Below are 57671 nucleotides of genomic sequence, written 5' to 3'. Positions count from 1 at the left end.
TAGACTAGTTCGACATCGCGCTTGTTGGAGCGTCGCGGGTTGGTCAGGATGCAGGGGTCCTTAATGGCGTTGGTACTGAGGTAGGGAATATCCGTCGTATGAACGCCAAACTTGCCCAGCGTGTCCTTGAGCCCCACATCGCGCTTGAGCGCCTGAACGTGATTCCTCAATCGGGTCTGGATCTGTTTATTGGTAAGTCCCCGGGTATCGATCCCCATGGTCTGGGCGATCACCGCGAAGCGGTCTTCCGCGGAGCGGTAGTTATAATCGATCACATGCTCCACAAGCATCGCATTGCAGAGACCATGCGGCAGATCGAGAAAGCCGCCAAGGCTGTGCGACATGGCATGCACCGCGCCGAGAATCGCATTGGAGAAAGCCAGCCCGGCCTTCATCGATCCCAGCATGATCTGCTCACGCAGGTACTTGTCTTCCGGCTGCTCGACCAGCAGCGCAAGATGGTTATTGATCAGTCGTATGGCGTCCAGCGCATTCATGTCTGTGAGCGGGCCGCTGCCGGTGGAGACAAATGCCTCGATGGCGTGAACCAGGGCATCCACACCGGTACAGGCGGTGAGAAACGGCGACATGGTACTGGTGGTATCTGGATCAATCAGGGACACATCGGGCACAACCGATTTGCTGACGATGGAAAATTTCACCCGATCCTGCTGGTCGGAAATGATTGCAAACTGGGACACATCTGCCGAGGTCCCGGCGGTGGTGGGAATAAAGATCAGCGGAGGTATGGGATTGGTGGTCTGGTCTATGCCTTCGAAATCGCGGATCTGCGTACCATGGGTACTGACGATCCCTATGCCCTTGGCGCAGTCCATGGGGCTACCGCCACCCACCGCGACAATGACATCGCAGCCATGCTCAAGGTAAACCTCGGAACCGAGCATCACCTCTTCACTGCGTGGGTTGGGTGAAACCTGGGTGAAGCGGACTACATCCAGCCCCTCTTCCTGCAGCAGCTGCTCAATCTCGATGACCCAGCCTGCGTTGACCACACCCGGGTCGGAAACCAGTAACACCTTCTGGGCACCGAAGGTCTTTGCGTAGTTACTCACCATCTTGCGGGCGCCGCTGCCAAAGATGATTTCAGGTGCGACGAACTTTCTCAGACTGGATATTTCCTGAGCCATAATATGTGTCTTCTCTTGGCGGCGCCTTGCACCCGGCACCACGGATTATCTTTATTGTTGTGATTCCGACAACCAAGTATGCGATAAATTCATTCATTAGGCACCTCCTCTTTCGTCGCCCTTGCTTCAGCGCGTTCAACAAATCAGAGGAAGACAGATAACATTTCAATATCAATACTCTGTCGACCAATCTTCATGTTACGGAAAAGCCTCGCAAGGCGGTCTGGCGAGGCTATGAGACGTTCATAAATGCTGGTTCGGCCGCCTGCCCGGATCCTCTTCGCGGGTAGCGACGTGCAATAGCAGCTGCCGTTTATCAATACCCTCGGCCTTCAGTTGCGGGCCGCATAGCCCGCTGCTCTGCATGCCCATCTCCCAGAACTAGGCAAGCCTATAGTGTTGGCCGATAGCGCTGACAGGTCAGCGCTGGACACTACTCGTATGTTTCGGCCGTGCGTATGCCCTCGTTTACTGCGCACACCCCGGGAGTGCACGACTCGCTTCCTACACCGCTTCCAGCTTGGCCCCTTCGTAGAACGCCGCTACCAGTCTTGCCACCTGCTCGGCATCCACTGCCTTGCAGATCTGGCCGGCGGGTTGCTTGAACGTGGGGGTATCCTCGGCGGCGACCATCGCATTGATAACCGATTCATCCACCGTATCAACCGCCGCCATGTAAAGGTCATCGAACACCTCGTCATTGAGGTATTCCATGTTGCACCGGGCACCGGAAAGCTGGGGCAAAGCCTTCTGGTTGGCAGTACTGAAAGCGAGAAAAATATCGCCGGAATTATTGCCGCCAGGCGAGCCGTTGCGGCCGATGCCGATAGCGGCGCGCTTGGCCATGCGCTTGAGCTGATGGGGCAGCATCGGCGCATCGGTGGCCAGCACGACCACAATTGAGCCCTGCTCCTTGGTATGGACCCGCTCCACCTCCATCAGCCGGCCCACGGGAACACCCCGCACGGTAAACCAGGGGCGGATGCCGTGGTTGGCCTGTACCAGAGCCGCGACGGTATAGGTTTTGCATTCCACCTCGACCAGGCGCGACGAGGTGCCAGTGCCGCCCTTGTACTCGTAGGCGATCATGCCGGTACCGCCGCCCACATTGCCCTCGGCGATCTGGCCTCCCTGGGCGCTGTTCAGCGCCGCCAGGGCGTCGGCCTCGGTGACATGCTGGGCGTTGATATCGTTGATCACACCGTCGTAGGTTTCCGCCACCACGGGCATCGCCCAGAGATGGTTGTCACGCCAATGGTCGCGGTAATGGTTGATCATCCACTTGGTGGTGGCGTGGTGCACTATGCCGACGCTGTGGCTGTTGGTCAGCATCACGGGTCCGGCAAAGTAGCCGCCATCCTGAATCCAGTGGGTGCCGGTCATTTCGCCATTGCCGTTCAGGGCGTAGGTTCCCGCCCATACCGGCTGGGGTTCCTTGTGTTTGCCTCGCGGCAATATGGCGGTGACGCCGGTCCTGACAGGGGATTCCGGATTATCGCTGATGAGTGTGGTGTAACCCACCTCAACGCCTTCCACATCCGTAATGGCATTGTTTGGGCCGGTCTTGCCGGTAAACGGAATACCAAAGTCACGGGCACGTTTGTTTGTCATCGGATTTAACCTTAGCTGTCAGGCTTTACGGGATTTGAAATAGATACCGGCAGAGGCGATCAGCACCGAGGCCATCAGCATCATCGTTGCGATGGCGTTGATCTCCGGCTTGATGCCGCGGCGGATCATGCTCATGATGAACACCGGCAGCGTGGTCGCATCAACACCACTGATAAAGTAGGTAATGACCAAGTCATCCATGGAGATGATGAAGCTGAGCAGCGCCCCGCCGATCACGCCCGGCAGGATCAGCGGCAGCGTCACGCGACGAAAGGTCTGCCATTCGCTCGCCCCCAGATCCGCTGACGCGGATTCGATCATTGGGTTCATACCGGCCAGGCGCGCGCTTACCACGATAAAGACGTAGCTGGTCAGGAAGGTACAGTGACCGATAACGATGGAGGTCACGCCCAGGTTCATGCCCACGCCGATAAAAAAGATCAGCAGCGCGATGCCCAGGACGATATCGGGCATCACCATCGGTACCATCAGCAACAACCGGTAGAACCCCTGCAGTTTGAAGCGGTAACGGGCGATAGCCACGGCGACACTGGTGCCGAGAACCGTGGAAACTAGTGTGGCGAACGCGGCGACGGTCAGACTGACCTTTAGCGCCGCCAGCAGCTGGTCGGTGGACTCCACATACGCAGTGGAGTCACTCAGCCCGGTATCGCCACCGAAGAGGTTGATATACCAGTCAAAACTGAACTCTTTCCAGATCATTACGTTGACCGGGTTGGAGTTGAAGGAGTAGATAACAACCAACAGTACCGGCGCATACAGGAAGATGAAGAACAGTGCGCCGTAACCTGACATCAGGTGATTTAAGAGTTTACGCATCAGCTGCAGAGCCTCGGGAATTGTGCTGTTTCTTCACCAGCCTGATCAGGTAAAAAGAAACCACCAGCAACATAAACAGAATCATGACCATGGACAGAGTGGCACCGAACGGCCAGTTCCTGGATGCAAGGAACTGCTGCTCCACCAGGTTGCCGATCATCACCACCTTGGCACCACCCAACATGGACGGCACGATGAAATTACCCAGCGCAGGAATAAAAACCAGGATGCAGCCGGAAACCACGCCTGGCAGCGTCATCGGGAAAATAACCTTGCGAAAAGTGGTCAACGGCGTAGCGCCCAGATCCTGGGAGGCTTTTATCAGCTTGGGATCCAGGTTTTCCACGCTGGAATAAACCGGCAGGAACATGAACGGAACAAAGATGTAGACCATGCCGAGTATCACCGCGGTGCCGGAGTACATCAGGTCCAGGGGTTCGCTGATCATGCCAAGCGAGAGCAGAATCTGGTTGGCAAAGCCGGAATCGCGAAGAATCAGCACCCAGGCGTAAAGCCTGATAATCATGCTGGAGAAAAACGGCAGCGCGATCATAAAAATACAGAACGACTTCCAGCGCGACGGCATTCGACTGATCCAGAACGCCACCGGGTAACAGAGCACCAGCGTCACCGCCACGGTCGCCAGCGCCAGCGCCGCAGAGCGCAGCAGGATTTCGAGGTATACGATATCGAACTCTTCGTAGAAACCATCAGCCCAGCCGAATACGCGGCCATAGCTCCAGTGGTAAAAGTTCCATTCCACACCGCCATACAGGCCAGGCTCCAGGAAGCTGTACACCGCCATGATGAGCAGTGGTCCCAGGAAGAAAACGCCGAGAAACAGCGTTGCCGGCGTCAGCAGTACCAACAGCTGCTTTTGCTGACCGTTAAATGCCCTCATCGCAGCGTTCCCCGTTCCGGAATCAGGTGCCAGGCCGCCGGATCATAGTCCAGCGTCAACGCTTGCCCAGGGCGCATAGCCGTGGATTGACTGCGGATCAGCGCAGACACCGTTTGACCGTCGCCCATGCGGCAGTGCAACTGGTGATCCCGACCAATAAAAACGGACTGCTCCAGTACGGCGGGAATACCGGTGCCGCCGCCGGCCCCATCAGTCACTTTCAGCTGCAGCTGCTCCGGACGGATAAGCAGAGAAACCTTCTCGCCCTTATTGAGAGTCGGATTTTTGCAGCTTACCTGAGTGCCACCAAGATCAACCCGGGCCAGGTTGCCGCTGGTGTCGACCACAGTGCCGAAAAATATATTACTCTCGCCGATAAACTCGGTGACAAACCGGCTGGCGGGACGGTGATAGATTTCATCCGGAGTACCCAGCTGCTCGATTTTGCCGCCGTTGAGAACAACGATGCGATCCGACATGGTCAGCGCCTCTTCCTGGTCGTGGGTCACGAACAGAAAACAGATACCGAGCTCGGACTGGAGGTTTTTCAGCTCGATCTGCATCTTGCCGCGCAGGTTACGATCGAGGGCTGAGAGCGGCTCATCGAGCAGCAGCATTTTCGGACGGTTGATGATCGCCCGCGCCAGGGCCACACGCTGCTGCTGTCCGCCGGACAGCTGCGAAGGGCGGCGTTTTTCCACACCGCTCAGGCCGACCATCTCCAGCGCTTCTGAGACACGGCGGTTTCGCTCCTTTTTGGCCACACCTGCCACGTCGAGACCATACCCCACGTTGTCGCCGATATTGAGGTGAGGAAACAGCGCATAGGACTGAAAAACCGTATTAACCGGCCGGCGATGCGGCGGAGATGCCAGCAGTGAGGTACCGTCGAGCTGAATCGAGCCGCTGTCGAGTCGCTCAAAGCCAGCGATGATGTTCAGCAGCGTCGTTTTACCGCAGCCCGAAGGGCCCAGCAGGGTGATAAATTCATTCGACGCAACGCTCAGGTTTATGCCATCAAGTGCTCGAACAGTGCCGCCTTCCGGGGTGACAAAATGGCGGAACGCTTTTTTTATTGTAAGAAAATCCGGTGTCGGGCCAGAAACAGACATGGTAAACCTCAGAGATTACGCGGGCCGAGCGGCCCGCGCGGGATACAGATAATCGATCAGGACGCGGTACGGAATTTGGTCCAGACGCGGTCGTAAAGGCGGGTGCCTTTACCCAGTTCGCGGAAGATCTGCAGCTTTTCCTTGGTTTCTGCGCTCGGATTAATATTCTCGTTATTACGAATATCATCCGGCAGCAGCTCGATGGCGGCCTTGTTCATGGAACCATTGGTCTGCTGAACGGTGTTCAGCGCGGAGATCTCCGGCTGCAGGAAGAACTCGAGGAAACGCTTGGCGTTCTCCTTGTTCGGTGCGGTTTTAAGCACGCACATGTTCTCCTGGTACATGGTGGCGCCCTCTTCCGGAATCACATAAGCGAGGGTGTCCGGCATTTCATTCACGTAGATCATGGCCCCCACGTACCACTGCGCAGCGGCGATATCGCCGGACTGAACCATCGGGATGCTGTCGTAGGTAAAGGCGGAGACCTTCGGCTTGGTCTCCAGCAGGAACTGCTGCGCCGCTTTCAGGTCGTCGGGCTCGACCGAGTTTACGCTTTTTCCATCCAGCAGCAGCGCCAGACCGATATCTTCACGCATATCGTCGAGCATGACGATTTTCTTGCCCTGGTCCGGCAGTGCAAAAAACTCCTTCCAGGAATTCAGTTCCGGCACCAGCTTCTTGTTGTAAACGATCCCCACACTGCCCCAGCCATAAGGCAGGCAGTATTCACCCTCAGGGTCTGATTCGGCGATCAGGTGGCCGGTATCGATATTTTCAAAGCCGGGAGACTGGTTGATATCGGTTTTTTCCAGCAGGTCCAGCTGCGCCATAATGTCCTGCATATGGACTGACGGAAAAACCACATCGTAGCCGGTGGCGCCGACCTGTAGTTTGGCCAGCATCTCTTCGTTGGACGAGTAGGTATCCAGGTTCACTTCGATACCGGTCTCTGCGGTAAAACGTTCAAGAACCTCGGGGTTGATATAGTCACCCCAGTTGTAAAGATTCAGCGTTTCCTGCGCCTGAACCGCCACCGATGTACCGGCACATGACGCGCCCAGGCAGGCCAGGGCCAGGGTCTTCTTGATCCATCTGCTACCAGCCGCAGCCGTATTGTCCGACTTCATATGTTTCGCCTCCAGGTCTGGGTGTTGAACCACTTATTTCCTATAAACACTAGGGCGACTGGTATCTATCATTCAATATCAGGATACGGTACATCTATAACATTATCCGCAAGCCCTAATCTCGGCTTTAAACCGTTAAAATAGTGATATGACCGCAATAAATGCACCTATATGATGCATATAGATAACTAAAAAAGCTTGAACCGCACCAATAACGCACAAGAATAACGACCATTTAGAGGGCAAACCGGTGGACAACACCTTTTCGACCAGCGGTGATTACATCTCCAGCCGCACCGCGAACAACATTCAGGCCCTGTTGCCAGGCCTTTCCGCGTCCGAGGCGCGGGTGGCTCAATACATACTGCTTAACCTGGATCGCATCGCCTACGAGACCGGCGCCTCGATTGCCGAAAAAGCCCTGGTCAGTCCGATTACCGTCAGCCGCTTCCTGAAGCGCGCCGGCTATAGGGGGATTGTCGAGCTCAAACAGGAGGTACTCCAGGACGATACGCTTGCCGTTGAGGAGCGTGCCGGACGCGAGTCACTGACCGATGAAACACTGAAGCCGATCTTCAACAAAGATCTACAGGTCCTTGTCGACCTTTTTGACCAGTTTCAGTCGGATACCTGGTTAGGACTGGTGGATTGTGTCGCCTCGGCAAGCCAGGTCTACGTCTCAGGCTTCCAAACGGTGCGAGGTATTGCGGAGGATTTCAGTCGCCGACTGTCACTGGCGCGCCATGAAGTACGTTATCTGTCTGCCCATGAAAGCATGCTCGGTGAATGGATCAGCGATAACCGGGAGAGATCCGAAAAGCCAAAGGTTCTGGTGCTGATTGACGTTGTGCCCTACGCCCAGGAAGGCAGGAAACTTTGTGAAATTGCCGCAGCCAAGGGGATCAAACTGGTGATACTCACCGACGAGTTCTGTTACTGGGCGCGGGACTACACACCCCACATCATCCACGCCAAGTCCAAAACCGGATTGTTTCTCGAATCCACCTGGGGCCTGGTACTGGCCACCAATATGCTCTGTGACCAGGTCGCAAATCGTAACCAGGACAGCGGCCGACGCACCAAGGAGTGGCTGGAACTGGCCCAGCGTTTGAACCTTTTTTGATCTCTGCGCGCAGGCAAAGCGATAACGCCCGCCAGCATGACCCAGCAAGTCCAATAGATCCTTCGTACCCTGAGGTTTAACGAACGTCAGCGGTTCTGATTAATCTGCCGGCGATAGAAACAGAGCTCACGCTCAAGCACCTCTACCTGATTGCTGGCGTTGCGAAAGCCATGACCTTCGCCGGCGAAGTGATACTCCTCGACACGGATAGCGCGTTGGCGCAGGGATTCTGCCATGCTGCGGGTCTGCTCGGGCAGAACCACGGGGTCTTCATCCCCCTGGAAGAAGATCACCGGCGCCTGAATTTTATCGACGTTATCGAGCGGCGAACGCTCGCTGTAACGGCTGGACTCCAGCGCCGGATCACCGATCAGCCAATGCAGATAACGAGATTCAAACTTGTGGGTGAGCGCATTAAGGCGCCTGGGGTCAGATACCCCGTAAAGGCTGGCACCTGCGGTAAAAAGATCGGAATGGGCCAGAGCGCTGAGCGTGGTATATCCCCCTGCACTGTTGCCGCGAATGAACAGCGCCCTGGGGTCAACCAGGCCCTCATTCACCAGTGCATTGGCAACCGCTTCCACATCCTCCACATCCGATATTCCCCAACGGCCGGCAAGTCCCATCCTGTAATCCCGGCCAAACCCGGTACTGCCGCGATAATTCACATCCGCAATAATGAAGCCTCGCTGGGTCCAGTACTGAATCGCCGGGCGGAAGCTGGGCGAGGTCATCGCCGTTGGGCCACCATGGGTATAGATAATCAGCGGCAAAGGCCCGCCGCTCTCTTGAGCAGGCCGATATAAAAAGTAGGGTACGGTACCACCGTCGCTTAGAGTCGCCTGACACGACTCGGGCAAGGCGACAGAATAATCCGGTGTATCGCCCCCGGTCAGGGTCGCACTGGTTGTCGTTGCCGATTTACCGTCCACGCAGAGGTGCAAAATCGCGGGCATGCGGTTGGTGAATTCGCCGATGCAGCAGCAGTGTCCATCGCCGAGTGCCAGAGAGTGAAGTCTGGCGGCAGGCTGATCCAGGTGGAGTTTCTGCCACTCCTTCCCGTCATGCATAAAAAGGGTCGAATAGCCGTTGGACTGACCGATCGCCAGCAGTTCGCCATCATCTCCCCAGCCGTAGGTACTCAGCCCAAACTGCCAGGGTGCTGTAGTGAACTCAGTATTCAGCGGTACCTCACCGGCAACCGGTATAAAGCCCTGATCCGAAAGCTGTTCGATGACCCACCAGTTACCTCGGTCCACGACAGCATGCAGGACGCCTTGCGGGGAAAACCTTGGCTGCGCCCAGGCAGCCGGTATATCAGACACCTGGCGGATATTCTCCAGCCTGCCGCTGGCATCAACCCTAGCCAGCATCAACCGGGTGCAATCCCAGGGCTGGAACGGATGATCCCACTCTATCCAGGCAAGCTGATCACCCTGGGGGCTGAGTGTGGGGGAACTGTAGAAATCGGCACCCTCGGCCAGCACCGTAAGGCGCCCCGCTTCGCTGACACTGCCGAGATAATTGGCCGGCTCGTCCTCAGTGTCGCTACGGGTTTCGCAGACAAGAATAAGTCTGTGCCGCTGGGCATCGTACTGCAGGTCCGCCATCCGAGTGCTGTTGTAAGCGGTTAGCTGCCGTGGCGACACGCTGCCCGACAGACTGGCCACCCAGATATGCTGGTCGGCATCGTTGACGAAATAGGCCTGGTCCCGCCCCCGGCACCAGGCGCCACCACCGTAGGAGTGAACCCGACTGCGCACACTGAACCGCTCCGGCAGCAGAGAGACGGCGTGCCGGCTTTCAAAACGGCAGAGTTGGTTTATACCCTTGTCGGCGTCATAACGAACACCATAGACGCGCCCGCGAAACAGGCGCAGAGATGAGTACTGATGAAACGAGGCAACGGCCTGAGCCGCACTAATCGGTTGGTCCACCTGACCGGGCAAATACACGTGGATCCTCTTTCTGAATTATGGAGCCTTCAGCGGAATGGGAAGAGCCTTCAGCGCTATGACCAGAGCCTTCAGCGTCATGGCCTGAGCCTTCAGCCAATGAACAAAAGCCTTCAGCGGGTGAAGCAGAGCCATCGACGTAAGCCCTAGAATTGCGCTCATTCCTGAATGTGATCTTACCTTCAGTATAATCACGTTCCGCCGCTTGTCTCGCCTCCACAATGCGGTAATGGTCAGGTGACTTGGCACAGACCGGATCAGCCGCGTGCATATCGCCGGTCAGCATGTACGCCTGACAGCGACAGCCACCGTGATCCTGGTCTTTTTCGCTGCAGGATCGACAGGGCTCCTGCATCCACTGATCACCCCGAAAGTAGTTGAAGCCGGTGGACTGGTTCCAGATCTGTTCGATGCTCAGCTCTTTGACGTTGGGAAATTCCAGCGGCAGCATCCGGGCGCTGTGACAGGGTAGTGCGGTACCGTCCGGCGTGACGGTGAGAAAGATCTCGCCCCAGCCGTTCATGCATTTTTTCGGACGTTCCTCGTAGTAATCCGGCGTCACGAAAATCAGTTTGACCGGATTGCCCTCTTCCTGCAGTTTTTGCCGGTACTCATTGGTGATCCGCTCGGCCCGCTCCAGCTGGGCCTGAGTCGGCAGCAGGTCCTCCCGGTTCTCATAAGCCCAGCCGTAATATTGGCAGGTGGCCAGTTCGACATAGTCCGCCTCCAGCTCCACGCAGAGCTCGATAATACGGTCGATCCGGTCGATGTTGTGCTTGTGAGTGACAAAGTTAAGCACCATCGGGTAGCCCTGGGCTTTCACTTCGCGGGCGATCTTCAGCTTCTGCTCAAACGCCTTTTTTGAGCCGGCGAGCAGGTTATTAACCTCCTCATCCGCCGCCTGGAAGCTGACCTGAATATGGTCAAGTCCGGATTCGCGAAATGCCGCGATGCGCTCTGGTGTCAGTCCGATGCCGGAGGTGATCAGGTTGGTATAGAAGCCAAGCTTTCGCGCTTCCGCAATCAGCTGCTCGAGGTCACGCCGAACCAGGGGTTCGCCGCCGGAGAAACCCAGCTGAGCAGCGCCCATTTCCCGCGCCTGGCGAAACACGTCGATCCACTGCTCGGTGCTCAACTCTTCGCCGGCACCTGCAAAATCCAGCGGATTGCTGCAGTAGGGGCACTGCAGCGGGCATTTATAGGTCAGCTCCGCCAGTAACCAGAGCGGCTGGCCATGGGGTCTGGCTTCCAGGGCCAACTGGTTAGCGGTAGTGGATCCAGCGTTGCTCACGGGCCACCTCCATAAACTCAAGGACATCGCTGCTCAGGTCGCCGGCGTCCGGGAAGCGTTCCATCAACGCTGCGCAGATGTCGACCACTGATCGCTCGCCATCAACCAGCGACAGGATCTCACCGGCACTTTGATTAAGTTTGACCATCCCTTCCGGATACAGCAATACGTAGGCCTGCTGCGCCGGTTCCCACTGGAAGCGGAACATGCGCTCCAACGCGGGCACCAGGCCTGAGCCGCTCGCCGCAGAGTTCACTTGAGTATTCATCGGAACAGCCCCTTGTGATAAACCTTTTCCCGGGTCACGGTGTGGTACGGCGGACGATCCAGCTGGTAGGCCATCGTCATCGCATCGAGCATGCTCCAGAGCACATCGAGCTTGAACTGCAGAATCTCCAGCATCCGCTCCTGCTGCTCGCGGGTTTTGTAGAAGTCCAGGGTGATGGTCATGCCCTGCTGTACATCGCGCCGTGCTTCACTGAGGCGGTTACGGAAATACTGGTAGCCCTCCTCCTTGATCCACGGATAGTGGCTCGGCCAGGTATCCAGGCGCGACTGATGGATGGTTGGCGCGAACAGCTCGGTCAGCGACGAACTCGCCGCCTCCTCCCAGCCGGCCCGGCGGGCAAAGTTGACGTAGGCATCCACGGCGAAACGGACGCCCGGCAGCACATGCTCCTGGGAGAGGATCTCTTCGCGACTCAGACCCACAGCCTCACCCAGCTGCAACCAGGCCTCAATGCCACCGACAGCGCCGTCGTAGCCATCATGATCAAGGATGCGCTGCACCCAGTGGCGGCGTACTTCACGATCCGGGCAGTTGGCCATGATCGCGGCATCTTTCAGCGGGATATTAATCTGGTAATAGAAACGGTTGGCAACCCAGCCGCGGATCTGTTCGGGCGTAGAGCGCCCTTCATACATATCGACGTGAAAGGGATGGTAGATATGGTAAAGATCGCCCTTGGCGCGCAGCGCCTGTTCAAAGGCTTCGCGGCTTAGCGGTGCATCGATCTTGGCTGCTTGCATGTTCATACCTGTCTCCTACAACTCTATGCCCATACCGTCGTACGCGACCTCGATATCGTGACGCGCCAGTTCAGCACGCTCCGGCGAGTCCTCGATCAGTATCGGGTTGGTATTATTTATATGAATCAGCACCTTGCGCGGCTTTTTCAAGGTATCGAGAAAGGCGATCATGCCCTCCTCGTCTGAGCCTTCACCGGTCTGCGACAGGTGTCCCATATGGACACCGAGTTTGTCACCAACGCCGGCATGGATCATCTCGTCGTCACGCCAGAGCGTGCCGTCCACGAGGAGGCAATCAGCCTCAGACATGATGGATGGCAGGTGTGATTCGATCCGGCCGAGGCCGGGAGCATAGAACAGGGATTTGCCGTTACGCATGTCACGGATCAACATGCCAATGTTGTCACCCGGGTGCGGGTCATTGCGATGGGGCGAATATGGCGGCGCGCTGGAGCGCAGCGGTACGGCGATAAACTCCAGCCCCGGTGCACAGTCGATGGTGAAGCGGTTAACCGCCCCGTCCACCTGAATCTGTTTACGCTTCAGACCACCGTTCCAGTGTTCCAGCATATTGAACACCGGAAAACCGCTGGTCAGATCCTGGTAGACCATATCGGTACACCAGACCTCATGGGGACAGCCCTCGCGCAGCATCAGCAAACCGGTGGTATGGTCAATCTGGCTATCCATCAGCACGATGGCGCCGATACCGGTATCGCGTCTGGCGCGCGCCGGCTGCATTGGAGCGAAGTCGGCGAGCTGTGCCCTGATATCGGGGGAGGCGTTGAAGAGTACCCAGTCAATACCATCACTGGAAACGGCAATCGAGGATTGGGTGCGGGGTTTGGCATTCAGGGTGCCGTTGCGCACACCTGTGCAGTTGTCGCAGTTGCAGTTCCACTGCGGGAAGCCACCACCGGCAGCTGAACCCAGAATCTGTATTTTCATTATTATTGTGTGCCCTGAGTCTGGTTCTATGGGCTTGAAGCAAGGCTACCGGCGGGCGCCGGCAGCTTTATCTCTGGCAGGCGCTTAGCGGTTGGCGAAGTACATGGTGACTTCGAAGCCGATGCGCAGGTCAGTGTAAGCAGGTTTAGTCCACATAATGTTTACCTCGTTTTTATTGTTTAACGACACCTTGATCATAGGAGCGGGACCGCCCGGGAAATATGGTACTTTGGAACTAAAAATGACCCGAAAAGGTAGGTGCCCCTGGTGCCGGTATGGCCCTTTTGCCACATCGGCCAGGGCAGCGATATAGCCAGCCCCGGTAAGGATTGCAGTGGGACGGTAGTAGTGTGACGCAAAGTGGAAGCACTTGAGAGAAACGCCGCTCCTGCGCATCCTTGCGCCCGCGACGTACCATACGTCCTGTATATAAAAAATCGGCTCCCGAGGGAGCCGATAAATGTGCCTGCAAACTGTTCATCAAACCAGGCAGAGGCTTTGTGGGGGACAAAGCCCTGATGATGAGGGACGGTCTCCCGCCCCTGTCACGTCCCTGTCAGTGCACAACAGGCCACAGAGAGGACTGTTTAGAAGAAGCCCAGCGGATCGGTGCTGTAGCTGACCAGCAGGTTCTTGGTCTGCTGATAGTGATCCAGCATCATCTTGTGGGTCTCACGACCGACACCGGACTTCTTGTAACCACCGAAAGCCGCGTGTGCCGGGTAGGCGTGGTAGCAGTTGGTCCAGACTCGACCGGCCTGGATGCCGCGACCCATACGGTAAGAGCGGTTCATATCGCGTGACCATACGCCTGCGCCCAGACCGAACTCGGTGTCGTTGGCGATGGCCAGTGCTTCGGCTTCATCTTTGAAGGTTGTGACTGCTACTACCGGGCCAAAGATCTCTTCCTGGAAGACGCGCATATCGTTGCGGCCTTTCAGCAGGGTCGGCTGGATGTAGAAGCCGCTGTTGAGCTTGTCACCCAGCTGCTCTGCAGCACCACCGATCAGACACTCTGCGCCCTCTTCGCGACCGATATCCAGGTAACCCAGGATTTTTTCGTACTGTTCCTGAGATGCCTGAGCGCCAACCATGGTTTCGCTGTCCAGCGGGTTGCCACGCTTGATCTGGCCGATGCGCTCAATAACGAGGCCGATGAACTTCTCGTAGATGCTTTCCTGAACCAGCAGGCGTGACGGGCAGGTGCAGACCTCGCCCTGGTTGAAGAATGCCAGCACCGTACCTTCAACACATTTGCTCAGGAAGCTGTCTTCATGATCCATCACGTCTTCGAAGTAGATGTTCGGCGACTTGCCGCCCAGCTCTACAGTAGACGGGATGATGTTTTCGGCGGCGCACTTGAGGATGTGGGAACCGACCGGGGTGGAACCGGTGAAGGCGATCTTAGCGATACGGGTGCTGGTGGCCAGCGCCTGACCGGCTTCAGCGCCGTAACCGTTAACCACGTTCAGTACACCTGCCGGCAGCAGGTCGCTGATCACTTCCATCAGTACAAGGATAGAAGCCGGAGTCTGCTCGGCCGGCTTCAGCACGATGCAGTTACCTGCAGCCAGGGCCGGTGCGATCTTCCAGGCCGCCATCAGCAGCGGGAAGTTCCAGGGGATGATCTGACCAACTACGCCGAGCGGCTCGTGGAAGTGGTAAGCAACAGTGTGCTCGTCGATTTCGCCGATGGTGCCTTCCTGCGCACGGATACAACCGGCGAAGTAACGGAAGTGGTCGGCAGAAAGGGGGACGTCTGCCGCGAGGGTTTCACGAACGGCTTTACCATTATCCCAGGTTTCGGCGACAGCCAGCTTTTCCAGGTTGGCTTCGATGCGGTCAGCGATCTTCAGCAGGACATTGGAACGCTCTTGAACGGAGGTACGGCCCCAGGCGTCTTTCGCCTTGTGCGCAGCATCCAGTGCAAGATCGATATCTTCGGCGGTAGAGCGCGGAATTTCACAGATCGCTTCGCCGGTGCAAGGAGTGATGTTGGTGAAGTACTGGCCTTTTACCGGCGCAACCCATTCGCCACCGATAAAGTTGCCGTAACGCTGCTGGAAAGTTACTACTGAACCTTCTGTACCGGGCTGTGCGTAGATCATTGTCGTAAGCCTCTTTGTTTTTATTTCCCTGACTCCGCCAGCGGGCGAAGCCTTTCTCTGATTCGACAAAATCATCTTAGGAGCGCCACCGGCCTGCCGGTATCGTCCCTTCGCAGCGAAAAAGCGGTACTTTCGTACTAGCATCTCGATGGCAAAACCAAGCAAAACACTCGGATAGGCGATATAATTACAGGTTAGTTAACGATTTATCTCTATCGACTCAGAAAGGATCATCTATGCCTCTTCTAGACAGCTTTACCGTCGATCACACCCGTATGCATGCCCCCGCCGTGCGGATCGCCAAGACCATGAACACCCCCAAGGGCGACCCGATCACCGTGTTCGATCTTCGCTTCTGCCTGCCAAACCAGGAGATCCTGTCAGAGAAAGGGATTCACACCCTTGAGCACCTGTTTGCCGGCTTCATGCGCGATCACCTCAACGGCGACAGCATCGAAATCATCGATATCTCGCCGATGGGCTGCCGCACCGGTTTCTACATGAGCCTGATCGGTACTCCGGGAGAGAAAGACGTGGCCAATGCCTGGCGCGCCTCCATGGAGGATGTGCTGAATGTGCAGGCTGAAGGCGACATTCCGGAGCTGAACAAATACCAGTGCGGCACCTACACCATGCACTCCCTGGATGAAGCCAAGGCGATCGCGAAGAACATTCTCGATCGTGGTATCGATGTCAACATCAATGCCGAGCTGGATCTGGACGAAGAGTTCCTGAAAGAGCACAGCTGAGTTCTGTGCACCGAAAACAGAAACGCCCGCTTCGATTGCGGGCGTTTTTCGTTGCGGGCCAGCGGGCCTAAAGTGGTCGAGAAAACCGGTTTCAGCCGCTCAACCCATCGATTCTGGCGGCCAGAATGAAGTCATTTTCGTGCAGGCCGCCGATCTTGTGGGTCCAGATTTCGATCTCCACATGCCCCCAGCCAAAGGCGATTTCCGGATGGTGGTCCTGCTTTTCCGCAATCTCGCCGACCCGGTTGACGAACGCCAGCGCAGTGGCAAAGTTGCTAAACTTGAACGCCCGACGCAGGCGTGTCGCCCCCTCCTCCAAGCGCCATTGTGGTATCTGTTGCAGCAGTGAATTGGCCTCATCCTGCGTCAGCGGATCGATGCCACCGCGACAGGGGACGCACTGTTTATCAGACAAACTCACGATCTAACCTCCCAAGGCTAATTGATTGCCTTTGGAAGGTCAGTTTAGCCCAGCTGGCCTTCTCAGGCTTCCTCCTCTTCAAGCACCTGGGTTTCAGAGCGGAAGCGTTTGCGCGCTTCGGCGTCGAGCCCGAGAATCTTCGCAAACCAGGGCGGCGGCGCGGCGAACACACTCTGAAATTCGATAAGCTTTTCCGGCGCCTCGATCACATCCGGCACCTTGATCGGGTAGATATCCGCCCGGATTACCTTGGCTGCGGCAGGGCCACCCATGGTCTGCACAAACAGCACCTGGCAATCGCGAACCAGGTTCACCCGAAACTGGTTCTTGTCCTCGGCGTTATCGGCCTCCACCGCCGAGCGGATATCAACCAGTCGCAGATCCGTCGCCGACAGCTGGTACACCAGGTAACGGATACAGGAGCCGAAGTGGCCATTGAGCAGGCTGCCGGCATTGGAGGCAACGGCAACGCGAATCGAGCCCGGCAGGTCGCCCTGCCGATAGGGCTGAATTTCCGGCAGGTTTTCATCCGCCTCTTCACCCCAGAGATAACGTACCGCCAGCTTGATGTTCTCAAGGCCGATGCCTATATCCTCGCCATCCTCTTCACCGTCCAGGCTGCCGATGCCGGTTTTCAGATTAGTCACCGTAACCCGTTTGAGCGCTTCGTCATCCAGCGGGGTGCCCACCCGCTCGTGGAGAATATCCAGCAACTCGCCGATCTCGACGCCGGGCAGCACCCGGGCAGCCAGGGCGATCCGCAGGGCCAGTTCACGATCCAGAGCTTCCATCATTTTTCTCCTAAGGTGGCCTCAGGCGGCGCAGACCGCACGCAGCAGTTTGAAACTGGTCAGGCTCGCCGCCAGATCCAGGGGTGTCATGTCATCATCGTTGGCGATATTGGGATCAGCCCCCAGCTCCAGCAGCAGATGAACCACGGCGTCTTTGCCACTTGAAGCTGCATAGGCCATCACCGTGTTCCCGGCAGGATTGCGGTAGTCAGGATCACAACCGGCACCGATCAAATCGCGGATGCAGACCTCCGACTCGGCATAACAGGCGGCCCAGACGGCATTGTTGCCGTAGCTGTCGAGCACGTGTACATCGACGCCGCGTGCGATCAGATCGCGTAACAGCTCCGCCCGCCCCTGGCGTGCAGCAAGCATCAACGCGCTGTCACCATCCGGGTTCACCAGGTTCGGCTGCGAATTGTCGAGCCGGTTTTCTCTGAACCACTGTGCATCGTTCATCGCTCTCCTCCCTTTATCTACTGCCGGCTTCACTGCCAGGCCGCATAGCCATCCTTGAGACTGTACACATCGGTAAAGCCGAAATCGCTGAACATCTCAGCCACGTGTTCGCTGGCGTGACCGTGATAGCAGTAGATCACCATCGTCTTCTGTTTTTCACCCTTCATCAGCAGGCTGTCTCTCAACCCCTCGTGCAGGTGCATCGCATCATCTATGTGTCCGGCGCGGTAATCTTTAGCATCGCGACAATCCAGCAGGATCGGCGTGCTTGTCTGAAGCATCGGCTTGAGTTCACTGGCCGTGATCGTCTTGAACTTGCTCATCAAACAACTCCTCTGCGGCGGATGGCTGGTTTTAATTGAGCGTGGTCGCTGTTACTGGCACACCGATCAGACGATCGATCAAGGCGAAATACTCCTCGCTGGTGAATTCCGCTTTCTGACTGGAGAAAAACTCCTTGGCGTTATCGATCGCATCCTGCATCGCCGCGATAACGTAGGCTTCGGCATGGGAGGAACCCAGCATCTTGCCCGGCACCGATGACTCGATCCGCAGGGTGTTCGAGCTGGCATCGTAGGAGTGGAAACGCATCCCCTCGAATCCTGGCAGTTCCGACTGCCCCGGCATCAGGAACTGCAGGTCCAGGTTGGGCGCGCTGGTCTGCACCCGATTCTGGCGCTGCTGCGCCAATCCGGCTGCAACACGGGTCAGCGCCTTGCTGAACGGGGTCTCGTCAAGCCGGCGATCCGGCAGGTATGCACCGATGTAAAGAGCCATAACTATCCCTCCAGACTAAGTTTAACTGGATGCAGCAAAAGCTTTGCCATACATCGATTGTTAAGGAGCAACCGAAACTCTCTATTAATAAACAGTTAGTTAGGCATTAAGGAAGCGATCCGACCCGGCTCGACAATCAAGTTACCTCTGTTACAAAGGCGACAATGGGTGTGGGCTATACGCCCAATGCATCTGACGCACAGATCGTCTATCATCGGCCCACAATTCGCTGGGAACGAGCGTTATGCTGGAGTTAAAAGATCTTTTCTGGCTGCTGCTGACCGGGCTTATCTGCCTGTTCTGGTGGCAGGGACAAAAAGTGCGGGAGATCGCCCTGCGCGAGGTGCGCCGGCAGTGTCGCGATATGGACCTGCAGCTGCTGGATGAAAGCGTGGGCCTGCGGGCTATCTGGCTGAAACGTTCACAGGATGGCAAGGTACACCTTTGGCGACGCTACCATTTCGAGTTCACATCCACAGGCGATGAACGCTACTCGGGCGAAATCGTCACGCTCGGTCATAAGGTGACCGGGTTCAATGTCTCGCCCCATCGTATCGGCTAATCTATGCTTTTACGTCCATAGCCACTACTATCCTGATATGAAGAAACGCCTGCCTGCCCTGACATTGACCGCATTCATCGCACTAAGCCTGACGTCGGCCAGCGCCTTCGCCGAGGATATACGGCGCGTCGTTCACCCGGACGGCCGGGTCGAATACACCAACCTGGCGCCTAAAGAGTCGGGTAAACGCCTGTCGGGAAGCAGCCGTACCGAGACGATCTATAAATACCGTCGCCCGGACGGAACCCTGGCCTTTTCCGACGAGCGACCTTTGCATATCCGCAATTACGATGTGCTGAAGTTTGACTGCTACGCCTGTGCGCCCGGATCAACCATCGACTGGCATACCACGCCACTTAACCGCCAGGCGTTTCGCGACCAGGTTTCAGACGCCGCGAAAGCCTACGGTGTTGCCCCCTCACTGGTCCGCGCCGTCATCCATGCCGAATCCGCCTTCAATCCCAAGGCGCTGTCCCATAAAGGCGCCATGGGGTTGATGCAGCTGATGCCGGCCACGGCCGAGGATCTGGGGGTTTCCAACGCCCTGGATGAGCAGCAGAATATTCAGGGCGGCGTACGCTACCTGGCCGCGCTCCTCGAACGTTATGATGGCGACAGTCGGCTGGCGACCGCCGCGTACAACGCAGGTCCCGGCGCCGTTGCCAAATATGGCGGTGTCCCGCCCTACGCGGAGACCAAGGCCTACGTAGAGCGGGTCGGTATCCTGCAAAAGCGATATGCTCAGGTGCAGTAACGGCGACCAACACACCCGTCCCGTCTCGCGCGCTGATGCGTCGGTCTGGCCAACCTAGCCAAGAGCATCAGACAATCTCGATAACTATCTAATCTCGGTAACTATCGCTCAAAACTGTAGATCAGATCCCCGCCACTCGCCTCGGAGCTGTTCTCAGATTCCAGTAGCCAGCGGGTCGTTAAACGATAACGCACCAGGAAGGTGTTTAAGGTATCCCCGAGACCTACGCCGTACTTGATATAGAGGTCCGGCGACAGGTACTTACCGATGTAGAACGAGGTTTCGTCGGCATTATCGCCCGAGGCGAAGCCAAGTTCATCGACATTGAATGTCTCCTGCAAGCGTCCGGCAACCTTGTTGCCACCGGCGAGAGACAGCGCCATCCTCATCATCAGCTCACGCTCGCCGGCGGATGCGGATTCGGGCGGGCGCCCAAGGATCAGGTAGGAGAGTATCTGGTTGTCCGGCATGGCGGGGGTTGAGGTCAACTCCATGTCCGGGTTCCTGAGCGTTCCCGAGACTATCGCTCCGACACTGACATCGTCTATCTCGCGATCAACCCGCAGGTCGAGTCCGGGGTTGGTCAGAGGCCCGCCACTGAACAGGACGCCGCCGCGGGAGATATTTAGCTTCTGACCATAGAGTTCATAGGAACCGCTCGCAACGCCAACCCGGCCGGTACCCCGGGCAACGCCTTTCCCCTGCTGCTGCACTCGCAATGCGCCCTGGAGCAGACCATCGAAACCGAAGGCATCAACGCGTACGTTCTCACCCAGCTCTACCCTGAGATCCACGTCCAGCTCAGGCCCCCGTGACTGGGCATCTCCCTGCCCCTCCTCGACGACCACCAGATCCTGAGAGCGTCTGGCAGCGTTAACCGACGGCTTGGGAGGTTTTATCAGCGCATTGGGAACGGCCAGAACGCCGCCGACGGAGACCCGCTCGGGACTCGCATTCAGCGTCATATCCGGCGACACCTGCACCGATAGTTCAGGCGTGTTCACCGCCTGAAACCCTTCACCCTTGAGTGTCGCTTCAATACGGTTTTGCAAAGGCCAGATCTCACCGTTCAGGGCAAGACTGCCGTCACCACTGCGTACCGAACCACTCAGCAGCAGTTTGTCCGCTGTATTGGCATCACGCAGGTCCAGGGAGATCTCCTGTATACGCACACCGGCCCCGGGCAGCTCAATATCGCCTTCGGACAGATTGAACACGCCTTTCAGCGACGGCTGTGCCGCTGTACCGGCGAGCCGGATATCTGCCCGCGCCTGGCCGGACTGTACAACCACCTCTGAACTGAGCACATTCAGGGCTTTAAGATCGGGTAGCTCCAGCGAAAATTGACCGTCCAACCGGGCGGCTGCCAGCGGGTCCTGCACTTCGACACTGGCATTGAGTGCGCCGGAAAGCTCATGCAGCGGTACGTTCAGCCGTGCACTGGCTTGTTTCTCATTACCCTGGAGATTGATTGCCGCGGTATCGAAACTGAGTGTCAGATCGGTATCGGGTGAGCTGATGGCAGCCTGCGGCAGCTGCAGATCAACTGAATAAACAAGCTGCTCGCCTGCGCTGTTGAAGCGCCCCTCGCCGTTGAGGTAACCACTGATATCAGCGCCCACCGGCAGGTAGGGCTGCGCCAGCAGAAGAGGCAGCTGGGCCAGGTTGAAACGAGCCTGGGCATTGCCAGCCTCGAAACTGCCGTCGGCACAGAGCCTTCCGCTCTGCCCACGCGCCGCCAGGCACAGCTCTCCCAGCCGATAGTTATCGGGGGAGAGCTGGATCGCCGCCGGCTTGTCCAGCGACCAGTGACCGGCCTGTTCCTGGATCAGGTCGAGAACAGCCAGCTGTCCATCGAAGCCCCAGGCGGTTTCATCAAATGACAGCTTACCGTTGAGCTCGGTGTTGAGCCGATTCTCTCCCTGGGCAAGCGACAGGACGGTACGCAGGGCCTGATCCGTCCCTGTAGCGCTGAGGCTGAGTTGATCCAGCGTCTGACCTGCAAGGCTGAGACCGGCCGCCGTCAACTGAATGTTGGCCGGTGACTGCCAGCGGGTATCCAGCGCCACTTGCCCTTCGGCCTCTGCCACCGCGTAGCTTTGCCAGCTCAGTTCAGCGATACCCAGGCTTGCATCCAGCGCCGGCAGTGTCGGGGTGCCGGTGATCTTGCCCCGGGCGTTCACCCGGCCGGATGCATCCGGTATCAACTGTGCAAGCGCGGGCAGATCCAGCGCAAAATCCAGATTCAACTGCTCACCGGCCTGCCCCTCCGTGCTGACACGGGCATCGCCCCAGGACAGAGCCAGTCCATCGATCTGCCAGATACCGTTCTGCAGTGACAGATTGCCGACGCCCGACACGGCCTGCTCACGCAATGTGCCGTCAAGTTGCTCGATACGGGCGGTTATCTGTTGCTGTTCGGCGATCGTCCCGCGGGTAGTCAGCCGGGTGTTGATACTCCCCGGCCAGGCTTTCGCGAAATAAGCCGGATTGATCCCGTCGCTCTCGATGGTCAGATCCCAGCCCGGCTGCGGTTGCCAGGCCGCGGAACCCGCGATATCGGCCTCTCCCTGGGGCCCGCGGGCGTTCAGTTGCAGACTAGCCAGCCCCTGCAGATTACCACTGATCTGACCGGTTACCGCAACCGGCTCTACCGCCGGGGCCTGCAGCGCGATATCAAGGTCAGCGGTGTAATCATTCATCTGCCCCCTGATCGCCAGCGAGCCCTTGGGAGAGCGGGTTTGTGCCTCGGTCTTCAGTGGATAGCCCAGGTTCTGCCAGCTGAGATCCAGCGCCAGCTCCCCTTCGGGGGTTAACGGCGACATGTGACCGGACAGCTCGACCCTCGCCTCACCCTCGCTCTGCACCACACTGAGCGGGGATACCTCGATGCGGTTTTTGTCCGCGGTGGCAGCCAGGGCAAGGGAAACCGGGCCGGTATCCCGCTGGCTAAGAGCCGCATCGAGCTTAAGCTCGGCGCTGTCAAAACTGCCACTGGCATCAAGCGTCGCGCTCAGGTCGCTGACACCGGCGCCAGCGGCTTCAGGGACCAGCGCATTCAGATCGATGCTATCCAGCGTCAGCCCCGCCTCCCATTCAGGGTGTTGCGACAGGATGCCGTTGAGGCGGGCGTCAAGATCGGCCACCAGTGGTCCACGGACCTGCTGTATCAGTGACAGTTTTTCCAGTGGGCCCTCGAGCTTGCCGGCGAGATCGATTGCCGGTCGCCCGGGTAATCTGACCTGTGCCTGAGAGCTCAGTGTCAGCGGATAATCGCCCGCCAGCTTTGCCTGACCGGACAGATCCAGATCGGCCCGGGGCGATCTCAGCCTAAGGCTGTATAGCTCGACGTCACTGCTCTGCGCCGCCACCTTCAGGTTTAAACTCTGCACCAGCGGTTCAGGCTGCCCATCGATGCGAACATCACTGACAGACAGCTGCTCGATCCTGACCGCCAGCGGCAGTCGAAGACTGCCCGGCAGACTGAATGGCTGTGACGCTGGCGCTGGTTCGGGCTCTTGTTCGGTTTCTACCAGCGAAAGCCGCACCCCATCGACAATCAGATGCTGTAATGCCAGTTCTCTGGAGAATAGACGCGATGGCAGCCAGTCCAGCTCCAGGACGGCAATATCGACACCACTGGACTGCGCTGGTCGGTAGCTCAGTCCTTCAAGCCGCAAGGGGCCGGTCAGAGTGCCACTCACCGAGTCCAGCTGCAGCGCCGGCAGCCAACGCCCGGCCAGGTCGAAAACCCAGCGCGTGCCGGTTTCGCTATGGGCGAGAAACGCTAATACCCCCACCGACAATACAAGCAGCAACACGACGGCCAACACCAGGCGCCTCACCCAGCGCAATGTACGCCTCATAAATCAGGCCCCAGGGAGAAGTGCAGACGGATTCCGTCATCATCCAGCGGCTTGGCCAGATCAAGACGCACGGGCCCGATCGGCGATTGCCAGCGGGCGCCCACGCCAACGGCGTTTTTCAGCGGTGTGTCGAGCGAATCAAACGCATTACCGCTGTCCCAGAACACGGCCGCCCGCCACTGCTCGGCGACGGCGTAATCAAACTCGGCGCTGTAGACCTGCAGGTAACGCCCGCCCCGCACATCACCATCATTATCGGCGGGACCCAGCTCTTTGTAGCCGTACCCGCGAACGCTGTTATCACCACCGGCAAAGAAACGGCGTGACGCCGGCATCAGCTCGAAATTTTCCACGGCGGTGGCGCCCACCTCTACACGGCCGAGGAAGCGCCACTTGTCACCCAGGGCCTGTACCACCTTGGCATCCAGTTTTGCCTGCAGAAAACTCAAGTCCGACACCACGTCCTCTTCGGCACCACTGAGCTCGATACCCAGGCGGTACCCCTGGCGCGTGTTCAGACGGTCATCCGCTTTGCTGATCTCCCATCGCACCTCCGGCACCAGCAGCAGTGTGCTCTGCTCTTCGTCACCAAAGGTGAATTTCTCCTGTTCCAAAGCCAGGCCGTAGTTCCAGCTCTGATTGCCCCTGATCCTTTTATCCAGCAGAGCCAGCGACCACTTCTCGGTATCGATGGTGTCGGTTGTTTCCTGTTCGTAGCTCCCGAGCACGGCATAACTGTCGGTCAACGGCTTAACGCCAGGTATGCTGTACTCACTGGTCAGGGTATTGGTGACCTCGGAGAGTTCCAGCTTGGTATCCATACTGTGACCACGGTCATTCACCCAGCGTCGGTTCTGCCGCGCGCTCAAGCGCGCACCGGTATCAGTGCCGTAGCCCACACCAAAACGGTAAGCCGTGCGTTTGTTTTCCCTCATATCCACCTGAACCGGCACCCGATACTGCTCATCGGCGAGATCCCAGCGCGGCTGAACGTCGACCAGCTCGAAGTAGTCGCTATTGATCAGGCCGCGCTGCATCAGGATCAACTCATCACTGCGCACCGGGTCGCCCTCTTCAACGGTCTGATATCGCTTCAGTAACGACTCTCGCACCGGCGACTCGCCGTAATTGACCTGGCTGACGCTATAGCGGGGGCCCGTATCGAATTCGAGTTCGATGCGCGCCTCGTTGCGCTCTGGATAGACCTCTATTCTCGACAGAATAAAGCGCGCTTCGTGAAACCCCTCCTCGGCGGCCAGCTCCAGCAGATCTGCTTTAAGGTTTTCGTACGCCTGCTGATCGAGGGGCTTTCCCTTTGCGACAACCGGTGAGGTCATCAACTCATCAAACAGCTCTGTCTGCCGGCCCTCTCCGTTGAGCTCAAGTCTGGCTTCGGCAATCAGGGTGGGAGGACCGAGATCGACCTCGTAGGTTGCGGCCCAACCGGTTTCGGCCCGCTCCAGGTCCGATGAGATCTCGGGATTGAAATAGCTGTAGGCCTGCAGCGCAGTTTGCAGCTGACTACTTGCTTCACGATGCAGATAACGCACCCTGGCGCGGGAGGCGGTTTCATCATCGGCAAGTGCGGTAATCGACAGGGCACTTTTAAGCGCCTTGGCAAGGTCGTCGTCGACACCGGTAATACGAACCTCCCCAGCGGCCTGGGCCAGCAGGGGTAGAGCGAGAAGCAGGGTGAGACTGCCAACAGGAAGAATTGGGCCAGTGTATTTAGCCAAACCGATCAAACCAGCTTTACCGTCTATTATTGCCCCAGTTTACGCCTACCCGGGGCCTTTTACCGCAGTCCATGGCGGCGGCTTTCGGTTCTCATACGGGATATTCCGTTCGCGTGATCACCGGTCTCCAAGTTTATATCCGGACCGGCACTGAGCACAGACAATCCCAGAAAATATCTTGCTAATGATAATAGTTCGCATTATTATTAGCACAGCTTTGACAGGCTTTCATCGGGTTGAGGTTAGTCCACACAACTAACAGACCCGGTTCACGGTTAGCGCCCGTTCCGGCTATCGGACGGGCGTATTTTTTTACAGCCGGGCTGTCTCCGTCGATAAAAACCGTGCGGAAAACTCAGCCACCGGCACCGGCCGTGACAGATAATACCCCTGACCCAGCTCGCAACCCAGTTTACGGATACATTCAAGCTGCCCGTCGGTTTCCACCCCTTCCGTTATGATCTTCAGTTTCAGCGCATCACTCATATTGACGATCGCCTTAACCAGCGCGCTGTGTGTTTCGTTGGTCTCCACATCGGTCACGAAGGCGCGGTCGATCTTGAGGATATCCAGCGGGAATTTCTGCAGGTAACTCAGCGATGAGAAGCCGGTACCAAAATCGTCGATCGAGAGCAGGCAGCCCTGTTGCTTCAGCTGCAGCATGATCTCCTGGGTCTGATCACTGTTTTCCATCAGCATCGATTCGGTGATCTCCAGGATCAGGTAACCCGGTTTCAGTTTATGGCGCTGGGACACATCCGCCACCAGGCCGGCAAAGCGGTCATTACGCAACTGGTGGCTCGACACGTTCAGGGACAGGTAGATATCGGATTCATAGTCCCGATGCCACTGCGCCAGTTGCCTTGCGCCCTCTTCCAGCACCCAGTCTCCGAGCCTTGCTATTAGCCCGGTCTCTTCCGCCACATCGATGAAGTCACCGGGGTACAGCAGCCCCTTGTCCGGATGATTCATCCTAACCAGGCCTTCAGCGCCTACTACGCTTTGGTCTTCGAGCATGAATACCGGCTGGTAATAGAGCTCGAAATACTCATTATCCAGCGCTTCCCGGATCAGCGATTCCGTATTCACGCGGCGTAGCGTGCGCTCCTCATCTTCCGGCACAAAGATACAGGCACGCCCGCGCCCTTCCGACTTGGCGCGGTACATCGCCAGGTCAGCACACTTGAGCAGCTGATCAGGTGTCGCGTCTTCGCCCCGGTTGATCGCGATCCCCACAGAGGCGGAGATATGCATGGTGCACTGGTCGATCAGGAAGGAGGCCTCGACCTGCTCGATCAACTGCTGCGCCAGCTTCCGCAGGAACGCCTCATCCGTATTGCCGTGCAGCAGCACGGAAAACTCGTCTCCGCCAAGGCGGGCTACATAATCACCGGCCGGAAGGCAGTTCTGAATGCGGTAGCCCGCTGCGCGCAGCAGCTTGTCGCCGGCGTGATGCCCGTAGGTGTCATTGATGTATTTGAACCGGTCCAGGTCGATGAACAGGACTGCCAGCCCATCGCTCTCGGAGGGTTGGCTCTCGAGCTGTTCGCCCAGCAGCATCTTGAACAGGTGGCGGTTCGGCAGCCCGGTGAGGCTATCGAAATTAGCCTGGCGCTCGATGGTATTCAGCGCCTCGTTAAGACTGGTGATATCGGTCATCACTGCCAGCACGCCTTCGCCCCCGGGGTTTGGCGTAGCATCGATACGCATGGAGTGGACATCGCCACTGGCGTGGCGTACCTGCAGATAAAGCTCGGCATTGCGCTTGCGGGCCAGTCGCTCAAGCGCGGTTTCGATAGCGCGCGTCTCCTCGGGCTCCACCACCAGTGAGTTCAGGTTTCGGCCGATAACCTCGTCGGCGGTATAACCGAGGTGCTTCAGCAGGTGATCGCTGACATTTTCAAACACACCGCGTGCTGACAGACTGAACAGCAGGGCCGGTGTCTGCTGGTAGAGATGGCGGAAGCGCGCTTCGTTAAGACGCAGGGAATGGTGTTTCGCATCGACTTCAGCGAGCAGGTCATTATAGGCATGGATGATGATACCGAATTCGTCATTGGGCACCCGGCTGCCGACGCGCACGAACTCGCCGCTGCTGCGGGACCGTTCGATGGCTGACAGGAGTTGCCGCAGGGGACGGTTGATAAAGCGGACCTGGAAGAACAGCATGGCCAGCGCCGACAACAGGACGATCAGCACCAGGGTGATCACCATATCGTCATAGATGCTTCTTTCCTGGGCAGCGAGACTCTGCCCACTGACTTCGGCGACAAGCCAGCCGGCCCTGGTTTCGCTGTTAAACGTTTCCGGTACCGGAACAACAATCCGCCCCGCCACCTGGACCTTGCCGTAATCGGGAGACTCCAGGTTAACGATGCGGTGCACATCGCGATCAAGTACCTCAACCCTGAGGACATCGGGCTCTTCCAGCAACAGGTTGAGCTGTCGGATCATCTGGTCACGTTCGGCCCGGGCTACATCATCGGCGAGAATATCGGCAAACTGCCGCAGGCGGTCAAAGCGCTCATCCAGTTGATAGCGAAAGGCGTGGCGTGCATCGGCAGACTTGTAGAGTGCTCCCCCGCCAAGCACCAGCAGAGAGCAAACCATCAGCAGTAGTGCCAGCTTTAGATGAACCGGAAATCGCGGTTTAACTTCGCTAAAAGAGGACATCCCTGTAAATCCCCTCGCCTCTTCAGGACGGCTATTCATCATCGGTAACGGTTGCGCCCGGCGCAATAGCGTAACGCAAGCGCAGAATAAGGCATTTTATTCGCATCTCATCGGATCCCGTTTTTATACTTTTTACTTCAATCCGGTCTGATCGACACACGCAAATCCCTGGTGGGTCGATCAGTTTGATGATGCGGGGCGGTGGGGTAAATTACAACCATCCCTTGGTATTGGGCCGGGAGGTTAACTGTTGCCTGCACCGCTCGCGTGTAGCTGCAACTGTCAGGCAACATTGAAGGTCTATCGACCTGTTCGTGGCTTGCTTAATCCAGCATGCCCTGCTTTACGATAAACCCGATAATATCCTCAAGCCCCTTACCCTCTTTGAGGTTGGTAAATACGAAGGGGCGTTCGCCACGCATCCGTTTCGTATCCGCTTCCATCACCGCCAGATCCGCCCCGACGTAGGGCGCCAGGTCGATCTTGTTGATCACCAGCAGGTCGGATTTGGTGATGCCCGGGCCACCTTTACGCGGAATCTTCTCCCCTTCGGCCACATCGATCACGTAGATGCACAGATCAGCCAGTTCGGGACTGAAGGTGGCACTCAGGTTGTCGCCACCACTTTCGACGAAGACAACATCCAGATCCCCATGCAGCCTGGCAAGATCCTCCACCGCGGCCAGGTTCATTGACGCATCTTCACGAATCGCCGTATGCGGACATCCGCCCGTTTCAACACCTACAATCCGGTCCACCGGCAGGGCTTCGGCCCGAGTGAGGATCTTTGCATCCTCCTGGGTATAGATATCGTTGGTAACCACGGCGATGCTGTAGTCATCCCGGATCGCCTTACACAACACTTCGAGCAGCGCGGTTTTGCCCGAACCGACCGGGCCACCGATACCGACACGCAGGGGCGCCTTGTAATCACTCATAAAAATTCGTTTCCTTATTTATCAAGAACGGAACAACCGGGAATACTGGGTTTCATGCCTGGAACTGGCGATCGCCAGCGCTGGTGTTGAACTGCCGATCTGCCAATCCTCCAGCAACCGCGCCTTATCGATCAGGTCCGGCAGGCGTGCGGAGACGCGCAGCAGTATCTGCTGCCCTGCGGTCTGTCCGAGGGGAACGAGCTTCACCCCTGCCATCACGGCATTTTCCAGCCAGCTCCACAGATACCCCCGGCTCAGGCTGATGCTGTCTATTTCCCAGGCACGGGCTGCCAGAGCCATCCCCGCCAGCTGGGTTTTAGCCAGGTGACTGCGTAGAGATTCCGGCACACTGACATCAAGCGCCGGCAACAGACGCAGCAGTGCCTGGGCACGCTGGCGCTCTTCAGCACGCAGCTCCGAAGTTTCGCGGCTGGCCATGAGAAACCCGCACCACTCTTTAACCCTGGCTTCATCAACATTGGCGTCATCGCTCTGATTCAGGGCCTGGCACAACCGCAGCAGCACAGGCACCTCAAGACTGGCGACGCTATGATCCAGCACCGACAGAAGCCACTCCTCCAGACTGGCCGCATCGTTGACCCAACCGCATTCGATCGCCCACTCCAGGCCCTGGGAATAGGTAAACGCCCCAACCGGCAGGGCCGGGCTGATCAGTTGGTACAGGCGCAGTTCCGGCAGCACGGAGATCAGTCCTGTACGCGAGCCGAAGCCTGACGCGCCTGAGCGCGTTTCCGGGCGCTACGACGCACCCAGCTGACACAACCGATCAGTGCAGCACCGGCAACTACAATCGCCAGATGATCCGGTTCGGTTACAACGTGCATCAGCTCTTTGAAGAACGCACCGCCATGTTCGCCTTCGTGGGCAAATGCAGCGCCCGGCGCCAGAGCCAGTGCAGCGGTCAGAGAGTGAGTATTAAAAAGTTTGCGCATGGAAATCTATCTCCTGATTGTGCTGTTCAGACATTCTTTTCGGCTTAATGACTATGGGATTCGTGATCATGATGGTGATGATGGCCATGGCCTTCGCTGGCATAGGCACCCGCCTCGGGTTCAAAAGGTGCCTGCTCGGCAACCACCTCGGCACCGAGCCCACGCACCATGTCATCAAGCACATGATCGTGCTGGTAACGCACCATCCCTTCAGCGATCTGCAGTGGGACATGGCGGTTACCCAGATGATAGGCGCAGCGGGTCAGCAGAAGCGGATCACTGCAGCGTACCGTCGATACCGACTCGGGCGCCGCAACCACTTCGATCACCTCGCCACACTCACTGAGGAGCTGGTCTCCGCCGCGGAGGATCAAACCACGGGGCAGGAACAAGCCGGCTTCCCGGCCATCTTCGAGTTCGACCCTGAGACGGCTGCGGATGCGTGAATCTATGGGCAGACAGAGTTTCGCCGCCGCTTCCCGCTTTGAATCCAGTTTAGAAACCAGTCTTAACATTTTGTTTTAAAACCTTTTACAGTCAATATTTCTATCATCAGAACAGGTAGTACCGCTGCGCCATCGGCAGTTCCGTGGCCGGCTCACAGACCAGCAGTTCACCATCGGCCCTAACCTCGTAGGTCTGGGAGTCCACCTCGATCTTCGGCTGATAGCTGTTCAGCACCATCTTGTCCTTGGTCACGGTACGACAGTCGCGTACCTCGCCTATCAGGCTTTCAAGGCCCAGCTCGCTCGGTATGCCCGCGGCCAGTGCCGCCTGGGACATAAACAGCATGGAGGTACTCTGGACAGCGCGTCCGAAGCTGCCAAACATCGGGCGATAGTGCACCGGCTGTGGCGTGGGGATGGAGGCGTTGGGATCGCCCATCGGCGCCACCGCAATCATGCCGCCCTTCAGTACCATGCTTGGCTTGGTGCCGAAAAATGCCGGTTTCCACAGCACCAGGTCCGCCAGTTTGCCCACTTCGATCGAGCCCACTTCATGGGCGATACCGTGGGTCAGCGCCGGGTTGATGGTGTATTTGGCGATATAACGCTTGATACGGTTGTTGTCGTTACGCTCGGAATCACCGCTCAGCGCACCGCGCTGCACCTTCATTTTGTGGGCGGTCTGCCAGGTACGGGTGATCACCTCGCCGACACGGCCCATGGCCTGGGAGTCGGAGGAGATCATCGAGAAGGCACCCAGATCGTGCAGGATATCCTCCGCGGCGATGGTTTCGCGGCGAATACGGGATTCAGCAAACGCCACATCTTCAGCGATGGACGGGTCCAGGTGGTGACAAACCATCAGCATATCGAGATGCTCGTCGATGGTGTTCACCGTATAGGGACGGGTCGGATTGGTCGACGACGGCAGAATATTGGCTTCACCGGCGGCCTTGATGATATCCGGCGCGTGTCCACCGCCAGCACCCTCGGTGTGGTAGGTATGAATGACACGTCCGTCGATCGCATCGAGTGTAGCCTCAACGAAGCCCGCTTCGTTCAGCGTATCGGTATGAATCGCGACCTGTACATCCATCTCATCGGCCACGCTCAGGCAGCAGTCGATGGCTGCCGGGGTGGTGCCCCAGTCCTCGTGAAGCTTGAGACCAATCGCCCCTGCCTCGATCTGCTCGCGCAGCCCCTCGGGTTTACTGGCGTTACCCTTGCCAAGAAAGCCCAGGTTGATCGGCAGCGAGTCTGCCGCTTCGAGCATGCGGTGGATGTACCAGGGTCCCGGCGTACAGGTGGTGGCGTTGGTACCCGTAGCAGGCCCCGTTCCGCCGCCCAGCATCGTGGTGACGCCTGAGCATAGCGCCTCGTCGATCTGCTGCGGACAGATAAAGTGAATATGGGAATCGATACCACCAGCGGTCAGGATCTGACCCTCGCCGGCGATCACCTCGGTACCCGGGCCGATCGCAATTTCCACATCGGGCTGCACATCCGGGTTACCTGCCTTGCCAATCGCCGCGATGCGTCCGCTCTTGACCCCCACGTCGGCTTTGACGATGCCCCAGTGATCCACAATCAGAGCATTGGTAATCACCAGGTCCATGGTACGGCTGCTCGGACGCTGGCCCTGACCCATGCCGTCACGAATCACCTTGCCGCCGCCGAACTTCACTTCTTCACCGTAGGTGGTGTAATCGCGCTCCACCTCGAGCAGCAGTTCGGTATCCGCCAGCCGCACACGGTCGCCGGTGGTCGGACCAAACATCTCCGCGTAAGCGCGTCTAGAAATCTTTGCCATGTTTCAACTCCTTCTTAACGCGGACGCTCAGAGCGCACCCATCACCCGTCCCTGGAAACCATACACCTCGCGGGAACCGGCATAGGCCACCAGTTCAACGCTGCGGCTCTGACCCGGTTCGAAACGCACGGCAGTGCCGGCCGCAATATTGAGGCGAAAGCCTCGCGCTTTTTCGCGGTCAAACTGGAGTGCATCGTTGACTTCGTAAAAGTGGTAGTGAGATCCAACCTGAACCGGGCGATCACCGGTATTGGCCACCTCGACAACCAGGGTCTCCCGCCCGACGTTCAACTCGATATCGCCAGGTTCGGCTAAGATTTCTCCGGGTTTCATCGGTGCTCTCCTCAGACGATCGGTTCGTGTACGGTCACCAGCTTGGTGCCATCGGGAAAAGTCGCTTCGACCTGGACTTCGTCGACCATATCGGCAACACCATCCATCACGTCATCCGCGCTCAGCAGCGTACGGCCGTAATCCATCAGTTCGGCCACGCTGCGGCCATCACGGGCGCCCTCGAGGATAGCCGCACTGATATAGGCTACCGCCTCGGGATAGTTCAGCTTGAGACCGCGCTCCTTACGCCGTTCCGCCAACAGTGCCGCCGTAAACAGCAACAGCTTGTCTTTTTCTCTCGGTGACAGCTCCATGATCGTCCTCTTGAGTCGGGGGTGGCGATGCGCCACCCAAACATCGTCATTAGCCTGAAGCAAGGGTGCTGCAGGTGAATCAGCCTTAGCCCGGCCTGGCCGCACCTGTTAGCGCATCTGCCGGGCTGCTACCTTTTACAGGCTAGCTGCACTGCGGGCTTGAAAGCAATATACATTCCAAATCAATATGATAGCTTGAATTCGGAAAGTTTTTCTCGTTTATTTGGCTGCCACCCGGCCGTGAATACGAATACGGCTGACGCCGCCATCCGGAAACAGGTTCAGCCGCAGGTGGGTAACCGGGCCTGCAATCTCGCCATCGGGCGCAAACCGGTGAACGGAGTCGGCCGCCATCGACTGGGGCGACAGCAGTTCCTGCCAGAACATACTCTGTGTCACCAACGCCTCGTCACTGACCGGAGGCATACAGGCGGCCTGCAGTGAACACTTGTCAGGGAAGTTGCCCTTGAAGAAGGCCGTATCAATTTCAATCTCGTCCACGAAACAGGGTGCGGCCAGTTCAATAAGACACCAGTCGTTACCGGGTTCACGGCGGCGGCGCGTTTCCCAGCCATCACCCATATTGACGCCAGGCGCGGGCATCAGAATTTTGTTGGGGTGACCATAGTGAGAGTCATTCCAGGCCACGACACGCGCGCCCAGCTCCCGGGCGGCAAGGTTCAGTTTCGCCCCCTCGGCCAACACAGACGATGGCTTGCCGTAAACCACCAGGCGCGCCACACCGCCATCCGGCAGGATGTTAAGGCGAACATGGGTCCAGACACCCTCTGTCTCTGCCGCTACCAGGTGATGCTGATCCGGTCCCAGGCTTACCGGTCCGGTTAACGCCACCCACTCGGTGTTTTCATCCGGATCGGCATCCGGCAGATAACAGGCCTCAATCATGGCGCCAGGCGGGTAGTTCCCGGTAAAGAAACTGGTATCGATATCAAAGCCCTGAATATGTCCGGTTACGCCAAGGCGCAGTACACACCAGTCATGGCCATTGCCACGTTTGCGGCGGCTTTCCCAACCGTCCATCCACTTGCCGTGATCATCGTACCGATCCGGGTAGAACCTCGGCGGTTCAGCACTGATCATCCGCTCCGCAGGGGCGAAAAACTGATCGCTGACCGCGACTATTGCTGTACCCAGCCCGCTATCGGCCAGATTTAGTGCGCCTTCGGCAAATGTTGGCAAAACCTCAACCGGTTTCCCTTCGATGTATTCCACGCCCCATTCCTCTTTTTTAAGAAAAGATAGTTCAGTGTGCGCCCGTTGCACGGTCTAACTTTGAAACGATGCGCACCACTCTTTGTTTCACTTAAGCACTTACTGCAACATTTGATCCAACTAAGAACCATTGTGCAGAGGACGCGAAATTCGGTTTATGAGGCGTTGAGAATGGCGCAATAAGCGCACCATCTTTGTGCGCTACGGCATGATGCTAGTCTATTTTGGGGCAACCCAGGCTGAGTTCATCGAGCTCTGAATACTTCAAACTGATGCGGGCAATGCGTTCTCGCCCCGGCTCCAGAGCCTGGTGCAGCAGACGGTTAACCAGCAGCGTGATAAGGCACATCGGCGCCGCGTAACTGTCGAACGCAGCCAGCGAATCCACCGGGACTTCCAGCCACCAGTCGGCATGAGAAGATGCACCTGCCAGGGAGCTATCGCCAATGAGTGCCACCTGAGCATCGGCACGACAGAGATCGCGCAGCAGCGCATCAAATCCCGCCGGGCGGCGCCGAAAGCCAAACAGCACTACCAGATCATCGCCTGACAGATCGCTGAGTTCTTCACCGAGTGTCTGCCCCGGCGTGGGTAACAGATGAACGTTGCTGCGCACCTGTATCAACTGCTGACGCAGATGGAGCGCAATCGGATAGCTGTTCCGGAAACCTATCACCTGTACCCGGCGGGCGCTCAATAGCGCCTTGACCAGGGCTTCCATCCCCTCCCGGTCGAGATTCTGGAACATTCGGTGCAGGTTTTGTTCTTCCTGGCGCAGATGATCATCGAAGGCCACTACACCGTTGCGCTCATCCGACACCGGCACTCCCTGATGTCGCAACTGGCGGGCCAGGGTGCGGCCTTCACGGAACGAGGAGAAGCCAAGCCGCTTGAACAGACGGCTGACGGTCGCCTTGGACACCTGACACATCCGCGCCAGTTCAGCGGTGTTGAATAGTGCAAGATCCTGAGGATGAGCAAGAATAAAGTCGGCCAACAGGCGCTCACTGGGCGTCAATTGATCGTACTGTTCACGCAGTTTCTGGTCGATTGTTTCATCTGACACGGTTATCTGTTTCCTGTAGGGAAATACCGGAAAAGTGGTTAGTCGCTCTATACTAACCCGGCTTCTCTAAAGGCTTAAACCCGAAAACAGCGGTGGTTAATGCAAGATAACGCCTATCTCCGATCCTCCAGCGTTCGAAAAAGGAGCCCCTAATGAACGACAGCAACTACCCCAGAGACCTTCGCGGTTATGGCGCGAACCCACCCCGCGCCAACTGGCCTGGCGGGGCACGACTCGCCGTTCAGTTCGTTCTCAACTACGAGGAAGGCGGTGAAAACTGCGTCCTGCACGGGGACAGCCACGCGGAAACCTTCCTCTCTGAAATGGCCGGCGCACAGCCCTACCCGGACCGGCATCTGAGCATGGAATCGATCTACGAATACGGTTCGCGCGTGGGTGTCTGGCGCATCCTGCAGGAATTCGAGGGCCGCAATCTGCCGCTGACGATCTTTGGCGTCGCTTCTGCCCTGGCGCGTAACCCGGAGGTCACCCAGGCGTTTATCGACAAGGGCCACGAGATCGCTAGTCACGGCCTGCGCTGGATTCATTATCAGGAAACCCCCATAGAGACGGAGCGTGAGCACCTGCGGGAGGCGATGCGTATCATCACCGAACTGACCGGCACCACACCACTGGGCTGGTATACCGGCCGGGATTCACCCAACACCCGCCAACTGGTGGTCGAGCATGGCGGTATTCTGTATGACTCCGATTATTACGGTGATGATCTGCCGTTCTGGACACCGGTGACTCTGCGTACCGGCGAAGTGAAAAACCACCTGATTGTGCCCTATACCCTGGATTGCAACGACATGCGCTTTGCCTCGTCCCAGGGCTTTTCCGATGGCGACGATTTCTTCAATTATCTGCGAGACTCCTTCGATGTGCTTTACGCCGAAAGCGCGCAACACCCGCGCATGATGTCGATCGGTCTGCACTGTCGGCTGGTAGGTCGTCCCGGGCGATTCCGGGCGCTGCAGCGATTCCTTGATCACATTCAGCACCACCCGGATATCTGGATCACCCGGAGGGTGGATATAGCACGACACTGGATCAGCGAGCATCCGCCGCAAGCAGACTAGCCCTGTATCAACAATATATTCGACCCGTATTAGAGACAATTATATGTTTAATTCAACAACAAACCATCAGTAACAAACGCTATAAAACCCTAAACGAGACAAGGAATTGGCGTGTTTGTTGCTGGGGTACCTGGCAATAAAAACGCCATCTGCCGGCAGGAGAGCCCAGCGTGTCTAACCAAGAAGCGTTCAATGCGATCTGGCTGTTATTGTCAGCCGTTTTGGTCCTGGTTATGCAGATCGGCTTTCTATGTCTCGAGTCTGGCCTTACCCGCAGCAAAAACGCCATCAATGTTGCACTGAAAAACGCCTTCGACCTGTTGGTGACCACCGCCCTTTTCTGGCTGGTCGGCTTCAGTCTGATGTTCGGCGTCTGGAACGGCCTCTCGCCAGAAACCGCCCTGTTTGCCGCCGATTTCACCCAACTTGGCTTCTGGGACGCCTGTTTTTTCATTTTTCAGCTCACCTTCTGCGCCACGGCGGCCACCATTGTTTCCGGCGCTATTGCAGAGCGTACCCGCTTCACCACGTACATCATTATCACCGCGTTGATCGCGGTACTGATCTACCCGCTGTTCGGTCATATCGCCTGGGGCGGCGCTCTGCACGGCCCCGCCGGCTGGCTGGCCGCCGAGGGCTTCGTCGACTTCGCCGGCAGTACCGTGGTGCACAGCCTGGGAGGCTGGGTGGCGCTGGCGGCCATTATCGTGGTGGGGCCGCGCAAAGGCCGTTTTGTCAATGGCAGGGTCGTCTCCATTCCCAGCAGTAACCTGCCTTTCGCCATGCTTGGCATGATGTTTTTTGTCGTCGGCTGGATCGGCTTCAATGGCGGCAGCACCCTGGAGTTTTCCCGTGATATCCCGAGCATCATCGTCAACACCCTGATCGCCGCGACGGTGGCTGGCATCACCGGCATGGCACTTGGCCAGTGGCAATACAAACGCCAGACACCCCAGTTAACCATCAACGGCACACTGGCCGGGCTTGTCGCCATTACCGCCGGCTGCCACGCGGTGACAACGCTGGAAGCCGCCTTTATCGGGGCGGTCGGGGCGCTGTGCATGCTGGCCACCGAACTGCTACTGGAAAGGCTCAAACTGGACGATGCCATTTCTGCCACCCCGGTCCATCTGAGTGCCGGTATCTGGGGTACCCTCGCCGTCGGCATCTTCGGTGAACCGGCGATTCTCGGCACCGGCCTCGACCGGCCGGAACAGATCCTGGCGCAGCTCAAGGGGATTCTGATCTGCGCCGCCTGGGCCTTTCCGCTCACCCTTCTGTTCCTGCTGCTGATACGCAGGTTTATCCCGCTGCGCGTATCCGATGATGCCGAACTCGAGGGTCTGAACAGCTCCGAACATGGCGCAACCACCGAGCTTTCGGACCTGCTGAACGCCATGAATGAGCAGGAGCAGACCGGAGATACGGAACGCAAAATGCCGGTCGAGCCGTTTACCGAAGTAGGTCAGATCGCCAGCAAATACAACCAGGTAATGGGCAAGCTTAACCGTGCCATGAGTCGCACCCGGCTTATTCTGCGCGATATGCAGGATGGTGTTATCACCTTCAGCGATCAGGGCTTGATTACCAGCGCAAACCCCGGTGCGGCGACTATTTTCGGCCATTCACTGGAGCAGTTCACTGGCCGGCACATCGCCGACCTGCTCCACGATGAGTGTCTGAAGCTCTATCCACGTACGCCATTGAAACAACTCCTGCCGCTGATCGCATCGAGTCAGAACGAGGGGCCGCACGAACTGATCGGCCGCACCCGCGCAGGTGAACCGATCACGATCGAAGTCACCACCTCTGCCAGCCCAACCGCCGAAGGCGTGCAGTACAGTGCCGTGATCCGCGATATCGGCGAACGTAAGCGGATGGAAGAACGGCTGCACCGTCATTCGCAACTGGCCCAGGTGACGCTCGAGGCGATCACCGAAGCGGTGATCACCTGTGATGAGCGGATGAATACCGTTTACCTGAACCCGATCGCACAAAGCTTGACCGGCAACCGGACCGAAGAGGTCTACGGTGAACCGATCGATCTGGTAGTGCGACTGCAAAGCATGGAGGGCGACAACATCTCCATCGGGGCGCTCTGCCGCGACAGCACACCGGCCGGCGAATACCGCCAGCTGAGCCTGATCGGCGCCGACGGTCAGCGCGCCCGGGTACAGCTCAACTGCGCGCCGCTGCACGACAAGGACGGCCACAGCGTCGGTTGGGTTGTCGCGATGCAGGACATTACCCGTAACAGCGAACTGCAGCAGCAGCTCACTTTTCAGGCGGTACACGATGCACTCACCGGCCTGCTCAACCGGCGTGAGTTCGAGCGCCGCCTGGACCAGTTGATCGTCTCCGCACGCAAGGACAACAGTGAACACCTGATCTGCTACCTGGACCTGGATCAGTTCAAGCTGGTCAACGATACCTGCGGTCACCGCGCCGGCGATACGCTGCTGCGCCAGCTCTCCCAGACACTCAAGCCCCTGCTCAGACAGCAGGACACCTTTGCCCGTCTCGGCGGCGACGAATTTGGTGTACTGCTGGCAAATTGCCCCGTGGGCCCCGGACTGGAGATCGCTGACAACCTGCGCCAGGCGGTGAAGGAGTTTCGCTTTCCATGGGAGGGACAGGTGTTTTCGGTGGGTGTCAGCATCGGACTGGTACCCTTCGGGGCCGATGCGCTGTCGCTGGATGAGCTGCTGAGTCTGGCGGACTCCGCCTGCTACGCGGCCAAAGACGCGGGCCGCAACCGCGTTCAGCTGTACGAAACCGATGACAATGAGCTGAACTTCCGCAAGGGACAGATGCAGTGGGCCTCGCATATTCAGCAGGCGATCGATTGTGACCAGTTCCGGCTCTATTTCCAGACCATCGAGCCGCTGGAGAGCAATGGCGATGACATTCCGCACATCGAAATTTTTATCCGCATGCTCGATGCGGATGGCGAACTGGTACCGCCGGGTGCATTTGTGCCCGCCGCCGAACGTTATGACCTGATGCCACAGGTGGACCAGTGGGTGGTACGCAACACCCTGGCCTGGCTCGGCGATCGCCTGCATGCGGGTAACGGAAATATCCAGTGCGCCATCAACCTGTCCGGCGCGTCCATCGGCTCCCCCGAATGTCTTGCCACCATCAAGGAGCATATCGCCCGCCATGACATCCCGCCGCAGCTGCTCTGCTTCGAAATAACCGAGACCGCCGCCATGTCGGATCCCGACGCGGCCCGTGCCTTTATCGAAGAGCTGCGCAGCATCGGCTGCCACTTTGCGCTGGACGACTTTGGCAGTGGCCTGTCGTCGTTCGGCTATCTCAAGCGCCTGCCGGTGGATTATCTGAAGATCGACGGTATCTTCGTGCGCGACATGAGCAACAACGAGATCGATCAGGCAATGGTGGCCTCAATCAACCATATCGCCCACATCATGGGCCTGAAAACCGTCGCCGAGTTTGTCGAGGACCAGGCCACACGCGACCTGCTTGGCGATATCGGTGTCGACTTTGTGCAGGGGTATCTGGTCAGCAAACCCGCACCGCTGGAGCAGCTGGGCCGTGTCCGCGTGATGCCGCGATAACGGGCAGCAGAACCGCTGTAACGGGGCAGAAACCTTTCCTTAATACAATGCGCCGGCGTTCAGAGATATGGAGCCAGCGCCATGACCCACTCGCCGTTTTACCAGAATATCCGCGCCCAGTATGAAGAGTTTCTAACCGGGGCGGCCGCGGCCCTGTGCCCCTCTGACGTACTCCGTATCGACCTGCACTGCCATGACGCCAACAGCGACGTGCCGGACGAACTCTGGGGCCGCCTGTTGCGGCTTCCAGAAACCTGGCTGACCACCGACGAGTTGGTTGAAGCGCTGGACCGTGCCGGCACCGACGTGGTGACCATCACCAACCACAACAACGCCCGCTCCTGCTGGAGTCTAAAGCAGGCTGATAAGCCGGTACTGACCGGCACAGAATTCACCTGCCACTTTCCCGGCGAGCCACTGAGCATCCACGTACTGATCTACGGCTTCAGCCCCGAGCAGGAGCAGGAGCTGCACGACCTGCGCCATGATATCTACGCGTTCTGCGCCTACGCCCGGCGCCACGACCTGCCCACCGTGCTGCCGCATCCGCTGTTTTTCTACTCCCACGGCGACGCGGTTGATCCCGGCATCCTGGAGCGTTTCGCCCTGCTGTTTGAGCGCTTCGAAGTGCTCAACGGCCAGCGCGGCTACTGGCAGAACCTGCTGACCCTGCGCTGGGTCGAGAGTCTGACGCCGGAGAAGATCGATGCCTGGGCGGTCAAGCACGGCATCGATCCAAAAGATTTCTGCCGTAACCCCTACCGCAAGCATCTGACCGGCGGTTCCGACGACCATAACGGGCTGTTCGCGGGCCGCTGCGGCACCCTGCTTGAAATTCCCAACCTGCAGCAACGCCTGGCGGCGGGAGAAACCCGCGAGGAGCTGGCCCTGGAGGCGCTGCGTGCAGGTCGCACTGCACCTTACGGTTTCGTTGGTGAAGAGGAAAAAATGACCACGGCGTTTCTCGACTACTTCGCCCAGGTCGTGATCCACATGAAAGACCCGGGCCTGCTGCGGATGCTGCTGCACAAGGGCTCGCTACAGGACCGCATGATCTGCCTGGCGCTGAGCAACCTGTTGCAGGAGCTCAAGCGCCACAAATACACCCTGACCTTCCTGGATACCTTCCACCAGGCACTTAAAGGCAAAAAACCGAAGCTGCTGCTCAACCTCGGTGTCAGCAAAGAGTTCAAGCCGATTCTGAATATCATCAAACGCATTGCTAAAACCCAGCGTACCGAGCCGGAGCGTTTCCCTGAAGAACTGCGCCAGTCTATCCCGGAGCTTCACCGCCTGATCAGCCACACCTTCTTTACCCGGGTGCATGACGAACTGGCCCGTATCGATCGCGACGCCCTGGCCGATATGCCGCTCGAAGAGATGGTCAGGATGATGGAGGTGCCGACCCACTTCCGCGCACTGTTCTCCGGTGAAAAGAGCAACGGCAAGGATATGTCCCAGATCGACCTGGGCAAGATGCTCGACAAGCTGACCTTCCCGGCACTGTCCGCGTCGGTCGTCGCCGGTGCCGCGTTTGCCAGCACCCAGGTACTCTACTCAAACCGCGGCTTCCTCGACCGTCTCGCCGCCGATATAGGCGCCACCGAGCACCCTAAGCGGGTGCTCTGGCTCACCGACACCTTTGCCGATCGTAACGGCGTTTCTTCAGCGCTGCGCGATACCCTGACCCAACTGCAGAAGTCGGATCTGCCGATCGACCTGCTGGTGTGCCACCCCACGCTCAAACCCCAGCCTCACCTGCAGGTGATCCGCCCGCTGACCCAGTTCCAGTTCAACCAGCTGGGCGAGCAGACGATCCACGTACCGGATCTGCTGGAGGTGCAGAAACTGTTCGAGTACGGCGGCTATGACCGCATCATCTGCTCCACCGAACTGTGCATGGGACCGGTGGCGCTGTACCTGAAACACGCCTACTCGGTACCCGCCTGGTTCTACATGCACACCGACTGGCTGGAGTTCATCAACCGCAAGGTGCGCATGGACCAGTCGATCCAGGATCGTATCCGCCGCCTGATTCGCGCCTTTTACCAGCAGTTCGATGGTATTTTCGTACTCAACGAGGAGCATCGCGACTGGCTCACCGGCCCGGATATGGAGCTGCAGGAAGAGCGCGTCAAACTGACCGCCCACTGGGCCGGCGTCGGCTCGGAGATCGCCAGTCTGCAACCACGACCGGTTAACGATGCGCCGATCCTGCTCTATGTCGGACGTCTCAGTGAAGAGAAAGGCGTACTGGACCTGCCCAAAATCTGGCAACAGGTAAAAGCCGAACACCCGGAGGCGCAGCTATGGGTCGCCGGCAGCGGCCCGGCCGAGGAGAAACTGCGCAGGGCCGCACCGGATGCCACCTATTTCGGCTGGCTGGAACAGAGCCAGGTTCCGCAGCTTTACCAGCAGGCGGACCTGCTGTTGCTGCCCTCGCGCTTCGATACCTTCGGTTGTGTGATTCTGGAAGCGATGAGCTCTGGCCTGCCGACCCTGGCGTACAACTGCAAGGGCCCGCGCTCGATCATTCAGCACCGTCTGAGTGGCTTGCTGGCCGAGGACTGCGAAGAGATGGGCGAACTTGCGGTTGAGTACCTCGCCAGCGCGGAAAAACAGGGCCGCATGCGGGTGGGCGCCCTGTCCCGCTGCCTGGATTACTCACCGCAGAAGATACTCGGCCAGTTACTTCAGGACCTGGGGCTGGAGCCAGAGCAGAAAGCCCCGTCTCGAGCGCAGGTCCACAAACCCCGCCTGCGACTGGAAGAAACACAGAAGTAGTCGACCCAAATCTCGAACCCAGGGCGGACAGGGTCGGCACTGACCCGGCCGCCTTGGCCTATCTGCACCGCCCCGACACAACGCTGTTCAACCGATAAACCTCCTGATCCTGAAGAATCTGCCTGAAGGGTTGATAGTGGGTAAGATCAGGATTGAACAAACGGTTGCGGGCTGGCCGAAGATTGAAGATGATCAACGAAGTGCAACCCTGGCGTTGCCACACGGAGAACAGCCCTGGAGCGGGATAATGAAGAAAGAGATGATTAATCTGTCCTGGTGGGTTGCACGCTCAACCCACTCCCTTGCCGCTATCGTATTTATGCTCGGGATAATCGCATCAGCAGTGATGGCACTCCTGTATGGATTCTCAAAGCTGGACTCGGAATACATTACCGATGAAATGGCCACTAGCCTGTTTGCCTGGTTGAAAGTTTCAGGCGCATGCGCGGTTGTGGCTCTGGCGGCTTATCTTGTTTTATTGCCGTTCATTCCGTTGCTAAGAGTTTTATCTCGCAGGGATATAATCGATTTGGAAAGAAATTTCCCAAGCTGTGCCTATGCCAAAGTGCTGGGTTTTTACACCGAGGTTGGCACCATCAATCAGATCACCGTCAATCGGATGCGAAGAGAGAGCGAAGAAAACGACCTGGAGATTCTTCGCCAGCGTTATCTCGGCAACAGGGAGTAGTTAATCAACGCCAGGCTCCGGCACTGCGTTGTTATCTTTAAACAAGGCGTCCCGCTTTATTTGAACCTGCATCGATGATGCGGGAGATTATTCAAAAGCGACGGAGACCGACCCCATTTCTCTGAAAAAAGCCCATTGGCCAGGAGCGCAATGGGCTTTTCACTTATCCTATTAACGCCAATCAGGTCGCCCAGATACGCGGCGGTTCCGCGTCGCGTCCCGCGACTGACGGCCTGACGGCACACCAGACGGCGGTCATCAGCTTGAGCATCGGCTCGGCGCCCCGCCCCAGCAGTCGCACCACGATCGCCTGATCCACCCGAGTAGCACCGACCTCCAGCGGCAGGTCCGCCTGGGTGTCGATCGCCGCGCGGGTCAATGCCAGCAGATTGTCAAAATCAGCCTTCTCATCGCCCGGCACAATCAGCATCGTGGCCTGCATCGGGTAGCCGCGCATACCGGCGCTGGCTTGAACCAGGGCAATGCCCTCGGTTCGCAGCTGATCGATGATCACCAGATCGCCATCCACACTGAGGCGGGTGGTGGCATCGACCCGACCCTCGGTAAAGGCCTCATCGATCACCGGCCGACCCAGGCACTGGATATCCCAGCCGATAAACCGGGCTCCGGGCTCCAGCTCGATACGGGTTTCGACCCTGGCCTGGGCATCCGGAAAAAAGATGTTTTCCTGCGGCATCCACTCCAGCAGCCCGTCTTTCTCCACACTCAGACGCTGGACCTGAGTCGCCAGGCGCCCGCCCGAGCGGTAGAACTTGGTAGCGCCGGGCGTGGTGATCAGTGCACTGGCATTCGCTTCCACATGAACAGCAATATCCAGGCTGTCACTACCGACAACTCCACCCGGAGGATGCAGAAGATAGGTGTGACACACCGCATCGCCTTCCGGGTAAAACGGACGCTGCACCGCCAATGGCCCTTTGCGCTCCCGTTCAACGATACGTGTTTTCTCTCCCCGACAGGCGAAGCGTAGCTTCAGCAGCGCCTCCCAGCCATGAGCGGTTGCCGCCATGTTCATCCAGTTATCCTTAGTTTTTCAGACAGGCTTTTGACGAAAGTGATTACAACCCGGCGCGCAAAGCAGCCAGGATTCCCCGTTCCACGCCGTGACAAAGCCGAAACTTTACACCATTTGTCTCAACCAAGACCAATCCTCAACTAATCGCTCAGGCCGATGCGCAACGGCTGGCCGATCAGGCCTCAAAACCCGAACCGGTCTTTCAATGAGTAATACCAGGCACCCAGGGCACTCAGTGGTGCCTGGAATCGGTGTCCGCCCGGGAAGGGATAGTGTTTGAGGGACGCAAAGGCATCAAAGCGTTTCGGCTCGCCAAGTATTTTTTCGCACAACAGGCGCCCGGCCAGGTGGGTGTAGGTAACGCCGTGACCACTGCAGCCCTGGGAGTATAGAACATTGCCGTCCAACTCGCCGACCTGGGGCAGGCGCGAGAGGGTCATCAGGAAGTTGCCGGTCCAGCAGTAATCGATTTTGACACCTTTCAGCTGGGGAAAGGTTTTCAGCAATTTGGGCCGGATCAGCCGCTCGATATCGCTGGGATCCCGGGCACCGTATACCACACCACCGCCGTACAGCAGTCGCTTGTCAGCTGACAGGCGATAGTAGTCCAGCAGGTAGTTACAATCCTCGACACAGTAATCGTTCGCAATCAGCGCTGCGGCCTGTTCGTCGCTGAGCGGCTCAGTGGCGACGACCTGGGTTCCGCAGGGCATCGATTTCGCGCGCAGCTCCGGCACCAGCTCGCCAAGGTAAGCGTTACCGGCCAGCACCAGAGTTTTGGCACGCACCCGGCCACGCTCGGTTTCAACCACGGGGTTGGCGCCCGGGATCAGTGTGCGCACCTGCGATTGCTCAAAAATGCGGCCACCGAGCCTGCGCACCACCGCCGCCTCACCGAGGGCAAGGTTCAGCGGGTGAATATGACCACCGCCCTGGTCCAGTAACCCGCCGACATAACGTTCGCTGGCCACTTCGCGCCGGATTGCCCCGGCGTCGAGCAGTTCCAGCCTGTCATAGCCGTAGCGTTCCCAGAGTGCCTTCTGGTGCTCCAGCTCGGCCATCTGCCTGGGATTTAGAGCCGCGAATATGCCGCCCTCCTTGAGGTCACAGTCGATACCGTAGCGGGCCACCAGCTCACGAATAATGCGGCCACCTTCGAACGCCATCGGCCCCAGCTGATCGGCAACTGCCTGGCCAGCCGTGCGTTCAATGACGTCGATATCCCGGCTGTAGCTGTTGACGATCTGCCCGCCGTTACGCCCGGACGCACCCCAACCAACCCTGGCCTGCTCCAGTACCACCACATCCAGGCCACGCTCCAGCAGGTGGATGGCCGTGGACAGGCCGGTATAGCCGGCACCGACAATGCACACATCGCAGCTGATCTCGCCGTCCAGGGAGACCGGCTCCGCCGTCTGCACCGCCGAGGCGGCATAGTACGAGGTCGGGTATTCAAATGCGGGTGACCGAGTCAATTCACTACTCCCATGCCTCTCGGGTTACACACTCGAGTTAAAAGACTTACACGCTTAACAACAGAAATTCGCGCTCCCAGGAACTGATCACGCGCTTGAAGTTTTCATGCTCTGCCCGCTTCACGGCGGCATAACCATCGATAAAGGCATCACCGAGGTATTTCCGTGCCGCCTCTGAATCCTCCAGATACTCCACCGCACTTTCGATGGTGACCGGCAGCTGGAAGCTCTCCAGATCATACGCCCGCCCGGTGCAGGGCTCGGAAGGCTCGATCTTTTCGACCATGCCGATGTAACCGCAGAGCAGGCTGGCGGCGATCGCCAGGTAGCTGTTGGCATCGGCACCGGCGAGGCGGTTTTCCAGGCGCTGGTTTTGCGCATCGGATTCCGGGATCCGCAGTCCGCAGGTACGGTTGGCGTGGCCCCAGGCCATGTTGACCGGTGCCGAGGTATCGGGAAGGAAACGGCGGAACGAGTTGACGTTGGGGGCCAGCAGCAACAGCAGCTCCGGAATATAGCGCTGCATCCCGCCGATATGGTGGCGGAACAGCTGGCTCATGCTGCCATCCTCTTCACTGAAGATGTTGCGCCCGGTGTTAACGTCGATAATGCTCTGGTGCAGGTGCATCGCGCTGCCGGGTTCATTACTGATCGGCTTGGCCATGAATGTGGCCAGTACACCATGCTTCATGGCTGCCTCACGCATGGTGCGCTTGAACACCTGTACATGGTCGGCCAGGGTCAGCGGGTCACCGTGGAGAAAATTGATCTCCATCTGCGCCGTACCCTCTTCATGGATCAGCGTATCGATCTCCAGCCCCTGATATTCGCACCAGTCGTACATATCCTCGAACAGGGGGTCGAACTCATTGGCGGCTTCGATGGAGAAAGACTGGCGCCCGGACTCCTGCCGGCCTGAACGTCCGATCGGCGGCTGCAGCGGTACATCGGGGTCATCGCTACGTTTGGTCAGGTAGAACTCCATCTCCGGTGCGACTACCGGCTTCCAGCCCTTGGCTTCATAGAGCGCCAGCACTTTCTTCAGTACATTGCGCGGCGAGAGCTCGGTAGGTTTGCCGTCACGGCTATAGGTATCGTGAATCACCTGCGCGGTGGGTTCATCGTTCCAGGGCAGCAGAAACACCGCATCCGGATCCGGCTGGCAGACCATGTCGATATCGGCCGGGTCGAGCAGCGAATAATAGATCTCGTCATCGACCCAGTCACCGGTGACCGTCTGCAGCAGCACACTCTCGGGCAGGTGCATGCCCCGCTCGTAGAGAAACTTGTCTACCGGCGCGATCTTGCCCCTGACTATGCCGGTCAGATCGCTGACAACACACTCCACTTCGGTGACCTGGTTCTCCTTGAGCCAGGTAGCGAGCCGCTGCATGTATAACCCCCAGTTGTTTGATACCGTTACGGATTTTCGGATGACGTTACAACCAAAGTCGGTGCTGCGCAATCACAGCGCATAACGCAGACAGCAAGTCCATACCCACCCAGGCATATTGACTTTAACCATGGCTTGGCATTCACTCGTGGGGTCGGAACCAACGGGTTCTGAGCTTTAAATGGTGGAACATGAACGATCATACATCCGGGTGGTTGGAGCTACCCGATCCGGCTGAGGCCGAAACCTTTCTTAAGCAACACCCCGATCTGCAATTTGTCGATCTGCTGATAGCCGATATGAACGGTATCGTCCGTGGCAAACGTATCGACCGATCCGCCCTGAAGAAAGTCTTTGAAAAAGGCGTGGCACTACCCGCGTCTCTTTATGGACTGGATATTCTTGGCGAAACGGTCGAAAGCACCGGGCTTGGACTCGAAATAGGCGAGGCCGACCATATCTGCTACCCGATTCCCGGCTCGCTGACCATGGAATCCTGGCAGAAGCGCCCCATCGCGCAGCTGCTGATGACCATGTACGAAGACGAGGAAACGCCCTTTTACGCTGACCCGCGCACGGTGCTCAAACGTGTGCTGCGCCGCTTCGAAGAGCTCGGCCTGACCCCAGTCACCGCGTTCGAGCTGGAGTTTTACCTGATCGATCAGGAAAACATCAACGGCAAGCCGCAGCCGCCGAAATCCCCGATCTCCGGCAAACGTCCGGAAAGCGTGCAGGTGTACTCGATTGATGAGCTGGACGAGTACGCGGACTTCCTGTCCGACGTAATCGAATCCGCGCGTCAGCAGGGCCTGCCGGCGGATACCATCGTCGCCGAGTCGGCACCGGGCCAGTTTGAGATCAACCTCAAGCATGTGGACTGCCCGATCCGCTCCTGCGATAACGCCACGCTGCTGCGTCGCGTGATCAAAAGCGTGGCCTACGACCATGAGATGGATACCACCTTCATGGCCAAGCCCTACGCCGAGCAGGCCGGAAACGGCATGCATCTGCATATCAGCCTGGTGGACGAGAACGGCAACAACGTTTTTGCCCTCGATGAAGAAACGGAAACACCCAACGACACCATGCGCTGGGCGCTGGGCGGGCTGCTCGAGATGATGGACGACTACATGGCGATCCTGAGTCCGAACATCAACTCCTACCGCCGTTTCAGCCAGGGTTTCTATGTACCGACCTGGCCCTGCTGGGGGATCGAGAACCGTACCACGGCTCTGCGTATTCCGGCCGGCGAGCCGGAAGCGACCCGCATCGAGCACCGCCTGGCCGGTACCGACGCCAACCCCTATCTGCTGATGGCGGCCATGCTGGCCTCTATTCACTACGGTATCACCCACAAGATCGAGCCGCCGGCACCGATCGAGGGCAACGCCTACGAGCAGCAGGAAGTGGTATTGCCCAACAACCTGCGCGATGCCCTGCGCGAGCTGGAAAGCTCCGGCATGATGCGTGACTATCTTGGCGACGATTTCCTTAACATCTTCATCGCCTGCAAGGAACATGAGGTAGAACAGTTCGAGCAGACCATCTCGGATCTGGAATACGCCTGGTACCTGCACACGGTGTAACCAAAAAAGGGCGGCTACTTTCGCAGTGGCCGCCCCTTCTTGCCGAATATTCATTAAGCCCGCATCGGGCCTAGCCTTGTCCCAGCAGTGCCAGCGTTTTGCTGTCGCTCTCACCGCTGAAATACTGCGCCAAAATCCGGTGAAACACCGATCCTTCCTCCGAAATCTGTGCAAACAGAGTGACGCAGGAACGCAGTTTCATATCATCCGGCATACCGAGAATATCCCGTGCGCTTCGCCCCCTGAGCGCCAGCAGCGCCTCACAGCATTCGAGCAGATGAGGACCAAGCAGAGGATGCGCAAGGTAAGCGCGAGCTTCGTCCAGTGAGCTGATTTCGTAGCGCTGCGCCGTGCTGCTGCGCCCCAAACCCGCGTACTGGGGGAATATATACCAGATCCAGTGGGAGCGTTTACGCCCATCCCTGAGCTCATACAGCGCGCTCCGGTAATCCCGCGCCTGGGCTTCAACAAAGCGATCCAGGTTATAACGATCCTTTTCCGGCATCCGTTGCTATCCTCAAATTTGGCGTTGCTGACACCTCGGTGAAACCTTTTACCCCTAAACGTTATTATCTTTTAGCAGAATAACCCAGGCGACGCCCTATCGTTTAACAAAGGGCCCGCGATTACTCAGCGTTGATGGATTATTTAAGGAGGACCTGATGGCTTTATCGTTTCAGGAGGAAAATGAACTGATCAACCTGGTCCGGGAAGTTGCACGCAAGGAGATCTGTCCCCGCTTCAGGCGACTTTCCGCCGATACAATCCGCTCCAAGGCGACCTTTGACGACCTGGTTACCGAGGCGGATATCGCCTGTGAAAACGCCATCACTGCAGCGGTACGCGAGCTGCTGCCCGGCGCCGCCATTATCGGTGAAGAAGCTGTCGCCGCAGACCCGACAGTGATCGATTCCATCGCCGGCGCAGAACAGGCAGTAATCATTGACCCGGTGGACGGCACCTGGAACTTCGCCAACGGTCTGGCCACTCACGGCGTCCTGCTGGCGGTCACCGAAGGGGAAAACACAATATTCGGCCTGCTCTACGACCCGGTCATGGACGACTGGGTTATTGCCCGTCGCGGCGGCGGCAGCTGGTACTGCAGCCCGGACAGTGAACCACTGCGATTGCAGGTAAGCCGAGAGAAAGCGCTGGAGGATATGACCGGCTTCGCCTCGGCGTTCAACTTTCCGATTGTCCGCCGCAGCGCCGCCAGTGAAGCGCTGCTGGGGTTCTCCCGCGCCTACAGCCTGCGCTGCGCCTGCCATGAATACAGGGTGCTGACTCACGGCCAGGTGGATTTCATGATCAACGCCAGCGCCAAGCCCTGGGACCACGCCGCCGGCGCTCTGGCGGTGCAGGAAGCCGGCGGCGCCGTAGGCATGCTCGACGGCCGTGACTACTCCCCGCTGATCAAGGATGGCTGCATTCTCGCCGCTAACTCGCAACACGCGCTTGAAGCGATCCGCAGCCATTTGCGACGCCATCTGTAATCAGCATACCCATAACACTCAACACTGCGTAAAATGGCGCGATGAGTATTTTATTTAAAGAGATCGACTCTCAACCCTCGCCAATCGGCACCATATCCCTGCGCCGCCGCCGGATTCCCGTCATGGGTGACCAGGACATCTATGAAGTGAAACTCGGCGACGAGTTCCTGATGTCCAGTTACTTTGTTGATGGCGAAGTGGCCCTGTCCAACCTGGGGCTGGCCCCGCTTGCGGGTGACAACCTGTCGGTTGTAGTCGGCGGTCTGGGCCTCGGCTATACCGCCGAAGCGGTGCTTAAACATGCCAATGTAGGCGAGCTGATGGTGGTGGAATACCTGCCGCCGGTGATCGGCTGGCATCAGCAGCACAAGGTGCCGCTGGGCCAGGTACTGACCGATGACTCCCGCTGCCGCCTGGTGCAGGGCGACTTCTTCGCCCTCAGCGCCACTCAGGAAGGCTTCGACCCAGAGGCCCCGGGCCGCAAGCTCGATGCTATTCTGCTGGATATCGACCACTCCCCCCGCGCCCTTCTCAACGACGCCAGCAAACCCTTTTACAGCGACGCGGGCATAGCGCAACTGGCCACCCACCTGAAACCGGGCGGCGTGTTCGGTTTCTGGTCCACCGACGTACCGGACCAGCCCTTTACCGACCTGCTGCAGAGCGTGTTCAGCGAGGTCCAGGTTCACGAAGTGGCGTTCCACAATCCGTTCCAGAGCGAAGCCGCTACCAATACCGTGTACGTGGCGATTCTCTAGGCTGTTCCGCCTGGCTTACCAAGCCAGGCGTCTCAATGTTAACGATAAGGCGGCAGCCGACGGCCCGCTAAGCTAACGTTGCGGAAAACACTACCGCGCCCACTGCCTTGGAGCCTTTGCAGATATCTGAAAATATTTGCTGCAGATGCTTGCCTTGAGCGCTGCAGGCCATTGACAGTGACATTGGATATAAAGTGGCGGCCCATCCGATAGGCATAACAGGCCAGCCCCTATTAAACGCCTTGGGTAAAACGGGCATCTATATCTGCCCTACACCTCGTAAAGCGGACTATCGACTCAACCAGGTTGATGCGAATTTTCGGCACAGAGCCGCCATCAAACCTCCTACTGGTAAGAGACTGCAGCAAATACCGGACATTGCGGTGATCGGCCCAGGCCGTCACTTTCACCCCGAACCAGTCGCTCGTGACTGATACCTATGCTTATAGTGAAGACGTGATGGCCTGGATAAATAATGGGCATTTATTTTTTGGTTTTAAGTGGCTAAGAACCTAACAGCAGGATCATTTTATCCGACTTCAGTGTTTTACTGCCGAGGCTTTTGTAACCTGGTTTGGTGTTCCGAAAAGTATCAGCGCTAACGAGGTCACTGAGGTTAAACCGAAGCCCAACAGCAAAGGAATAATCGTGCCATCAAAGCTCATCCCTACCGCTCCACCGACCAACACCCCGATCAACATCGTCGAAGCGCCTATAACGCCTGAAGCTATCCCAGCCATATGTCCAAATGGTTCCATAGCTAGCGCGTTGATGTTGCCGAAAAGTAATCCCAAACAGAAGGTACTCACCGTCATCATCATAATAAAGCCAGCCAAGGACACCGCTATTACACCGGAAGCAACCAACGCGGCTTCAGCCAGCGAAAGCGTGCCCAAAATCATAAGCACTCGGGTAACTAATGTACGAATTTCAAACCGGTAAACCAGACGACTGTTTAAAAACGAAGAGAAGCCAACACCCAGAGCGATGAGCGCAAAATAAACGGGGAACATTGCACCGGCGTCGTAGATCCCTTGCATTATTCCCTGTACTGAGGTCAAAAAGGCGATTATTGAAGAGTGAGACAACCCCGCAACCAGGATATAAGCCAATGCTACGCGATGTGATATAACCTCCTTCATCCCCAGCATCACCGGTTTTAACGAAAGGGGCCGCTGATTTTCAGGTTTCAGCGTTTCCACCTGACGCATCGCAAACCAGACCAACAGCGCCAGGCAGATGACACCTAACAATCCAAAAATGGCGCGCCATCCAGCGAATAGAAGCACCGCCTGGCCAACTAACGGTGCAACAACCGGGCTGAAAATAAATATTGTCATTACCAAAGACAGCACCCGCGCCATCTCAGCACCGGAATACTGGTCACGAATAATCGTTACCACCATGACACGCGGCCCCGCCGCCCCTACCCCCTGGAGTACGCGTCCGAATAACATCAACTCGAAGCTCTGAGCGAAGGTGCTGATTGCGGTACCTGCCAGCATCAATGCCAAGCCTAGATAAACTGCAGGCTTGCGCCCAATGGCATCGGCAATCGGCCCATAAAACAGCTGTCCAACCCCCAGCCCAACCATTATCGAGGTAAGGACCATCTGGTAGCGGTTGTTATCCAACGCATCCAGCTCCAAACCAATCTGATGCAATGCAGGCAACATCGAATCAACAAACAGTGCCGTCAAGCACATCATCGTCGCCATCAGTAGTAGGAATTCGACGCGAATACTCGATTTGCTCATATAGAGTCTCTGGTAATAACCTTGAAAACAATTGCTTTTGGTGCGCATTGTTAACAACGATAACAAATATTTTACGAGAATCTATGCTAATTCCAGGCCTTATTGGAACAAATCAGATTACTAATATCTTGAAATAATGGAGTCGCGAACTGAATCGTCCCGAGCCTGCCAAAGGCTTTCAGTACTCATTATCAGTCATGAGTGGCCGCTTCGCGCCGATCATTGAAAACTGGTGAGTGTCCACCCCGAGAGCCGCCAGAGCGTTATTAACTCGAAGCTGATTACGGGCGAGATTCCATCGCAGTGAAGTGTCTGGACGACTGTGACCGGTTCAGAGCTGTAGGAGAAAGAGGATTGGTGAGTACTGATCACAAAGCCGTGCAAGAGTCGCCCGGATTGTTATTTTTATTGCCAGCCGCCTATATCTAGGAGCGCCAGGCTCTGTGATCAGCTAAGCCTCATTGTTATTTTTGTTCGAGGCGATTTGTCTATTCCTGCCCGGCTGTTTTTATTTTTGTTGCCGCCGGGCGATCTAAGACCGTCGTTGTTGTTGTGCGCCTATACTAGGCAGATCGCGTGCCAATTTCTTAAATCTTTGTTTTTATTATATTTATTACCTTAATCCTTCTGACTGTTACGTTTGCGAGCTGAAGGTTGTTTCCATTCGCTACGGTTTAAGCAGTTCGGCATGGGTAGGAAGGTAACACACTGTTTTGGTAACACCGGGTTGCGGTGCTGCCTCTGTTTTTATCCTTCCGTACTTCGGGTCGTCAGTAGGCCTCTGTCATTTTAACGCTTGAGATTTTTTAGTGGAGCCATGCGCCAGTGATTGCTCCGTGCCTATAGCTCGCCAGGGCGATTACATCATAGGGCACAGCCAAAATCCGCTTCGTGCCAACAGCGGTCGATGCGCTAGCCCTGTCTATTCTGGCAGCCTTGGGCCGAACGTGACGCCCTCCTCCCGAACTCCCGCAATGCCTCCTATGTGATACTGATTCTCCTCGACAGAAGATTTCATAGTTACACCGCGCTGCGAGCACGCACTGGTGGCCAAGAACGTTCTTAACCTTGATCACTCCCCACAGACCGCAAAAATCAAAAGCTTGTGTTAGGCTCAAACAGATTATGAGTCGGCCGGCGCGCTGGTGCCCGGAGCTTTACCGCAGAAGAAAACGACAGGGAGATGACCTGATGACCCGCTACCTGATCCCCCTGCTGGGGTTGTGCCTTACCGCCTCGGTCCAGGCTGAGTCGATCGTTGTTTCCTCCAAGATCGACACCGAGGGCAGCCTGCTCGGCAATCTGATCTATCAGCGCCTCGATAATGCAGGTCTGGAGGTGGAGAACCGAGTTCAGCTTGGCGGTACCCCCATCGTTCGCAAGGCGATCACCTCCGGCGAGATCGATATCTACCCCGAATACACCGGCAACGCCGCATTCTTCTTCAATCAGGCGGACGACCCGGTATGGAAATCGTTCGAGGCCGGCTATGAGAAGGCGAAACAGCTGGATTACGACGCCAACAACATTGTCTGGCTCACCCCCGCGGATGCCAACAACACCTGGGCGATCGCGGTACGCCAGGAGGTTGCCGATGCAGGCAAGCTCGCCAGCATGAGCGACTTCGGCCGTTTCGTCAGTGAAGGCGGCACGATCAAGCTGGCAGCGTCAGCAGAGTTTGTATCCAGCCCGGCGGTGCTGCCCGCGTTTCAGCAGACCTATGGATTCAGCCTGAACGACTCTCAACTGCTGGTGCTCTCCGGCGGCAATACCGCGGCTACCATCAAGGCCGCCGCGCTGCAGACCGATGGCACCAATGCCGCCATGGTGTACGGTACCGATGGCGCCATCTCCGCCGTCGGCCTGGTGGTAATGGCCGATGACAAGGGCGTGCAACCGGTTTACGCACCGACGCCGATCATCCGCGAGGAGGTGCTGAACGCTCACCCTGAGATTGCGGAGCTGCTGGCACCGGTGTTCGAATCCTTCGACCTGGAAACCCTGCAGGCGCTAAACGCTCGCATCGCCATCGGCGGCGAGAACGCCAGCGATGTGGCTGCCAGCTATCTTGAGGAACTCGGACTAGCAAACTAGTGCTTTTTCCTGATCACCGCGTCGACCGACTTGGGCTGACCCTCGCGCTGGCCAGCCTGATTGCGCTGACCCTGCTGCCGCTGGTCAACCTGCAGCCCAACCGGATTATGCCGGGCCAGGGCATCGCGCTCAGTGAGCTTTGGCAGCAGCGCGGGTTCCTCCTGTTTCTTCCCGCCCTGCTGCTGGCCCTGCTCAGCGCTGTTTTTTCCCGCCGCTTCTGGCCCCGGCTGATTCTCAACGCGCTGGCGTTGCTGCTATTGATCAGCGCCGTGGGTTCCAGCACCGGAGCCCTGCTGGAAAACCAGGGACCTTTTGCCCGGGTGTCCCTGGGCAGCGGTTTCTGGGCACTGCTACTGCTGCTCGGTCTGCTGATGACCGATGCGCTGGTTAAACTGCGGATGACACCCCTGCCCCGTCTCGCGCTGGTAGCGACCTACCTGGCACTGCTGTTTTCCCTGCTCGCCAGCGGGCTCTGGGACCAGATTTCGCTGATGCTGGAATACCGTAATCAGGAGCGTTTCTGGCAACAGGGAGGCCGGCATCTGCTGCTGGTCGCGGGGAGCATTCTGCCTGCCCTGCTGATCGGCGTGCCCCTCGGCATCCGCTGCCACCGCTCAGAACGTCTGCGCGCGGCTGTGCTGCCGGTATTGAGCCTGCTGCAGACGATCCCGAGCCTGGCTATGTTCGGCCTGCTGATGATCCCGTTAAGCCTGCTGGCCGCTGCCTTTCCGCTGCTGTCAGAGTTCGGTATCCGGGGCATAGGCGCCGCGCCTGCGCTTATCGCACTGTTTCTGTATTCGCTCCTACCGATCGTCAGTAATACCGCCGCCGGCTTCGACGGACTGGATCCGGCGATTCTGCAGGCGGCCAGGGGGATGGGCATGAGCCGCAGGCAACGGCTCTGGCAGGTCGAGCTGCCACTGGCACTGCCGGTGATGCTCTCTGGCCTGCGCATCGTGCTGACCATGAATATCGGCCTGGTGGCCGTGGCCGGTTTGATCGGTGGTGGTGGCTATGGCACCTATATCTTTCAGGGGCTGGGCCAGACCGCCACCGACCTGGTTCTGCTCGGCACCTTGCCCACCATTCTGCTGGCGTTTGTGGCGGCGATGGTGATCGATACCCTGATCGCGCTGACACAGAGGGAGAACTGATGATCGAGCTTAAGCACCTCAGCCGCGTGTTTGGCGAGCAGAAAGCGGTGGACGACCTGAATCTAACGGTCAATACCGGTGAGATCTGCGCCCTGATCGGCACCTCCGGCTGCGGCAAATCCACCACGCTGAAAATGATCAACCGGCTGATCGAACCGAGCAGCGGCACGGTGCTGATCGATGGCGAGGATATCCGTGAACAGCGCCCCGAGCAGTTAAGACGACGGATAGGTTACGCGATTCAGGGCGTGGGGCTTTTTCCTCATCGTACCGTCTATGAAAATATTGCCACGGTCCCGCGCCTGCTCGGCTGGAGTGAGCAAAAGATCGACGACCGGGTACGCGAGCTGCTGGAACTGCTGAAGATGGAGTTTGATACCTTTGCCCATCGCAAGCCAAACCGTCTATCCGGTGGCGAACAGCAGCGCATCGGCGTCGCCCGCGCCCTGGCCGCCAAACCCGACCTGATGTTGATGGACGAACCGTTCGGTGCCCTGGACCCGCTGACCCGCGAACGCCTGCAACTGGAACTCAAACAGATACAGCGGCTGCTGGGCATTACGCTGATCATCGTCACTCACGATATCGAGGAAGCGATCCGGCTGGCGGACAGGATCGCGGTGATGGATGGCGGCAAGCTGCTGCAACAGGCCACGCCGGAGGAACTGCTGCGCAACCCCCGAGAAGGCTTTGTCAGTAACCTGGTGGGCGGTGAAGAACGCGCCCTGAGGTTGCTGTCCCTGCGCACTATCGCGGACCTGATGGAAAAGCCGGAAAATTTTGACCTGGGTGACCAAACACCCAGTATCGAAGCCAGCGCCACCCTGCGCGATGCCCTGGCGCGGCAGATCTGGCAACAGAGCCCGGTGCTGCGCGTTACCTCCGAGAACGGTGATACCTGCGGCGCCATCAGCATGGAGCGGCTGCTCAGTATCGGCCAAAGGCCGCAAGAGCCGGGCACGGAGGCCTGAATGAGCGGCAAAAACATCTGGCGGCACTGGCGCGGCGCCCTGATCCCCCTGCTGCTTCTCGTCTGGCTAACCCTGGGCAGTGACAGCCTCAATCCGCTGCTGGAGCCGCTTGCGCCTGCCAACGCACCGGCCATCTATGCCCGCGACAGCTTTATCGATCTGGTAGGCTGGCATCTGCTTCTGGTCGTGATCGCCATCGCCGCCGCCTCGGTTATCGCCATACTGGCGGCGGTCCTTGTCAGCCGCCCCAGTGGCAGCGACTTTCTCCCCCTTGCCCGCGCCCTGGCCAACCTGGGCCAGACACTGCCGCCGGTGGCCGTCCTCGCCCTGGCCGTGCCGGCCGTCGGCTTCGGCTCCTGGCCCACACTGATCGCCCTGTTCCTTTACGGCCTGCTGCCGGTGTTTGAAAACACCCTGGCCGGTTTGAGCGAAGTTCCGGAGACCGTCAAAGAGGCCGCGCGCGGCCTCGGTCTGAGTGGTGTGCAACGCTTCTGGCAGGTGGAACTGCCATTGGCCCTGCCGCTGATCATCACCGGTATGCGCCTGTCGGTCATTATCAGCATCGGCACAGCGACCATCGGCTCAACCGTCGCCGCCAAAGGACTCGGTGAAGTGATCATCGCCGGCATCCTCACCGATAACCTCGCCTTCGTGCTACACGGCGGCCTGATCGTCGCGTTGATGGCGATGCTGCTGGATGCATTGTTCGTGAAGCTGGAGAGGCGGTTTACGGCGCTGGATTAGG

Annotated in this window: 51 protein-coding genes (2 of these 51 only partly in view); 15 read left to right on the top strand and 36 right to left on the bottom strand. The window is 58.0% G+C overall.

Annotated elements, in window-relative coordinates; all coding sequences use genetic code 11:
* Position 1 carries a 1-nt sliver of a NahK/ErcS family hybrid sensor histidine kinase/response regulator gene (locus ACQUQP_RS11110; RefSeq protein ID WP_432695098.1) on the bottom strand. 1733 nt of this gene lie to the left of the window's left edge, so a 1-nt sliver of its 1734-nt coding sequence is all that appears in the window; only part of the start codon is in view: it crosses the left edge, with 1 base visible at position 1; the stop codon falls past the left edge of the window.
* Positions 1-1148, bottom strand: the 5' portion of a protein-coding gene (gene ercA, locus ACQUQP_RS11105; protein WP_432695097.1) for an alcohol dehydrogenase-like regulatory protein ErcA. 16 nt of this gene lie to the left of the window's left edge; 1148 of the gene's 1164 nt are visible here — the first part of the coding sequence; the start codon lies at positions 1146-1148; its stop codon lies beyond the left edge, outside the window. Before ercA ends, ACQUQP_RS11110 begins: the two co-directional genes overlap by 17 nt.
* Positions 1149-1652: 504 nt before the next feature.
* Positions 1653-2759 (bottom strand): P1 family peptidase, encoded by a 1107-nt coding sequence (locus ACQUQP_RS11100; protein ID WP_432695096.1) that lies wholly within the window; start codon positions 2757-2759, stop codon positions 1653-1655.
* An 18-nt stretch (positions 2760-2777) separates the two neighbouring features.
* On the bottom strand, positions 2778-3599 hold the full coding sequence (locus tag ACQUQP_RS11095; RefSeq protein WP_432695095.1) for an ABC transporter permease: 822 nt from the start codon (positions 3597-3599) through the stop codon (positions 2778-2780).
* Positions 3592-4500 carry an ABC transporter permease gene (locus tag ACQUQP_RS11090; protein ID WP_432695094.1) on the bottom strand — a complete coding sequence of 303 codons (909 nt, stop codon included), beginning with the start codon at positions 4498-4500 and terminating at the stop codon, positions 3592-3594. The genes ACQUQP_RS11095 and ACQUQP_RS11090 overlap by 8 nt, the downstream gene beginning before the upstream one ends.
* Positions 4497-5612, bottom strand: coding sequence for an ABC transporter ATP-binding protein (locus ACQUQP_RS11085; RefSeq protein ID WP_432695093.1), 1116 nt, complete (start codon positions 5610-5612; stop codon positions 4497-4499). Before ACQUQP_RS11085 ends, ACQUQP_RS11090 begins: the two co-directional genes overlap by 4 nt.
* A gap of 56 nt (positions 5613-5668) precedes the next feature.
* Positions 5669-6739, bottom strand: a complete 1071-nt coding sequence (locus ACQUQP_RS11080) for a polyamine ABC transporter substrate-binding protein (RefSeq protein ID WP_432695092.1) — start codon at positions 6737-6739, stop codon at positions 5669-5671.
* A gap of 250 nt (positions 6740-6989) precedes the next feature.
* Between ACQUQP_RS11080 and ACQUQP_RS11075 the strand changes: the two genes are divergently transcribed.
* On the top strand, positions 6990-7862 hold the full coding sequence (locus ACQUQP_RS11075) for a MurR/RpiR family transcriptional regulator (RefSeq protein ID WP_432695091.1): 873 nt from the start codon (positions 6990-6992) through the stop codon (positions 7860-7862).
* Positions 7863-7948: 86 nt separating this feature from the next.
* On the opposite strand, the gene ACQUQP_RS11070 is transcribed toward ACQUQP_RS11075, so the two are convergent.
* The 7 genes from ACQUQP_RS11070 to exaC all read right to left on the bottom strand — a co-directional run bounded on the left by ACQUQP_RS11070 (position 7949) and on the right by exaC (position 15193).
* On the bottom strand, positions 7949-9817 hold the full coding sequence (locus ACQUQP_RS11070) for a prolyl oligopeptidase family serine peptidase (RefSeq protein WP_432695090.1): 1869 nt from the start codon (positions 9815-9817) through the stop codon (positions 7949-7951).
* Positions 9783-11108, bottom strand: coding sequence for a pyrroloquinoline quinone biosynthesis protein PqqE (pqqE, locus tag ACQUQP_RS11065; RefSeq protein WP_432695089.1), 1326 nt, complete (start codon positions 11106-11108; stop codon positions 9783-9785). The genes ACQUQP_RS11070 and pqqE overlap by 35 nt, the downstream gene beginning before the upstream one ends.
* On the bottom strand, positions 11080-11376 hold the full coding sequence (gene pqqD / locus ACQUQP_RS11060; protein ID WP_432695088.1) for a pyrroloquinoline quinone biosynthesis peptide chaperone PqqD: 297 nt from the start codon (positions 11374-11376) through the stop codon (positions 11080-11082). Before pqqD ends, pqqE begins: the two co-directional genes overlap by 29 nt.
* Positions 11373-12143 (bottom strand): pyrroloquinoline-quinone synthase PqqC, encoded by a 771-nt coding sequence (gene pqqC, locus ACQUQP_RS11055; RefSeq protein ID WP_432695087.1) that lies wholly within the window; start codon positions 12141-12143, stop codon positions 11373-11375. Before pqqC ends, pqqD begins: the two co-directional genes overlap by 4 nt.
* 9 nt (positions 12144-12152) lie before the next feature.
* Complete coding sequence (gene pqqB / locus ACQUQP_RS11050; protein ID WP_432695086.1) at positions 12153-13085, bottom strand: pyrroloquinoline quinone biosynthesis protein PqqB; 933 nt, start codon at positions 13083-13085, stop codon at positions 12153-12155.
* An 84-nt stretch (positions 13086-13169) separates the two neighbouring features.
* Positions 13170-13241, bottom strand: a complete 72-nt coding sequence (gene pqqA / locus ACQUQP_RS11045; protein WP_003243383.1) for a pyrroloquinoline quinone precursor peptide PqqA — start codon at positions 13239-13241, stop codon at positions 13170-13172.
* A gap of 431 nt (positions 13242-13672) precedes the next feature.
* On the bottom strand, positions 13673-15193 hold the full coding sequence (exaC, locus tag ACQUQP_RS11040; protein WP_432695085.1) for an acetaldehyde dehydrogenase ExaC: 1521 nt from the start codon (positions 15191-15193) through the stop codon (positions 13673-13675).
* Between the two features lie 236 nt (positions 15194-15429).
* On the opposite strand from exaC, the gene luxS reads away from it, so the two are divergent.
* Positions 15430-15942 (top strand): S-ribosylhomocysteine lyase, encoded by a 513-nt coding sequence (gene luxS, locus ACQUQP_RS11035; protein ID WP_432695084.1) that lies wholly within the window; start codon positions 15430-15432, stop codon positions 15940-15942.
* Between the two features lie 91 nt (positions 15943-16033).
* On the opposite strand, the gene ACQUQP_RS11030 is transcribed toward luxS, so the two are convergent.
* The 5 genes from ACQUQP_RS11030 to ACQUQP_RS11010 form a co-directional block, all read right to left on the bottom strand.
* Positions 16034-16363: a 4a-hydroxytetrahydrobiopterin dehydratase gene (locus ACQUQP_RS11030; protein ID WP_432695083.1), complete on the bottom strand. Its 330-nt coding sequence runs from the start codon at positions 16361-16363 to the stop codon at positions 16034-16036.
* Positions 16364-16425: 62 nt separating this feature from the next.
* The gene (locus ACQUQP_RS11025) at positions 16426-17157 is read right to left on the bottom strand and encodes a dinitrogenase iron-molybdenum cofactor biosynthesis protein (protein WP_432695082.1); all 732 of its coding nucleotides are present in this window, start codon (positions 17155-17157) and stop codon (positions 16426-16428) included.
* Positions 17158-17175: 18 nt separating this feature from the next.
* Positions 17176-17613 (bottom strand): ankyrin repeat domain-containing protein, encoded by a 438-nt coding sequence (locus ACQUQP_RS11020; protein ID WP_432695081.1) that lies wholly within the window; start codon positions 17611-17613, stop codon positions 17176-17178.
* Positions 17614-17642: 29 nt separating this feature from the next.
* Positions 17643-17936 carry a rhodanese-like domain-containing protein gene (locus tag ACQUQP_RS11015; protein WP_432695080.1) on the bottom strand — a complete coding sequence of 98 codons (294 nt, stop codon included), beginning with the start codon at positions 17934-17936 and terminating at the stop codon, positions 17643-17645.
* Positions 17937-17967: 31 nt separating this feature from the next.
* Positions 17968-18390 (bottom strand): hypothetical protein, encoded by a 423-nt coding sequence (locus tag ACQUQP_RS11010; RefSeq protein WP_432695079.1) that lies wholly within the window; start codon positions 18388-18390, stop codon positions 17968-17970.
* Positions 18391-18634: 244 nt separating this feature from the next.
* Between ACQUQP_RS11010 and ACQUQP_RS11005 the strand changes: the two genes are divergently transcribed.
* Together ACQUQP_RS11005 and ACQUQP_RS11000 are read left to right on the top strand one after the other, a co-directional pair.
* Positions 18635-18952, top strand: coding sequence for a DUF3301 domain-containing protein (locus tag ACQUQP_RS11005; protein ID WP_432695078.1), 318 nt, complete (start codon positions 18635-18637; stop codon positions 18950-18952).
* Complete coding sequence (locus ACQUQP_RS11000) at positions 18927-19706, top strand: lytic transglycosylase domain-containing protein (protein WP_432695077.1); 780 nt, start codon at positions 18927-18929, stop codon at positions 19704-19706. The genes ACQUQP_RS11005 and ACQUQP_RS11000 overlap by 26 nt, the downstream gene beginning before the upstream one ends.
* A 101-nt stretch (positions 19707-19807) precedes the next feature.
* Here the strand turns inward: ACQUQP_RS11000 and ACQUQP_RS10995 are convergent, their stop codons facing one another.
* The 12 genes from ACQUQP_RS10995 to ACQUQP_RS10940 all read right to left on the bottom strand — a co-directional run bounded on the left by ACQUQP_RS10995 (position 19808) and on the right by ACQUQP_RS10940 (position 35074).
* Positions 19808-23572 (bottom strand): translocation/assembly module TamB domain-containing protein, encoded by a 3765-nt coding sequence (locus ACQUQP_RS10995; protein WP_432695076.1) that lies wholly within the window; start codon positions 23570-23572, stop codon positions 19808-19810.
* A complete protein-coding gene (locus tag ACQUQP_RS10990; RefSeq protein WP_432695075.1) occupies positions 23569-25308 on the bottom strand; it encodes an autotransporter assembly complex protein TamA in 1740 nt (579 codons plus the stop codon). The genes ACQUQP_RS10995 and ACQUQP_RS10990 overlap by 4 nt, the downstream gene beginning before the upstream one ends.
* A 312-nt stretch (positions 25309-25620) precedes the next feature.
* Positions 25621-27981 (bottom strand): putative bifunctional diguanylate cyclase/phosphodiesterase, encoded by a 2361-nt coding sequence (locus ACQUQP_RS10985; RefSeq protein ID WP_432695074.1) that lies wholly within the window; start codon positions 27979-27981, stop codon positions 25621-25623.
* A 323-nt stretch (positions 27982-28304) separates the two neighbouring features.
* Entirely contained in the window at positions 28305-28919 is a 615-nt protein-coding gene (ureG, locus tag ACQUQP_RS10980) for an urease accessory protein UreG (RefSeq protein ID WP_432695073.1), read from the bottom strand.
* 21 nt (positions 28920-28940) lie between these two features.
* Positions 28941-29621: an urease accessory protein UreF gene (locus ACQUQP_RS10975; protein WP_432695072.1), complete on the bottom strand. Its 681-nt coding sequence runs from the start codon at positions 29619-29621 to the stop codon at positions 28941-28943.
* A gap of 5 nt (positions 29622-29626) precedes the next feature.
* The gene (locus tag ACQUQP_RS10970; protein ID WP_432695071.1) at positions 29627-29872 is read right to left on the bottom strand and encodes a HupE/UreJ family protein; all 246 of its coding nucleotides are present in this window, start codon (positions 29870-29872) and stop codon (positions 29627-29629) included.
* Between the two features lie 44 nt (positions 29873-29916).
* Positions 29917-30387, bottom strand: coding sequence for an urease accessory protein UreE (gene ureE, locus ACQUQP_RS10965; protein WP_432695070.1), 471 nt, complete (start codon positions 30385-30387; stop codon positions 29917-29919).
* Between the two features lie 37 nt (positions 30388-30424).
* A complete protein-coding gene (ureC, locus tag ACQUQP_RS10960; protein ID WP_432695069.1) occupies positions 30425-32128 on the bottom strand; it encodes an urease subunit alpha in 1704 nt (567 codons plus the stop codon).
* A gap of 27 nt (positions 32129-32155) precedes the next feature.
* Positions 32156-32461, bottom strand: a complete 306-nt coding sequence (locus tag ACQUQP_RS10955; RefSeq protein WP_432695068.1) for an urease subunit beta — start codon at positions 32459-32461, stop codon at positions 32156-32158.
* Between the two features lie 11 nt (positions 32462-32472).
* Entirely contained in the window at positions 32473-32775 is a 303-nt protein-coding gene (ureA, locus tag ACQUQP_RS10950) for an urease subunit gamma (protein ID WP_432695067.1), read from the bottom strand.
* Positions 32776-32994: 219 nt separating this feature from the next.
* A complete protein-coding gene (alc, locus tag ACQUQP_RS10945) occupies positions 32995-34008 on the bottom strand; it encodes an allantoicase (RefSeq protein WP_432695066.1) in 1014 nt (337 codons plus the stop codon).
* 214 nt (positions 34009-34222) lie between these two features.
* On the bottom strand, positions 34223-35074 hold the full coding sequence (locus ACQUQP_RS10940; protein WP_432695065.1) for a MurR/RpiR family transcriptional regulator: 852 nt from the start codon (positions 35072-35074) through the stop codon (positions 34223-34225).
* Positions 35075-35226: 152 nt separating this feature from the next.
* Here ACQUQP_RS10940 and puuE point away from each other — a divergent pair, with 152 nt between their 5' ends.
* From puuE to ACQUQP_RS10920, 4 genes are all read left to right on the top strand, one after another.
* A complete protein-coding gene (gene puuE, locus ACQUQP_RS10935; protein ID WP_432695064.1) occupies positions 35227-36156 on the top strand; it encodes an allantoinase PuuE in 930 nt (309 codons plus the stop codon).
* Positions 36157-36326: 170 nt separating this feature from the next.
* Positions 36327-39737 (top strand): ammonium transporter, encoded by a 3411-nt coding sequence (gene amt, locus ACQUQP_RS10930; RefSeq protein WP_432695063.1) that lies wholly within the window; start codon positions 36327-36329, stop codon positions 39735-39737.
* A gap of 81 nt (positions 39738-39818) precedes the next feature.
* Complete coding sequence (locus ACQUQP_RS10925) at positions 39819-42521, top strand: glycosyltransferase (RefSeq protein WP_432695062.1); 2703 nt, start codon at positions 39819-39821, stop codon at positions 42519-42521.
* 136 nt (positions 42522-42657) lie between these two features.
* Entirely contained in the window at positions 42658-43209 is a 552-nt protein-coding gene (locus tag ACQUQP_RS10920) for a hypothetical protein (RefSeq protein WP_432695061.1), read from the top strand.
* A 181-nt stretch (positions 43210-43390) separates the two neighbouring features.
* Here ACQUQP_RS10920 and ACQUQP_RS10915 read toward each other — a convergent pair whose 3' ends face one another.
* The 3 genes from ACQUQP_RS10915 to ACQUQP_RS10905 all read right to left on the bottom strand — a co-directional run bounded on the left by ACQUQP_RS10915 (position 43391) and on the right by ACQUQP_RS10905 (position 47113).
* Positions 43391-44245 carry an urease accessory protein UreD gene (locus ACQUQP_RS10915; RefSeq protein ID WP_432695060.1) on the bottom strand — a complete coding sequence of 285 codons (855 nt, stop codon included), beginning with the start codon at positions 44243-44245 and terminating at the stop codon, positions 43391-43393.
* Between the two features lie 182 nt (positions 44246-44427).
* Positions 44428-45720 (bottom strand): NAD(P)/FAD-dependent oxidoreductase, encoded by a 1293-nt coding sequence (locus ACQUQP_RS10910; RefSeq protein WP_432695059.1) that lies wholly within the window; start codon positions 45718-45720, stop codon positions 44428-44430.
* 46 nt (positions 45721-45766) lie between these two features.
* The gene (locus ACQUQP_RS10905; RefSeq protein WP_432695058.1) at positions 45767-47113 is read right to left on the bottom strand and encodes a glutamine synthetase family protein; all 1347 of its coding nucleotides are present in this window, start codon (positions 47111-47113) and stop codon (positions 45767-45769) included.
* 191 nt (positions 47114-47304) lie between these two features.
* Between ACQUQP_RS10905 and ACQUQP_RS10900 the strand changes: the two genes are divergently transcribed.
* Positions 47305-48699, top strand: a complete 1395-nt coding sequence (locus tag ACQUQP_RS10900; RefSeq protein WP_432695057.1) for a glutamine synthetase family protein — start codon at positions 47305-47307, stop codon at positions 48697-48699.
* A gap of 70 nt (positions 48700-48769) precedes the next feature.
* On the opposite strand, the gene ACQUQP_RS10895 is transcribed toward ACQUQP_RS10900, so the two are convergent.
* Complete coding sequence (locus ACQUQP_RS10895; RefSeq protein WP_432695056.1) at positions 48770-49204, bottom strand: DUF1810 domain-containing protein; 435 nt, start codon at positions 49202-49204, stop codon at positions 48770-48772.
* Between the two features lie 157 nt (positions 49205-49361).
* Here ACQUQP_RS10895 and ACQUQP_RS10890 point away from each other — a divergent pair, with 157 nt between their 5' ends.
* The gene (locus ACQUQP_RS10890; protein ID WP_432695055.1) at positions 49362-50192 is read left to right on the top strand and encodes an inositol monophosphatase family protein; all 831 of its coding nucleotides are present in this window, start codon (positions 49362-49364) and stop codon (positions 50190-50192) included.
* Positions 50193-50233: 41 nt separating this feature from the next.
* Entirely contained in the window at positions 50234-50950 is a 717-nt protein-coding gene (locus tag ACQUQP_RS10885; protein WP_432695054.1) for a spermidine synthase, read from the top strand.
* Positions 50951-51489: 539 nt separating this feature from the next.
* Here ACQUQP_RS10885 and ACQUQP_RS10880 read toward each other — a convergent pair.
* Positions 51490-52707, bottom strand: coding sequence for a multidrug effflux MFS transporter (locus tag ACQUQP_RS10880; RefSeq protein ID WP_432695053.1), 1218 nt, complete (start codon positions 52705-52707; stop codon positions 51490-51492).
* 1191 nt (positions 52708-53898) lie between these two features.
* On the opposite strand from ACQUQP_RS10880, the gene osmF reads away from it, so the two are divergent.
* The 4 genes from osmF to ACQUQP_RS10860 are packed head-to-tail and all read left to right on the top strand — an operon-like array spanning position 53899 to position 57670.
* The gene (osmF, locus tag ACQUQP_RS10875) at positions 53899-54801 is read left to right on the top strand and encodes a glycine betaine ABC transporter substrate-binding protein OsmF (protein ID WP_432695052.1); all 903 of its coding nucleotides are present in this window, start codon (positions 53899-53901) and stop codon (positions 54799-54801) included.
* On the top strand, positions 54801-55955 hold the full coding sequence (locus tag ACQUQP_RS10870) for an ABC transporter permease (protein WP_432695051.1): 1155 nt from the start codon (positions 54801-54803) through the stop codon (positions 55953-55955). The genes osmF and ACQUQP_RS10870 overlap by 1 nt, the downstream gene beginning before the upstream one ends.
* Entirely contained in the window at positions 55955-56926 is a 972-nt protein-coding gene (locus ACQUQP_RS10865; protein WP_432695050.1) for an ABC transporter ATP-binding protein, read from the top strand. Before ACQUQP_RS10870 ends, ACQUQP_RS10865 begins: the two co-directional genes overlap by 1 nt.
* The gene (locus tag ACQUQP_RS10860; RefSeq protein WP_432695049.1) at positions 56927-57670 is read left to right on the top strand and encodes an ABC transporter permease; all 744 of its coding nucleotides are present in this window, start codon (positions 56927-56929) and stop codon (positions 57668-57670) included.
* The last annotated feature ends 1 nt before the right edge of the window (position 57671 follow it).

Source organism: Marinobacterium sp. YM272 (assembly GCF_050908845.1).
In the GTDB taxonomy this organism is placed as follows: Bacteria; Pseudomonadota; Gammaproteobacteria; order Pseudomonadales; family Balneatricaceae; genus Marinobacterium_D.
The sequence above is the reverse complement of the archived record's forward strand: the minus strand, read 5'-3'. Positions and strand labels throughout refer to the sequence as shown.

What these genes read in the sequence shown, in the direction of transcription:
- ureC (WP_432695069.1), bottom strand. Translation starts at nt 32,128, where the DNA reads ATGGCAAAGATTTCTAGACGCGCTTACGCGGAGATGTTTGGTCCGACC.
- ACQUQP_RS11020 (WP_432695081.1), bottom strand. Translation starts at nt 17,613, where the DNA reads ATGAACGATGCACAGTGGTTCAGAGAAAACCGGCTCGACAATTCGCAG.
- ACQUQP_RS10865 (WP_432695050.1), top strand. Translation starts at nt 55,955, where the DNA reads ATGATCGAGCTTAAGCACCTCAGCCGCGTGTTTGGCGAGCAGAAAGCG.
- ureE (WP_432695070.1), bottom strand. Translation starts at nt 30,387, where the DNA reads ATGTTAAGACTGGTTTCTAAACTGGATTCAAAGCGGGAAGCGGCGGCG.
- ureA (WP_432695067.1), bottom strand. Translation starts at nt 32,775, where the DNA reads ATGGAGCTGTCACCGAGAGAAAAAGACAAGCTGTTGCTGTTTACGGCG.
- ACQUQP_RS10880 (WP_432695053.1), bottom strand. Translation starts at nt 52,707, where the DNA reads ATGAGCAAATCGAGTATTCGCGTCGAATTCCTACTACTGATGGCGACG.
- ACQUQP_RS11095 (WP_432695095.1), bottom strand. Translation starts at nt 3,599, where the DNA reads ATGCGTAAACTCTTAAATCACCTGATGTCAGGTTACGGCGCACTGTTC.
- pqqC (WP_432695087.1), bottom strand. Translation starts at nt 12,143, where the DNA reads ATGAACATGCAAGCAGCCAAGATCGATGCACCGCTAAGCCGCGAAGCC.
- ACQUQP_RS10890 (WP_432695055.1), top strand. Translation starts at nt 49,362, where the DNA reads ATGGCTTTATCGTTTCAGGAGGAAAATGAACTGATCAACCTGGTCCGG.
- ACQUQP_RS11080 (WP_432695092.1), bottom strand. Translation starts at nt 6,739, where the DNA reads ATGAAGTCGGACAATACGGCTGCGGCTGGTAGCAGATGGATCAAGAAG.
- ACQUQP_RS10895 (WP_432695056.1), bottom strand. Translation starts at nt 49,204, where the DNA reads ATGCCGGAAAAGGATCGTTATAACCTGGATCGCTTTGTTGAAGCCCAG.
- ACQUQP_RS10885 (WP_432695054.1), top strand. Translation starts at nt 50,234, where the DNA reads ATGAGTATTTTATTTAAAGAGATCGACTCTCAACCCTCGCCAATCGGC.
- ACQUQP_RS11090 (WP_432695094.1), bottom strand. Translation starts at nt 4,500, where the DNA reads ATGAGGGCATTTAACGGTCAGCAAAAGCAGCTGTTGGTACTGCTGACG.
- ACQUQP_RS10915 (WP_432695060.1), bottom strand. Translation starts at nt 44,245, where the DNA reads ATGAACATGGCGGCAACCGCTCATGGCTGGGAGGCGCTGCTGAAGCTA.
- puuE (WP_432695064.1), top strand. Translation starts at nt 35,227, where the DNA reads ATGAACGACAGCAACTACCCCAGAGACCTTCGCGGTTATGGCGCGAAC.
- ACQUQP_RS10900 (WP_432695057.1), top strand. Translation starts at nt 47,305, where the DNA reads ATGAACGATCATACATCCGGGTGGTTGGAGCTACCCGATCCGGCTGAG.
- ACQUQP_RS10860 (WP_432695049.1), top strand. Translation starts at nt 56,927, where the DNA reads ATGAGCGGCAAAAACATCTGGCGGCACTGGCGCGGCGCCCTGATCCCC.
- pqqD (WP_432695088.1), bottom strand. Translation starts at nt 11,376, where the DNA reads ATGAATACTCAAGTGAACTCTGCGGCGAGCGGCTCAGGCCTGGTGCCC.
- pqqB (WP_432695086.1), bottom strand. Translation starts at nt 13,085, where the DNA reads ATGAAAATACAGATTCTGGGTTCAGCTGCCGGTGGTGGCTTCCCGCAG.
- ACQUQP_RS10955 (WP_432695068.1), bottom strand. Translation starts at nt 32,461, where the DNA reads ATGAAACCCGGAGAAATCTTAGCCGAACCTGGCGATATCGAGTTGAAC.
- ACQUQP_RS11085 (WP_432695093.1), bottom strand. Translation starts at nt 5,612, where the DNA reads ATGTCTGTTTCTGGCCCGACACCGGATTTTCTTACAATAAAAAAAGCG.
- osmF (WP_432695052.1), top strand. Translation starts at nt 53,899, where the DNA reads ATGACCCGCTACCTGATCCCCCTGCTGGGGTTGTGCCTTACCGCCTCG.
- ACQUQP_RS10995 (WP_432695076.1), bottom strand. Translation starts at nt 23,572, where the DNA reads ATGAGGCGTACATTGCGCTGGGTGAGGCGCCTGGTGTTGGCCGTCGTG.
- exaC (WP_432695085.1), bottom strand. Translation starts at nt 15,193, where the DNA reads ATGATCTACGCACAGCCCGGTACAGAAGGTTCAGTAGTAACTTTCCAG.
- ACQUQP_RS11100 (WP_432695096.1), bottom strand. Translation starts at nt 2,759, where the DNA reads ATGACAAACAAACGTGCCCGTGACTTTGGTATTCCGTTTACCGGCAAG.
- ACQUQP_RS10925 (WP_432695062.1), top strand. Translation starts at nt 39,819, where the DNA reads ATGACCCACTCGCCGTTTTACCAGAATATCCGCGCCCAGTATGAAGAG.
- ACQUQP_RS11005 (WP_432695078.1), top strand. Translation starts at nt 18,635, where the DNA reads ATGCTGGAGTTAAAAGATCTTTTCTGGCTGCTGCTGACCGGGCTTATC.
- ACQUQP_RS10970 (WP_432695071.1), bottom strand. Translation starts at nt 29,872, where the DNA reads ATGCGCAAACTTTTTAATACTCACTCTCTGACCGCTGCACTGGCTCTG.
- ACQUQP_RS10985 (WP_432695074.1), bottom strand. Translation starts at nt 27,981, where the DNA reads ATGTCCTCTTTTAGCGAAGTTAAACCGCGATTTCCGGTTCATCTAAAG.
- luxS (WP_432695084.1), top strand. Translation starts at nt 15,430, where the DNA reads ATGCCTCTTCTAGACAGCTTTACCGTCGATCACACCCGTATGCATGCC.
- ACQUQP_RS10905 (WP_432695058.1), bottom strand. Translation starts at nt 47,113, where the DNA reads ATGCAGCGGCTCGCTACCTGGCTCAAGGAGAACCAGGTCACCGAAGTG.
- ACQUQP_RS11010 (WP_432695079.1), bottom strand. Translation starts at nt 18,390, where the DNA reads ATGGCTCTTTACATCGGTGCATACCTGCCGGATCGCCGGCTTGACGAG.
- ACQUQP_RS11000 (WP_432695077.1), top strand. Translation starts at nt 18,927, where the DNA reads ATGTCTCGCCCCATCGTATCGGCTAATCTATGCTTTTACGTCCATAGC.
- ACQUQP_RS11015 (WP_432695080.1), bottom strand. Translation starts at nt 17,936, where the DNA reads ATGAGCAAGTTCAAGACGATCACGGCCAGTGAACTCAAGCCGATGCTT.
- ureG (WP_432695073.1), bottom strand. Translation starts at nt 28,919, where the DNA reads ATGAGTGATTACAAGGCGCCCCTGCGTGTCGGTATCGGTGGCCCGGTC.
- ACQUQP_RS11025 (WP_432695082.1), bottom strand. Translation starts at nt 17,157, where the DNA reads ATGATGGAAGCTCTGGATCGTGAACTGGCCCTGCGGATCGCCCTGGCT.